Annotated in this window: 46 protein-coding genes and 2 pseudogenes; 29 read left to right on the plus strand and 19 right to left on the minus strand. The window is 45.3% G+C overall.

Annotated features, from left to right (window positions below; genetic code table 11):
• Window positions 1-130 precede the first annotated feature (130 nt).
• A pseudogene (locus RIE73_RS32375) lies at window positions 131-1,060 on the minus strand (reverse transcriptase domain-containing protein); the annotation flags it as partial.
• Between the two features lie 423 nt (window positions 1,061-1,483).
• Here RIE73_RS32375 and RIE73_RS32380 point away from each other — a divergent pair.
• Window positions 1,484-1,660: a hypothetical protein gene (locus RIE73_RS32380; RefSeq protein ID WP_446405081.1), complete on the plus strand. Its 177-nt coding sequence runs from the start codon at window positions 1,484-1,486 to the stop codon at window positions 1,658-1,660.
• 174 nt (window positions 1,661-1,834) lie between these two features.
• Window positions 1,835-2,071: a hypothetical protein gene (locus RIE73_RS32385; protein WP_446405082.1), complete on the plus strand. Its 237-nt coding sequence runs from the start codon at window positions 1,835-1,837 to the stop codon at window positions 2,069-2,071.
• 57 nt (window positions 2,072-2,128) lie between these two features.
• On the opposite strand, the gene lipA is transcribed toward RIE73_RS32385, so the two are convergent.
• Window positions 2,129-3,058 carry a lipoyl synthase gene (gene lipA / locus RIE73_RS32390; protein WP_446405083.1) on the minus strand — a complete coding sequence of 310 codons (930 nt, stop codon included), beginning with the start codon at window positions 3,056-3,058 and terminating at the stop codon, window positions 2,129-2,131.
• A gap of 302 nt (window positions 3,059-3,360) precedes the next feature.
• Here lipA and RIE73_RS32395 point away from each other — a divergent pair, with 302 nt between their 5' ends.
• The 3 genes from RIE73_RS32395 to RIE73_RS32405 all read left to right on the plus strand — a co-directional run bounded on the left by RIE73_RS32395 (window position 3,361) and on the right by RIE73_RS32405 (window position 8,135).
• Complete coding sequence (locus tag RIE73_RS32395; RefSeq protein WP_446405084.1) at window positions 3,361-3,915, plus strand: response regulator; 555 nt, start codon at window positions 3,361-3,363, stop codon at window positions 3,913-3,915.
• A gap of 36 nt (window positions 3,916-3,951) precedes the next feature.
• Entirely contained in the window at window positions 3,952-4,725 is a 774-nt protein-coding gene (locus tag RIE73_RS32400) for a tryptophan-rich sensory protein (protein ID WP_446405085.1), read from the plus strand.
• 179 nt (window positions 4,726-4,904) lie between these two features.
• Window positions 4,905-8,135 (plus strand): CARDB domain-containing protein, encoded by a 3,231-nt coding sequence (locus tag RIE73_RS32405; RefSeq protein ID WP_446405086.1) that lies wholly within the window; start codon window positions 4,905-4,907, stop codon window positions 8,133-8,135.
• 377 nt (window positions 8,136-8,512) lie between these two features.
• Here RIE73_RS32405 and RIE73_RS32410 read toward each other — a convergent pair whose 3' ends face one another.
• Window positions 8,513-9,400 (minus strand): hypothetical protein, encoded by an 888-nt coding sequence (locus RIE73_RS32410; protein ID WP_446405087.1) that lies wholly within the window; start codon window positions 9,398-9,400, stop codon window positions 8,513-8,515.
• Between the two features lie 332 nt (window positions 9,401-9,732).
• Entirely contained in the window at window positions 9,733-10,242 is a 510-nt protein-coding gene (locus RIE73_RS32415; protein WP_446405122.1) for a hypothetical protein, read from the minus strand.
• Between the two features lie 334 nt (window positions 10,243-10,576).
• Between RIE73_RS32415 and RIE73_RS32420 the strand changes: the two genes are divergently transcribed.
• The 5 genes and pseudogenes from RIE73_RS32420 (at window position 10,577) to RIE73_RS32440 (ending at window position 12,027) form a co-directional block, all read left to right on the plus strand.
• Window positions 10,577-10,816: a helix-turn-helix domain-containing protein gene (locus RIE73_RS32420; protein ID WP_446405088.1), complete on the plus strand. Its 240-nt coding sequence runs from the start codon at window positions 10,577-10,579 to the stop codon at window positions 10,814-10,816.
• Between the two features lie 59 nt (window positions 10,817-10,875).
• Window positions 10,876-11,034, plus strand: a pseudogene (locus RIE73_RS32425) (helix-turn-helix domain-containing protein); the annotation flags it as partial.
• An 87-nt stretch (window positions 11,035-11,121) separates the two neighbouring features.
• Window positions 11,122-11,373, plus strand: a complete 252-nt coding sequence (locus RIE73_RS32430) for a helix-turn-helix domain-containing protein (protein ID WP_446405123.1) — start codon at window positions 11,122-11,124, stop codon at window positions 11,371-11,373.
• A 4-nt stretch (window positions 11,374-11,377) separates the two neighbouring features.
• A complete protein-coding gene (locus RIE73_RS32435; protein ID WP_446405089.1) occupies window positions 11,378-11,689 on the plus strand; it encodes a nucleotidyltransferase family protein in 312 nt (103 codons plus the stop codon).
• Window positions 11,686-12,027 (plus strand): HepT-like ribonuclease domain-containing protein, encoded by a 342-nt coding sequence (locus RIE73_RS32440; RefSeq protein WP_446405090.1) that lies wholly within the window; start codon window positions 11,686-11,688, stop codon window positions 12,025-12,027. The genes RIE73_RS32435 and RIE73_RS32440 overlap by 4 nt, the downstream gene beginning before the upstream one ends.
• Before the next feature lie 145 nt (window positions 12,028-12,172).
• Here the strand turns inward: RIE73_RS32440 and RIE73_RS32445 are convergent, their stop codons facing one another.
• Both RIE73_RS32445 and RIE73_RS32450 read right to left on the minus strand, forming a co-directional pair.
• Window positions 12,173-12,715: a hypothetical protein gene (locus RIE73_RS32445; protein WP_446405091.1), complete on the minus strand. Its 543-nt coding sequence runs from the start codon at window positions 12,713-12,715 to the stop codon at window positions 12,173-12,175.
• On the minus strand, window positions 12,708-13,619 hold the full coding sequence (locus RIE73_RS32450) for a ParA family protein (protein ID WP_446395315.1): 912 nt from the start codon (window positions 13,617-13,619) through the stop codon (window positions 12,708-12,710). The genes RIE73_RS32445 and RIE73_RS32450 overlap by 8 nt, the downstream gene beginning before the upstream one ends.
• 349 nt (window positions 13,620-13,968) lie before the next feature.
• On the opposite strand from RIE73_RS32450, the gene RIE73_RS32455 reads away from it, so the two are divergent.
• From RIE73_RS32455 to RIE73_RS32480, 6 genes are all read left to right on the plus strand, one after another.
• Window positions 13,969-17,112, plus strand: coding sequence for a pentapeptide repeat-containing protein (locus RIE73_RS32455; RefSeq protein WP_446405092.1), 3,144 nt, complete (start codon window positions 13,969-13,971; stop codon window positions 17,110-17,112).
• Window positions 17,113-17,352: 240 nt separating this feature from the next.
• Complete coding sequence (locus RIE73_RS32460) at window positions 17,353-18,087, plus strand: TIGR04255 family protein (protein WP_446405093.1); 735 nt, start codon at window positions 17,353-17,355, stop codon at window positions 18,085-18,087.
• Window positions 18,087-18,386 (plus strand): hypothetical protein, encoded by a 300-nt coding sequence (locus RIE73_RS32465; RefSeq protein WP_446405094.1) that lies wholly within the window; start codon window positions 18,087-18,089, stop codon window positions 18,384-18,386. Before RIE73_RS32460 ends, RIE73_RS32465 begins: the two co-directional genes overlap by 1 nt.
• On the plus strand, window positions 18,383-18,907 hold the full coding sequence (locus RIE73_RS32470; RefSeq protein ID WP_446405095.1) for a hypothetical protein: 525 nt from the start codon (window positions 18,383-18,385) through the stop codon (window positions 18,905-18,907). The genes RIE73_RS32465 and RIE73_RS32470 overlap by 4 nt, the downstream gene beginning before the upstream one ends.
• A 216-nt stretch (window positions 18,908-19,123) precedes the next feature.
• Window positions 19,124-20,140, plus strand: coding sequence for an AAA family ATPase (locus RIE73_RS32475; protein ID WP_446405096.1), 1,017 nt, complete (start codon window positions 19,124-19,126; stop codon window positions 20,138-20,140).
• Complete coding sequence (locus RIE73_RS32480; RefSeq protein ID WP_446405097.1) at window positions 20,137-20,475, plus strand: hypothetical protein; 339 nt, start codon at window positions 20,137-20,139, stop codon at window positions 20,473-20,475. The genes RIE73_RS32475 and RIE73_RS32480 overlap by 4 nt, the downstream gene beginning before the upstream one ends.
• A 263-nt stretch (window positions 20,476-20,738) precedes the next feature.
• Here the strand turns inward: RIE73_RS32480 and RIE73_RS32485 are convergent, their stop codons facing one another.
• Window positions 20,739-21,473 (minus strand): class I SAM-dependent methyltransferase, encoded by a 735-nt coding sequence (locus RIE73_RS32485; RefSeq protein WP_446405098.1) that lies wholly within the window; start codon window positions 21,471-21,473, stop codon window positions 20,739-20,741.
• Between the two features lie 395 nt (window positions 21,474-21,868).
• On the opposite strand from RIE73_RS32485, the gene RIE73_RS32490 reads away from it, so the two are divergent.
• Window positions 21,869-23,569, plus strand: coding sequence for an ABC-F family ATP-binding cassette domain-containing protein (locus RIE73_RS32490; protein WP_446405099.1), 1,701 nt, complete (start codon window positions 21,869-21,871; stop codon window positions 23,567-23,569).
• A 118-nt stretch (window positions 23,570-23,687) separates the two neighbouring features.
• Here RIE73_RS32490 and RIE73_RS32495 read toward each other — a convergent pair whose 3' ends face one another.
• Window positions 23,688-24,971 carry a hypothetical protein gene (locus RIE73_RS32495; RefSeq protein ID WP_446405100.1) on the minus strand — a complete coding sequence of 428 codons (1,284 nt, stop codon included), beginning with the start codon at window positions 24,969-24,971 and terminating at the stop codon, window positions 23,688-23,690.
• A 247-nt stretch (window positions 24,972-25,218) separates the two neighbouring features.
• Here RIE73_RS32495 and RIE73_RS32500 point away from each other — a divergent pair, with 247 nt between their 5' ends.
• The 4 genes from RIE73_RS32500 to RIE73_RS32515 all read left to right on the plus strand — a co-directional run bounded on the left by RIE73_RS32500 (window position 25,219) and on the right by RIE73_RS32515 (window position 29,901).
• On the plus strand, window positions 25,219-26,154 hold the full coding sequence (locus RIE73_RS32500) for a phosphate ABC transporter substrate-binding protein (protein ID WP_446405101.1): 936 nt from the start codon (window positions 25,219-25,221) through the stop codon (window positions 26,152-26,154).
• A 19-nt stretch (window positions 26,155-26,173) separates the two neighbouring features.
• Window positions 26,174-26,797 (plus strand): DUF3859 domain-containing protein, encoded by a 624-nt coding sequence (locus RIE73_RS32505; protein WP_446405102.1) that lies wholly within the window; start codon window positions 26,174-26,176, stop codon window positions 26,795-26,797.
• 51 nt (window positions 26,798-26,848) lie between these two features.
• A complete protein-coding gene (locus RIE73_RS32510) occupies window positions 26,849-28,627 on the plus strand; it encodes an asparagine synthetase B family protein (RefSeq protein WP_446405103.1) in 1,779 nt (592 codons plus the stop codon).
• A 74-nt stretch (window positions 28,628-28,701) separates the two neighbouring features.
• Complete coding sequence (locus RIE73_RS32515; protein WP_446405104.1) at window positions 28,702-29,901, plus strand: diaminopimelate decarboxylase family protein; 1,200 nt, start codon at window positions 28,702-28,704, stop codon at window positions 29,899-29,901.
• Window positions 29,902-30,020: 119 nt separating this feature from the next.
• Here the strand turns inward: RIE73_RS32515 and RIE73_RS32520 are convergent, their stop codons facing one another.
• A complete protein-coding gene (locus tag RIE73_RS32520) occupies window positions 30,021-31,763 on the minus strand; it encodes an asparagine synthetase B family protein (RefSeq protein WP_446405105.1) in 1,743 nt (580 codons plus the stop codon).
• A 220-nt stretch (window positions 31,764-31,983) separates the two neighbouring features.
• Between RIE73_RS32520 and gpmI the strand changes: the two genes are divergently transcribed.
• From gpmI to RIE73_RS32535, 3 genes are all read left to right on the plus strand, one after another.
• The gene (gpmI, locus tag RIE73_RS32525; RefSeq protein WP_446405106.1) at window positions 31,984-33,582 is read left to right on the plus strand and encodes a 2,3-bisphosphoglycerate-independent phosphoglycerate mutase; all 1,599 of its coding nucleotides are present in this window, start codon (window positions 31,984-31,986) and stop codon (window positions 33,580-33,582) included.
• Window positions 33,583-33,644: 62 nt separating this feature from the next.
• Window positions 33,645-33,875: a preprotein translocase subunit SecG gene (secG, locus tag RIE73_RS32530; RefSeq protein ID WP_044209019.1), complete on the plus strand. Its 231-nt coding sequence runs from the start codon at window positions 33,645-33,647 to the stop codon at window positions 33,873-33,875.
• Between the two features lie 39 nt (window positions 33,876-33,914).
• Window positions 33,915-34,745 carry a peptidase gene (locus RIE73_RS32535; protein ID WP_446405107.1) on the plus strand — a complete coding sequence of 277 codons (831 nt, stop codon included), beginning with the start codon at window positions 33,915-33,917 and terminating at the stop codon, window positions 34,743-34,745.
• A 167-nt stretch (window positions 34,746-34,912) separates the two neighbouring features.
• Here RIE73_RS32535 and RIE73_RS32540 read toward each other — a convergent pair whose 3' ends face one another.
• Both RIE73_RS32540 and RIE73_RS32545 read right to left on the minus strand, forming a co-directional pair.
• Entirely contained in the window at window positions 34,913-35,095 is a 183-nt protein-coding gene (locus tag RIE73_RS32540; protein ID WP_446405108.1) for a hypothetical protein, read from the minus strand.
• Window positions 35,096-35,371: 276 nt separating this feature from the next.
• Window positions 35,372-36,550, minus strand: coding sequence for a dynamin family protein (locus RIE73_RS32545; protein ID WP_446405109.1), 1,179 nt, complete (start codon window positions 36,548-36,550; stop codon window positions 35,372-35,374).
• A 180-nt stretch (window positions 36,551-36,730) separates the two neighbouring features.
• Between RIE73_RS32545 and RIE73_RS32550 the strand changes: the two genes are divergently transcribed.
• Window positions 36,731-37,180 carry a hypothetical protein gene (locus tag RIE73_RS32550; protein WP_446405110.1) on the plus strand — a complete coding sequence of 150 codons (450 nt, stop codon included), beginning with the start codon at window positions 36,731-36,733 and terminating at the stop codon, window positions 37,178-37,180.
• Window positions 37,181-37,286: 106 nt separating this feature from the next.
• Here RIE73_RS32550 and mltA read toward each other — a convergent pair whose 3' ends face one another.
• From mltA to RIE73_RS32590, 8 genes are all read right to left on the minus strand, one after another.
• The gene (gene mltA / locus RIE73_RS32555) at window positions 37,287-38,465 is read right to left on the minus strand and encodes a murein transglycosylase A (RefSeq protein ID WP_446405111.1); all 1,179 of its coding nucleotides are present in this window, start codon (window positions 38,463-38,465) and stop codon (window positions 37,287-37,289) included.
• 133 nt (window positions 38,466-38,598) lie between these two features.
• The gene (gene iscB, locus RIE73_RS32560; RefSeq protein ID WP_446405112.1) at window positions 38,599-39,885 is read right to left on the minus strand and encodes an RNA-guided endonuclease IscB; all 1,287 of its coding nucleotides are present in this window, start codon (window positions 39,883-39,885) and stop codon (window positions 38,599-38,601) included.
• Between the two features lie 329 nt (window positions 39,886-40,214).
• Window positions 40,215-40,466 (minus strand): hypothetical protein, encoded by a 252-nt coding sequence (locus tag RIE73_RS32565; protein ID WP_446405113.1) that lies wholly within the window; start codon window positions 40,464-40,466, stop codon window positions 40,215-40,217.
• A 53-nt stretch (window positions 40,467-40,519) separates the two neighbouring features.
• Window positions 40,520-41,290, minus strand: a complete 771-nt coding sequence (locus tag RIE73_RS32570) for a hypothetical protein (protein ID WP_446405114.1) — start codon at window positions 41,288-41,290, stop codon at window positions 40,520-40,522.
• Window positions 41,291-41,343: 53 nt separating this feature from the next.
• Window positions 41,344-41,712, minus strand: coding sequence for a Mo-dependent nitrogenase C-terminal domain-containing protein (locus RIE73_RS32575; RefSeq protein WP_446405115.1), 369 nt, complete (start codon window positions 41,710-41,712; stop codon window positions 41,344-41,346).
• A 1,367-nt stretch (window positions 41,713-43,079) separates the two neighbouring features.
• Entirely contained in the window at window positions 43,080-44,873 is a 1,794-nt protein-coding gene (locus RIE73_RS32580; protein WP_446405116.1) for a ribonuclease J, read from the minus strand.
• A gap of 516 nt (window positions 44,874-45,389) precedes the next feature.
• Window positions 45,390-46,274 carry a 4-hydroxy-tetrahydrodipicolinate synthase gene (gene dapA, locus RIE73_RS32585; RefSeq protein WP_446405117.1) on the minus strand — a complete coding sequence of 295 codons (885 nt, stop codon included), beginning with the start codon at window positions 46,272-46,274 and terminating at the stop codon, window positions 45,390-45,392.
• A gap of 162 nt (window positions 46,275-46,436) precedes the next feature.
• Window positions 46,437-47,480, minus strand: a complete 1,044-nt coding sequence (locus RIE73_RS32590; RefSeq protein WP_446405118.1) for an aspartate-semialdehyde dehydrogenase — start codon at window positions 47,478-47,480, stop codon at window positions 46,437-46,439.
• A 678-nt stretch (window positions 47,481-48,158) separates the two neighbouring features.
• Here RIE73_RS32590 and tig point away from each other — a divergent pair.
• From tig to RIE73_RS32610, 4 genes are all read left to right on the plus strand, one after another.
• The gene (gene tig, locus RIE73_RS32595; protein WP_446405119.1) at window positions 48,159-49,622 is read left to right on the plus strand and encodes a trigger factor; all 1,464 of its coding nucleotides are present in this window, start codon (window positions 48,159-48,161) and stop codon (window positions 49,620-49,622) included.
• 217 nt (window positions 49,623-49,839) lie between these two features.
• Complete coding sequence (clpP, locus tag RIE73_RS32600) at window positions 49,840-50,592, plus strand: ATP-dependent Clp endopeptidase proteolytic subunit ClpP (RefSeq protein ID WP_446405120.1); 753 nt, start codon at window positions 49,840-49,842, stop codon at window positions 50,590-50,592.
• 10 nt (window positions 50,593-50,602) lie between these two features.
• Window positions 50,603-51,943 carry an ATP-dependent protease ATP-binding subunit ClpX gene (gene clpX / locus RIE73_RS32605; protein WP_446405121.1) on the plus strand — a complete coding sequence of 447 codons (1,341 nt, stop codon included), beginning with the start codon at window positions 50,603-50,605 and terminating at the stop codon, window positions 51,941-51,943.
• A 46-nt stretch (window positions 51,944-51,989) separates the two neighbouring features.
• On the plus strand, window positions 51,990-52,077 hold an 88-nt coding region (locus RIE73_RS32610; RefSeq protein ID WP_446402067.1), incomplete at its 3' end, for a helix-turn-helix domain-containing protein.

The following is a 52,077-nucleotide window of genomic DNA, read 5'->3' on the forward strand; positions in this document are numbered from 1 at the left end:
TCGTGAGACCCCGCATGAGCGCGAAGCAATGCGGGGAGGAATAGAGGTCAAACCGTGCCGCTCGACGCGGTGAGGTTTGACAGTCCAGGTATAGGCACGACGATTAGCCCCGTGCTTCGCTGCAACAACTGGACTTTTTTATTTCTACCAACCACTTGTTTAGGATTTTCTGGCATTCTTCTACTACTGACAGTTCGCGGTGCATGACCACAAAATCATCGGCGTATCGGATTACTGCCAACGTTTTACGTCTTTGGGCTTTGCTTAATGACCCACCATTGAGAGATTTCAGTTGTACTGTTTCAACATATTGAAGCAGTCTTTCTTCCATCCCGTGTAGGGCGATGTTAGCAAGTAGAGGTGATATACATCCACCTTGAGGCGTTCCTTCTTCTGTTGGATGGAATTGGAAGTCTTCGACCACCCCAGCCTTTAACCAGGCTTTTAGTTGCCTGTGTAGTGTTGGGAATGTGTTGACTTTATCCAACAGAGCCTTGTGATTGATTTTGTCAAAGCACTTGGAAATGTCTGCATCTAAAACAAATTTGGGTTTGTTCGTGCAGTTGTCCCATATTGCTTTGATAGCATCGTGGGCGGATCTTCCTGGTCGAAAACCGTAGGAGTTCGGCTCGAATTTTGCTTCCCATTCTGGCTCTAGAGTCAGTTTGACAAGCGCTTGAAGCGCCCTTTCGTACATGGTTGGTATTCCAAGAGGTCGTTTCTCATCCTTTCCAGGCTTTGGTATCCATACCCTACGAGTGGGTTGGGATTTGTCCTTGAGTTTGAGTTGCTTAATCAGAGCAAATCTTTGGCTTGGTTCGAGAGATTTTACCCCATCTACTCCAGCCGTTTTTCTGCCCTTATTTTCTTGTGTAACCTTCCTGACGGCGAGGCACTTTGCTGACCAGGACTTCATCAGAAGTTTCTGAAGTTTTCGGACTGTTCTGATGTCTCCTCGTTGAGAGGCTTGGTAAATCGGCTTTTGCAGCTTAAACACTTTCCGCTCTAGCTTGCGCCAGGGGATTGTGTTCCACTCATACGTAGTCGTTAACTCGCTCATGATTTGTACACTGCTACTTGTAGCTTCACCTTCTGTAACCTCGTGGGTTTGTTAGCGTATTCCCACCATTACAGTGAGACGTTGGCTTCTAACCCAATCCCTCCACTTCGCAGCATCCGGTTGGCACCTACTCGGAATTCCGAGAGCATACGAAGGGTTAACTCGTTCCTTACCAGCTTTGGTTTCTGACTTTAGGAACCTCTCTATCCGCCGAGTTCTGATGGGTGCATCCAAGACCTCAACAACGCTCTTGGCATCATGTGAACTTTGGTCATGTTTTGACCCCTGCGTGTCAGCCCTTTCGCAAGTAAAGCGTGACGACGGTTCGGTGAGAGTTCGCTTTCGCTGTCCATAATCAGTTGCTAGGAGGACACTGATTTGGGCTGTCAGTGTTGCCCCCGTTTCATCCCGCTTCAGGCGTTGATGACCAGTCGCAAACCTGGGGATGATGCTTTCAGCCCTGCACTTAGGCGGGTGGACTTGGGATTTTTCCCTCACCACCAAACTGATAAAGTTGTCATGACCCAAATGAGTCATGCTGCCAATCCTCCACAGAATGTGGTTTCTGGCAAACGGGTCGCACTATCAAACCGCTTTTGACGATGACACCGCTCAGAGTAGGGTAACTTTCGGTTAATCCGCCTTCCTCGTCTTGCTCGACGCATGACCCGACGTAACTCCATCCGCTCTTGTTGAACCTATTTGCAGATTCGATTTACTCGAATCCTAAGATAGGTTGCAGTTATAGATAGTCGCAGGATTCACAGAAACATTATGGCTGATATGACTCCTAAAGCAAACAACGAACCCAACCCAAAAGAAGCCGGAAATCTTTCTGATGTACCCATCGAAGATACTGACCTGGTTTCGGATACACCTGTAGAAGAAGAAGATACTGAGGAACCCGTTATTTCCAATTTACCCCAGGAAGTGACTGAATCGTATGGAACTGGTGTTCCTCTTGATCCAGGGCTGAATATCGGTGGACGAACGACACACGACAAGGCTTGATGAATCCAATCACTGTTCGCTGTTCTCTTGTCCTCCTAGTGAATCCCACAATTCTGGTCATTCACCCGCGTGATAGGAACTGCGAACCAAGGGACCCGAACGAACATGAGTGAAACCCATGTCTTTAGCGATCGCACCCAGTCGCTCAAATTCCTCTGGTGTCCAATAGCGTTGTACTTTCAGGTGTTCCAGGGAGGGACGCATATATTGCCCTAGAGTGAGGCGATCGCATTCAGCGCGGCGCAAATCCTCCATGGCTTCGATCACCTCGGCTTCTGTCTCGCCATGTCCTACCATTAATCCTGACTTCGTGGGAATGGTCGGGTCAAGGGCTTTGACGATGCACAGAACATCAAGCGATCGCTCATATTGGGCACCCCGGCGCACTTGTCCTTGCAGTCGTTTGACGGTTTCAATATTGTGGTTATAACAAGCGGGATGCGCCTGAACCACCGTCTTCACCCGTTGGCGCTGCAACTCGGTTGGCGTTTGATTCTCCTGAGTTCTCCCACCCCAAAAATCTGCCGTTAGCACTTCAATTTGGGTCTCTGGATTCAATCGCCGGATCGCATCCATTGTGGCAACAAACCAACCCGCACCCTGATCTGATAAATCATCTCGCGCCACTGATGTCAGTACCACATACCGCAATCCCAACAACTGAACCGATTCAGCAATTTTCTGGGGTTCTTCCGGGTCAAGGGGCATGGGAGCATGACCCTTATCCACTTGACAAAACGCACAAGCACGGGTGCAGATTGGACCCATTAGCAAAAAGGTCGCCGTTTTGTTGGCATAACACTCCCCGCGATTGGGACAGCGCCCCTCTTCACAGATCGTGTGAATTTGCCGTTGTTTCACAATGCGTTGCACCGTGGAGATATCACTGGCGTTACCAATGGGGCGTCGCAACCAACTGGGTAGGGCAGTAATTTCCTCTCGCCAAAGGTTTTTAGCAGACAGATTGGGTTGAGTCGGCAAATCCATAATAATTGTGGTGAGCTATCAGCAACAGTGTTACTCTGTACGATAAAAATGGTAAAGCATTTTACTCTGACTCTGATTTGATCCGAGTTTTGCTCTCAACCAACCAAGCAGATTACTCTAGAATCATGGACAACGAGTGCTTTTGGGTTCAATCTCAAAACAGCAAAAGAGTTACAGGTGTCGGTCGGTCATCCGTTATTTTCCCGCAAACAGACTCTGTGAGGTCTGTCTGAGAGGAGTTATGGGGTCTGGTCTACCTGGGCTGAAGACGTTTTTCTTTTACCTTTCCAAAGGAGTCAGTCGTGGCAAGCCATAAAATATTAGTTATTGATGACAGTAGAGTTATCCGGATGCGTGTTAAAGAAATGTTGCCTCCCGGTAACTTTGAAGTTCTAGAAGCCAAAGATGGTATTGAAGGTCTTAATCAGATCCGCCAGGAGCATCCCAACCTAATTATGTTAGATTTCCTACTTCCTAAAATGAGTGGTTGGGATGTTTTCCAACAAATTCAAAGTGACAGTGTTCTCCAGAGCATTCCCTTGGTCTTAATGTCAGGTCGTAAGGAAGAAGTCACGGAGAAAATCCCGGAGCCGTTTGAGTATTTTGCCTTTGTTGAAAAACCCTTTGAAAAGAAGCAACTGGTTGATGCAATTAAGGAAGCGATGGCAAAGGCGAAAAAACGCCCCGCCATGGCTCCGCCGCCCAAAGAAGAAGCCCCTGCACCTGAAGCTGCTGGTGTTTCATCAGACGAAGTTCAAGCCTTAAATGCCAAAATTGAACAGTTACAGACAGAAGTGGATGGGTTGAAGAAGCAGATGGGACAACTTGTGGCATTTATTAAACAAAAACTCAAATGACATCCAGCATAACCGAGCTTTGAACTCGGCTAGACCATGCAACAGTTAAACTCCGATTTCAACTCAGATCGCCTCAGGCAAGTTCTCACATTGAGTGCGATCCTTGCTGCTTTTGGGATTAATATCTGGGCAAACATCGCGCCGATTGGTGGACTAAGCATTGGCGAAATCTCCAATACTATTTTTGGCGAGATTAAGATTATTCCAGCCAGCTATGCTTTTGCTATATGGGGAATTATTTATCTGGGTTTGATTAGTTTGGGAATCTATCAGGTACTGCCTAACCAACGGCAAAATCCTTATCTGCGTCAGATGGGTTATGGTTTAGTGCTGGCGAGTGTTGCCCAGATTGCTTGGGTGTTTCTGTTCCAGTTTCGCCAGTTTGCGCTGTCGCTGGTGGCGATGCTGGGGATTTTACTGCCACTGATTCGACTGTATCTGCGATTGGGCATTGGTTCTGTCAAGGTATCTCGGAAGCAGAAATGGTATGTTCACATTCCCGTGAGCATCTATTTAGCATGGATCAGTGTAGCTACAATTCTAAATGTGGCAATTGTACTCTATGACCTGGGCTGGAATGGCTGGGGGATTGACCCCTCGGTGTGGACGGCAATTGTCCTACTGGTTGGGGCGGCGATTACAGCAACAGTGATTATTCAGCGATCGGATATTGCCTTTCCTCTGGTAATTGCCTGGGCTTATGGTGCGATCGCGGTGCGTCATCCAGATACCCTGCTGATTTCCGGAGTCGCTGGGGGACTTGCGATCGCGCTGGTGTTATTCGCTGGGTTGAAACATTACCGCAACTGACAGATTGGGGATTATTAATAGCTGTTTGATGTCAATTTGTCAAGTAAAAATAAACTTTTGTAAAAGGTAAATTTCCATACAAAAAACTGCATAAGGGTCAACTCCTGAGAGACACAAGAGGGCAGAGAGGTCAACATCTGACATCTGCACACAATTTTCCCTACACAGGAGAGACTCTTATGGCATCTCACGACGAATCCTTCTCCACCGAATTGGCTCTGATGTTTGGTAATTTCTTTGGTGTAGCAGAAGCCGAGAATTTGTCGCTTGACACAGATAGTTCGAGTACGGCAACTGAGAATTTTGATCAGACACCTCAAGCAAACATCGTTTCAAGTAGGCAGACAAGCTTAGAACTCACTGACAAAGGGACTCAACAGGCAGAATCAACGACAACGCCAAATCTGTTAGCCGCTCAGACTCAAACCTCTACAATCAACGTTAACTATAACGGTTTTTCCACCGAAGCTCAAACAGCATTTGAATACGCGGTTGATATCTGGGAAAACCTGATTGTTTCGCCAGTTCCGATTGAAGTTGAAGCCAATTGGACTCCTTTCGGAACAAACGCTCTCGGTTCTGCTGGACCCAATGACTATGACTACAACTTTGCCAATGCTGCCTACGCCAATACCTTGTATCCCAGCGCCCTCGCCAATAGTCTGGCTGGCTTCGATTTAGATACCACTGCCCATGATATTAATGCTAACTTCAATAGCGATTACTCGAACTGGTATTTTGGCACTGATGGTAATGCACAAACAGGACAGTATGATTTTGTTTCTGTTGTCTTGCATGAATTAGGTCATGGCTTGGGGTTTCTAGGTAACATGGACTATGACTTCGGCACTGGACAAGGGAGTTGGTGGAGCCAACCCATGATTTACGATCACTTTACAGTGAATGGTTCGGGTCAAAAACTTATCGATACATTTCCGAATAACTCTGTTGCTTTAGGCGCTCAACTCACCAGCGATAACTTGTTCTTCAATGGAAGTAATGCAGTTGCTGCTAATGGTGGCACGAATCCCAAGCTGTATGCTCCGAGTACATGGGAATTGGGTTCTAGCTATGCCCACTTGGATGAAGCGACTTATGGAAGTGGAAATTCTAATGCTTTGATGACACCTTACATTGCTCCGGGAGAGGCGCACCATGATCCGGGTGCGGTAACATTAGGAATCTTTGAGGATTTAGGTTGGGTGATCAATTTAGCTGACTTATCCGGGTCAGATTTTGATATCATTCCACAACCCCTCGATGCCGGTGATAGTTTTGACATTGATTTTGACATTACCAATACGGGAAGCAGCGCGGGTGCTTTTGATGTTTCCTTCTACCTTTCCAGTAATAACTACATCAGCACCACGGATCATTTGTTATATAGTGGCACGATTAATGGGTTAGCTGGGAACAGTACAGGCTCCTTTACCACTAGCTTAAACTTGCCTGGAGTGAATCATTCCTTCTGGGATTTATATGGCGATGATACCTATTACATCGGTATGCAGGTTGATTCGGGAGCCGATGTCACGGAAAGTAATGAAACAAACAACTCTAATGTTGGCTATTTATATGATTACGATGATGTAGTAATCAACAATACTCAATTGGCTGACTTATCCGGGTTGGATTTTGATGTCACCTCAGAACCTCTAGATGCCGGTGATAGTTTTGACATTGATTTTGACATTAGCAACACAGGGAGCAGCGCTGGTGCTTTTGATGTTTCCTTCTACCTTTCCAGTAATAACACGATCAGCACAGTTGACCAGTTTTTAGGCAGTACCACGATTAATGGTTTAGCCGGAAACAGTACGGGTTCCTTTACCACTAGCTTAAACTTGCCCGGAGTTAATCATTCCTTCTGGGATTTATATGGAGATGATACCTATTACATCGGTATGCAGGTTGATTCGGGAGCCGATGTCACGGAAAGTAATGAAACGAATAACTCAAATGTCGGCTTTTTGTTCGACTACGATGATGTAGCCATCAATAATACCCAGATAGCAAACTTGTCTGGACTGAATTTCAATGTCACCCCCGAACCGCTCAATGCTGGTGATAGTTTCGACATTGACTTGGCGATTGACAATAGTGGTGCAGCAGCGGCTGGTGCATTTGATGTATCCTTATATTTGTCCAGTGATAGTAATATTAGCAACTCAGATTTACTGCTAGATACAATCAGTTTCACTGGATTGGCAGCCAATAGTAGTGGCACATTTACCAGCAACTTTATTCTCCCTGAAGCTAATGATGCGTTCTGGAGTGGAGATGGCAGCTACCATATCGGCATGATGATTGATTCAGGTGATGATATCACGGAAACAATTGAGACGGATAATGCCAATCTTGGCTTGATGTTGGATACGGATAATGTGGTCATTAATAATACCCAACTAGCGGATTTAGTTGGCGTAGACTTCAACTTAGTGCAGGAACCCTTAGCGGCTGGTGATCACTTCGATGTCAATTTTGAAGTGCAAAACACGGAAATTTTTGCCGCCGGAGCGTTTGATGTTTCTTTCTACGTTTCTACCGATAATACTATCGATACGGCGGATCAATTCCTCGGTAGTACGACAATTAATGGTTTAGCGGGTAACAGCATTGGTGCTTATACAACGGGGTTAACCTTGCCAGGAATTAATGATTCTACCTGGAATGGTGATGGAATTTACTACATTGGCATGATCATTGATCAAGACGGAACACTTGCTGAAACCGATGAAACCAATAATTCTAATAATGGTTTATTTGTGGATTATGACAATGTGCTAATTTCCGATACTGAACTCATTGGCACCGATGACGATGATATCTTGTTTGGCACTCCTGGAGATGACATTCTCTCTGGCTTGCGCGATGATGATGATTTAGTCGGCGGTGGCGGCGATGATACCCTGTTTGGCGATCGCGGCGATGATAACCTGTTTGGTGAAGCCGGAAGTGATATGCTATTTGGCGATCGCGGTGATGACTATCTCTTCGGCGGTACAGGGAATGATCGTCTTGATGGCGATCGCGGTGATGATCTGCTAATTGGTGTTGAACTCAATCTGGCAAATCCCGGTTTAGGGGAAGTGGATAGTCTTATCGGTGGCTTTGGTGCGGATGTGTTCCAACTTGGAGATGTATTCAGCGCTTATTATGATGATGCTAACGGGACAACCGATGGTTCTACCGATTACGCCCTAATTACTGATTTTGATATCAATCAAGATATCATCGAACTTCATGGCAGTGCGGCTGACTATCAACTCGCCACGGTTTCCCCCAGTTTACCATCAGGAATTGGCGTTTTCCTCCAGTCTTCTACACCATCAGGTCAAGATGAATTGATTGGTATTGTACAAGGTGAAAGCAGTCTGAGTTTGAATGATAGTTACTTTAGTTTTGTGTAACGACGATTGCGCTAAAAGCAATTGATTTCAGACTGGATAAGCTTACTTTTGGTCGGGATCTGGAAAACCTCTCTGGAAAACCTCTCTCCTGCAAGGAGAGAGGCTTTGAATTCTCCCCCTTCCGTGCTACAAAAGCGCAGCATCCGCTATCCTCCCCCGGGCAAAAAAAGTGAAACATCCTCTGGTCTCCCCCTTCTTAAGGGGGACGGAAGGGGGATCTAAAAAGGGAAGAAGGGGATCTAAAAGGGGGGAATTAGGGGGGTTGAGGGAAATCAACTAAAATTTGCCTTAAAAGTCCGCGCAGGCGGACTTGGTTTGTGTAGACGTGAATTCCATTCGCCGTCTACTTTTTATCGATTGAACGGGAAAGCTATTGATCAAATTTCAGCCGCTGCTCGTTCAATTAAACGGCGGGCGACGGTTTGAGTTCCAGTATGTTCATAATAATTCGTTGACGTGTCTAAAAACGCAGCCAGATAGTCCAACTTATCATCCGCAATTTCCACAAATCCTTGCAGGTGATTAACCACCTTTTGAGGTGTCAATCCTTTTGCTGCAACCACACCCCCCATCCAACCTTTCACCGCATCGAAGCTTTCCCCAATAAAGTTCAGCTTCCCTTCAGAACTCTCTCCCGGAATTAAGCTGCTGATTTGTTGAAAGGTGGAATTTTGCTCTAAGCGCGAGGGACTTAATCCAGACAGCGTTGATTGTGCCACTTGAATGAAATCAGGACCTAGAGGAATCAAACCATCAAGACAGATAAGTCCCGCCATCCGGATCATCGACTCACCGCTATAGTCAGCTAAAGCATTGACAAAATCCCCAATACTGTCTCCAGGAATGCCGTTAATTTGACAAAACGCCACCAATTCTGCCACAACTTTTAAACACAGATCGATGGTTTGTGCCGTATCAGCTTTGGGCGTAAGTCGATTTAAAAATCCCAAAAACGAAACTCGTTCACCGATTTTATTGGCTAAAGCAGCCGCACCGAGGGCAAAATCCGCACTATCAACAGATTGGAACAGCCAAATTGCCCGTTGATAGCCTTGAGACTTATCGTTATAGAGCCAAAGAGCGCGTTCACTAATATCCTGAATTAATGCCGGATCATCTTCCCCTGTAACCTCGCGCACGGTATTTTCAAAGCCAACCACATTTTGCCAATCACCAGGAGCAACAAAGTCTAAGGCTTTCAAGACGGAAACGGTTAGTCCACCTTCAGGTAAATTATCAACTAATTCAATAATAGATTTACTCATGTAAAGTCTCCTATAAATTGTTTCAATGATATCTTTATAGCACTACGAGGTACGGAAAGGACATCAGTTAATCCCAACAGGGAACGGGGAACAGGGAACAGGGAACAGTAGAAAATGTCCTAACCTGCCTTAGTAAGGCTATACTTTGTTCCCAATGACAAATGACCAATGACCAATGACAAATGACCAATGACCAATGACCAATGACCAATGACCAATGACCAATGATAGAGAACTAACCTTTCTGTGTAATCAGTGTAACTAAGCTTTCATCCCCTACCCGCATCTGGACAATAAATCTGGGAAATCAGTGTTTTGACGAATGACCAATTTTATTTGAGTTGGGATAATCCTTGCAGGTCAAACTGTTCCAACCAAGCCTCGCGATCGCCAGGGGTAAAAGAGTCGTCACGGGATTGGACTTTGACTTGGAAGCGATCGCGAACTAGAATCGCGGTTTGTGTCTTCCCCCGTTCGACAGCAGGATATCCAGCAATTGTTTTAGAACTATCCTGAAATTTCTTAGCCGCACTTGGGTTATTGGCTAAATCATTAATCGACAGCACCGCCACATCCTTGCCATCCTGTTTCAACTTGGCTTCGGCAAATCCAGTTTTCTCTTGGGCAAACACTCGCTTATAATCACCGCTAGCGTTGGGGAAGAATTGATTAAACTGCCCCCCAGCTAAAGGTTCACCAGAAACCTGAGTAGGTTGCTGAGTGCTAGTTTGAGGCGCTTCGGTTGAGGGTGGGGGAGCGGTTGATGGTGCAGCACAAGCCGTTACCAGTAAAAATAGCGAGAGTGATAAAGCGGTGAGTATTTTACCGATTCTGAACATCAGGGTTAGCCTCCTCGTCGTGCGTGCCAAGATTTTCTTATTTTGCCATAGCGATCGCACAAATATGTTTGCCGTTGTTGCCAGATGGCTTCAAGTCGAGAAAAGCCTTCTTGGAGTATATCTGGGACTTACGCCTAGTCTCTATCTGTAGGGTGTGTTAGCGTAGCGTAACGCACCATTGCCTGATCAAGTAACCGCCCAATCCTTCGATATGTACCCAGAGGACGTTATACCACCTTTTTTTGTTTTGTTCCATATAAAGAACAATATCATCATACCTTAGTTCTCCATATATGGAACATTTACTCAGTTATGAGTCTCTGACACAATCTGAGGCATGGGAAAAGCAGGCAAAGCACTCAAACAGGTCTTGGAACGTTATGGCATTACCCAAAATCGGTTAGCCGTGGTAATGCAAGTTGGGCGTTCTAATGTTCACCGCTGGGTTTATGAGGTGGCAGATCCTGTCGGCGATGCCATCCTAGAAATTAGGAAGGGACTGAATAAAATTAATCCAGCAGCAGCAGAAGAGTTCATTCGTTTGTATCTGGATGAGTCAGAGGAGGATGAGGAATAGTCTTAGAGAAGGTGTTTTGTTCCCATTTCGCCTTCATCAGCCTTTGACAAAATTTAGGCATGGGAAAAACAGGGACAGTACTAAAGCAAGTGTTGGAAACTTATGGCATTAGCCAAAATAAGTTGGCAGTGGCGATGGGTATTGGGCGTTCTAGTATCAACCGTTGGGTGAATGAAAATCGAGATCCCGGAGGTGATGCCATCTTAGAAATTAGAAAAGAGCTGAATACGATTAATCCGAAAGCAGCCGAGGAGTTTATTGGCTTGTATTTAGATGAGTCATTTGCCTCTGGCACTATAGAAACCATGCGAAAGGCAGGAAAATCTTTAAGACAGGTGTTGGAAGCCTACGGCATTAGCCAAAACAAGTTGGCGATAGCCATGGGTATTGGGCGATCAACAATTCACCATTGGGTCAATGAAAGTCGAGATCCAGGAGGTGATGCCATCCTAGAAATTAGGAAGGGACTGAATAAGCTTAATCCAGCAGCAGCCGAGGAGTTTATTCGGTTGTATCTGGATGAGTCAGAGGAGGATGAATTAGTTGACCGAGAGTAGCAGCATGACTAGCAAAACAGGGTTAGGCATTAAAGATTTGTTGCACGATCAGCGATCGCAAATTCTGGCTATTGCCCAAAAGCATGGAGCCTACAACGTGCGGGTGTTTGGTTCGGTGGCGCGGGGAGAAGCAACGGAAGACAGCGATATTGACTTTTTGGTTGACTATGATTTAGCAAAAATCACCCCCTGGTTTCCCGGAGGACTATTAATTGATTTAGAACAGCTACTCAATCGCAAAGTGGATATCGCTACGGTGGATATGTTGAAAGAACGCAGTCGCGATCGCATTTTGCATGAGGCTGTGATGCTATGAGGCGAGAGGCTGAAAGGCTGCAAGATATTTTAGATGCAATTGCGGCAATTGAACGATATGCTGGTCAGGGTAGACAGGCGTTTGACAAACAAGAACTAATTCAGGTTTGGGTTGTTCATCATCTCCAGATTATTGGAGAAGCAGCAAATTCGTTATCTGCTGATTTGATGAATCGATATTCTCAGGTGCCATGGTCACAGATTATCGCGTTCAGAAATCTTGTGGTACATGAATATTTCCGCGTATCGCTGAATTTAGTCTGGGCAATTGTGCAGAATAATCTACCGCCGTTGAAAGTAACAATAGAAAGGATGTTACAGGAGTTGGGGGAGGCTTAAGACGATGGCACAGAAGTTTATGCTATAGCAACCGCAATAGCGGTTAGGACACATCATTTAGTAAAGACGTTCCGGCGGAGGGCGCAAGCCTTGCGCCCCTACAGTCGCCCCTACATTTTAAAGTGAGTATCTCTAAGAAGTGAATCTAAATTTCACTTTTCATCTTTTTGTAGCCTTTTGCCCAATTCAAGGGTCGCTTATTACCATGTTTTTTTTGCAAATCCTTTAGATCCTTATAAGGGCGTTTACTAATAATTTGCTTGGCATAATTATCCCCAATACCATAAATTTGAGTAAGATCAGATTTATGATCATTCAGGAAATTTATAAAGTTAGTCATATCTTGAGAATCAAGAATAATTTGATTGAGTTTTGACTGTAACAGAGCTTGTTCAATGGCTTTTTCAGTGTCCCTCTGATCTGCCGAAATCAAAAATACCCAAATTCGCTGCATTCCTGCATTTACAGCCGCTTGATAGATAGGTAAACCCGTCAAGAGACGATAGCTATTGTCCTGATCCGTTAAGCAAGCAATCGGAAGAGAAAAATTAGTGCTCCATGTTTTTAATGCTTGTGAAATATTTTCAAGTTCTGCTTTTGAAACTTCCGGTTTACCCGGAGGAACCTCTAATTGGTTCACGGCAACTAAATAGGGTTTCGTTTCAATTTTTTTTAAATCTTCAATCATTTTTATTGTCCTTTTCAATAACCTCTATTCTTTCTAAAATTTTTTGAGTCAAGTCGATAAATTCTTTGGCGATATTTTCAGCTTTCGATTGCTGTTGAGCGAATAAAGAAATCGGCTTACGTGCCCTCGACGCTTGGCTAATATAGTCAGAGCGATGGATTTCTGGCAATATGGGTATGCTATCCTCCGTCTCAAGTCGTTTTTTCAGTAACTGTCTAACCATACTATTAAGTCGTGATCTTTTTTGCGTCATCATGGGAACTATTCCCAGAACCATACCTCTATTCGCAAATTGTTGTCGAACCTGGCGCAGGAAATCTAGTGGTGTATTGATCCCATATACTGATAGATATTCTAGCTGAGTTGGAATAAGTAGGTACTGAGCTGCAATTAAGCCCCCCTTCGCAATATCCGTTGAACTGGGAGGTGTATCAATGATTACATAATCATAATTATTAGCGATGCCTGGTGTCTGAAGTGCTGTATTCAGTCGTGTTTGCGGCGTTATAAATTTACTAATTGCCTGATCGGTAGTTTGATAACTACCCGGTAATACGTCGATTAGACCACTACAGGTAGATATATTTTCTAGATCTGCATTTAGAGCAGATGGTCTTATATATTCTTGGTAATCAAACCTGGGTAACTCGTAGTCACATAAAAAATCTATGAGTTCTTTTCTTTCCTTGAAAGTCTCTAAAATTATTTTAAATTCTTCAAAACTAGAAGCTTGATCTAATTGATCAGCTTTGTTAACCCCTAAAGAAAGACTAGCATTAGCTTGATCATCCAAGTCAACCACTAAAACCCTATAGTTAAGTTTGGCTATCTCATAAGCAAGGTTAACCACTAAAGTCGTTTTGCCAACGCCTCCCTTTGACGTATGGATTGCAATTGTACGCATTAAAAAAAACGGATATGATATATAGTCGTTTCAAAAGTCGGCAACTGTGTAATACAACTAGTGTAATACCAAATGGAGGTTGTGACTCACAGATTTTCTCTTTACTATAGCTTATCCTTCTGGAGACAGCAAGGTGAAAATTTTGCTGAAGCTCAGGAGATTGAGGAGTGTTTGGTTAAGACGTTAGGGGAGCGGAGGATCAGGAGGACAAGGCAGAACGACCGATTTTTGTATTATATGATACATTTTTTGTTTTGACTCCTCTTAGTTGTCAAAGTTTGTGGAGGGTGACAACCAAGAGAAAAAGTAGCTACCCTATGAGAATGGGTCATCAATAGTATAAGTAGCCATGGCAAGCAAGCTTTGGAAAAACGTCTGGAAGGTTTTGAATACTGACGTTGATCAGTTGCTTTCAGTCGAGCAAGTAACGAGTGGTTCAGAAACACTAAAGAGTGGAACCGAGGCGGCAAAAGCCGTTTTGGATTTGGCGAAGACACTCAAAGAAGAAGGCAGCAACGTCCAGCAATTAGACCCATGGATGGGGAAAATTTCCTCACTATTAGAGGTACTAAACTCACCTCCAGCTCAAATTCTGGGGGCAAGCTTACCGTTCATCCCATTGGCGACAGGACTACTAGCATTTTACCTGAAACAAACTAAGCGAGAACTCTCTCTAGAAGAGTGTGTGGCATTTGTGAGCCAAGCGGCATATTTAGAAAGTTTACAGAAAACTTATGAGTTTTTACCTGAACACACTTTGTCAGAGTTAAACCGAATTGGGAAAACTCGAACTTCAGCAGAAATCGTCAAGCAGATTAGACGTTTAGGTCAGAAGCTTGAGTTGGATGAGTCAGAAGCAAAAAAAGCACTTTTGTGCTTTCATGAATCCAAGTTAGCGCACGATTTCAACAAGGTGTTAACCGCTCGGTTCTGTCAGGCAGGACTAAATAAAACTCAAGCCCAGCTTTTATCAAGGCGGGTTGCTCACGGTACTCACCGATATATGATACAAGCCTTAGTTGAGGCAGGAGATTCAGTCAAACGCCTAGCCGACTTGTATCGTGATGGCTGGCGGCGAGACTTGGCAAAATATCAGAGTATTGACAACTATCTAGATAGGCAAATCAAGCAGAAGCCAATTGAGCGAGTATTTGATGAAGAATTTACGTTCCAAGATATCTATGTATCGCTGAAAGTGCAACCTGTAAAGCCAAGTGGTGAACTAGATGAAAGGTCAAAGCCAATTGATATAGAGAAATGGACGCAGAAGATACTTGAAGATTCTGGTAAACAAAATCAGGTCATGTTCATTGAAGGTGGACCTGGACGGGGGAAGAGTGTATTTTGTCGCATGTTTGCCGATTGGGTCAGACAGCACTTGTATCCCATCTGGATACCGATTTTAATCCGGTTACGCGATATCACAACTTTTGACAAGGATTTAGAAAAGACTCTACAAACAGCTATCGGCTGGGATTTTGCTACGAGTGATAGTGGTTGGTTAACAGATGGCAATACTCGATTTTTGTTTTTGCTGGATGGCTTCGATGAATTGCTATTGCAAGGGAGAAGTGATAGAGGATTAAAACAATTCATCACCCAAGTGGCAAAATTTCAACAACGTTGTCAAGAGAATAGTGAAAAGGGACACAGAGTTTTGATCACCGGTAGATCCTTGTCCTTACAGAGTCCAAGCATTGAGCTGTCGATTCCAAATAATCTGGAGCGTGTGAAAATCATACCCATGGATGACAAAAGCCAGAAAAAATGGCTTGATAAGTGGCGAATTCAGGTAGGAACTGAAAAAACGACGGCATTTCGCCAGTTTTTACAAGATGAACGTTTGCCAGACCGAGTACGAGAATTGGCTAGAGAGCCGTTATTACTATATCTCTTGGCAGCCATGCATCGGGATAATCAGTTAAATAATGAAATGTTTGAGCAAGGTAGTAGTGTTGAAACCAAGATTTTGATTTATGAACAGTCTCTTAATTGGGTTCTCACTAAACAACGATCTGACCAAGGGTACAATTTAAATACCGCACTAACAGAATTAGATGTACAAAATTTGCGAAGAATTCTGGCTGAAGCTGGACTATGTGTAGTTCAGTCTGGTGGAGAATATGCATCAATCGCCATGATTGAACAACGGTTACGTCGCCAAAGTGAAGAGTATACTCAAGCTTTAGAAAGATCACAGACTCAAGACAAGGAAAATCCTCTGAGAAATATTCTTGCCACTTTTTACTTACAACCGACCAGTGGACGAGATGGTTCAGTTGAGTTTGTACACAAAAGCTTTAGTGATTTTTTGTTTGCTGAGCGGCTGCGAGAAAGTTTAGAAGCATGGACAATAAAAGGAGGCAAGCGTCAAACCTCGTATGAAGTATCGAGAGATGATATGAATTGGGAAATTTATGACCTACTGGGTTATGGAGGGCTGACGCCAGATATTGTAGAATATCTGAGCGCTTGGTTAAATACCAGTGAGACAATCGATACAGGTATCCTATTTGAACGCCTAGAGGATTTCTATTTTCGTTGGTGTGATGGAGATTTTATTGATGTTGATACAATCGAGAAAAACTTTCCTTTAACCAAAAAGCAGCAAGGGCAAGATCCGAAATTTTTCGTGGGACAGCGATTGGCAGATATTCACACCGTAGATATTTATACAGGTCTAAATATATTAATTTTACTTTTAGACTTACATCGCCTTGCTCAAGACAAAGAAAATCTGAAAAAAACAGTTTATTTTTATCCCTGTGGTCAGCCAGATCATGATGATTTTGACAGCTCTCGACTACGGCGGATTATTGGCTACAGCTACTGTATTGGAATTGATGTATTTGTACAGACTGTAGGGAAATTTTTGAGCCATGCAGAACTAAGTGGTGTGGATTTACATAGCGCTGACCTTCAGGGGGTTAATCTATGTAGCGCCAATCTTAGTAATGCAAACCTAAGTAGTGCTGACTTGCGGGGAGTCAACTTGAGTAACGCTAATCTCAGTAACACTAATCTAAGTGGTGCTGATCTCCGCAGCGCTAATCTCAGTAGTGCCGAACTCAGCCATGCTAATCTTAGTCGTGCTAACTTGACGGGATCTAACTTCCGAGAAGCTAATCTCAGTAATGCTGAACTACGAGGTGCTAATTTGGATCGTGCTGACTTCAGTAGTACCCAATTGAATCAGGCATTTCTAAATCATGCATCCTGCCGTTATACTAATCTAAGTGGTGCTAATCTAAGTGGTGCTGAACTCCTGAGTACTGATCTAATGGGGGCTAACCTGAAATACGGATCTCTTAGTCGTGCAATTCTCCGAGGTGCTGACCTCCAAGATGCCAACCTCAGTAGTGCTAACATTAGTCGTGCATTCCTAGGAGGAATAATCTGGAATATAGAAACAATATGGGATGATGTCAGTGGAATGGACACAGCATTTGATCTGCCACCAAATCTCAGGCAAGTGTTTGGATTAGGATCTTAGAAGCACTAATTGGATGTTTAGAGTACGATGGGAGTCATTGCCGAGTAGGAAAAATATAAGAACTCACTAAGAATTCATTCCTGGAAAAAGAGAAGGTATTAATTCTGGATGATTCAGATGAGGCTCAGAAGTCATTTTAGAGGATGGGCTGTGTCGATTGTATAAAAATACCAATAAGTTAATGGAGATACTAGAATCAGGCAATACTTTTGAGAGCCTTATAGGTATACAATGATTGGTATGCAGTCCCGAAAACACTACTCACGCGCACCGATCACCGAAGCTCTGATTGACCTACGGGTTGAGCTTCCTGATGGAGTGACACTTTCCACCCTAGATTTGGATGCAGGCATCACAGCCGACTACCCGATGCGCCAGGAACTGATGAGTTTTCAGGGTCAAATGGTAGCGAGTTCTGGTGTGGAAGCTACAGCCAGTCAAAACCAAGTCGGCTATATCTTCTCAAGCAGCGACCAAACGCAGATTTTTCAGTCTCGACTAGATGGTTTCACCTTCAGTCGGTTCACTCCCTACGACGGATGGGAGACATTCCGAGATGAAGCCAAGCGACTGTGGAGCATGTATCAATCAGTGACCAACCCAAAAGGCATTGTTCGGTTAGCATTGCGATACATAAATCGCCTGGATCTGCCTTCTCCTTTGGAGGATTTAAAAGACTACCTACGGACAGTGCCTGAAGTTTCACCCGACTTGCCGCAAGGTCTAAGTGGTTACTTCATGCAATTACAAATTCCTCAAGAGGATTTAAGCTCCCAGCTAATTCTCAATCAGGCAATTATTCCACCATCTAGCCCAGATGTGTTTTCTATCCTTTTAGATATTGATCTAGTTCGAGAAACCGATTTACCCAATGATTATGCAGCGCTTTGGCATATTCTGGAACAACTGCACAGCCGCATAGATCAAGTGTTTGAATCTTGTATTACTGATCGTATTCGGGAGTTAATATACTAATGGCTACAATTGCTCACCCCCGTTCTGACGGCATCATAACCTCACCAAAATTACTGGTGCGAGAGTCAAGATTGCTACCCCAACAGCAAAGTCAAGAGCGACAGAAACTTGCTCAGTTAACAGAGATGATATGGCAACATTTGACCCCTAGTGAGCAATTACTAGAGTCTCTAGTAGATATTGAAGAAATTAGCTATCGCCCTATGCCACCAAATCGCTCCTTTTCTGTGCGCGTGCGCTACCGAAATAAGAGGCGTGGAAAACCGCTTTCGTACTCACTGGACTTAGATGACGAATGACGATAGAGAATTTTTGGGTGCAGGTAAACGAACCAATGCTTAGGCAGGGTGACTACTTGCCTGGATGTCTTGTACCCGTTTTTAGCCCAAATTTTGCTGAAAACAGCGACATCCAAGAGGTACAAGTGGACGAATTCGATCTGATTATTGTAACCCAAAGCTGTGATCTTGAGAATAAAAAGGCGCGTCTAGTGGCGATGACTCCCATTTACCCGGTATCGGAGTTTGAGAAAATTAACCCAGCTTTTGCCAAAAAGGGTAGATGGAACGAGGTTCTAAAAGGTAGAGTTGAGGGATTGCATCTGCTGGCATCACCAACCAACCCTGAAGACAACCGAAAAGCACTCGTTGTAGATTTTAGAGAGATATATAGTCTGCCGTATGATTATCTGGTGAAACACGCAACTGAACTAGGTCGGCGTTGGCGGTTAAAGTCGCCATATCTAGAACACTTTTCCCAAGCATTTGCACGTTTCTTCATGCGTGTTGGTTTACCATCTAGCATTCCGCCTTTCAAATGAGGATTAGCATCAGTGTCAGAATGCTTCACTGAGAACATTGTTAAAGCTGTTAGCCTACAATAGTTGGAAGAGCTAGTTGCGATCGCGCAGCTTTTCCGCCGGGAAATCGCGTCAGTTCAATCAACCTATTCAGATTATCATAAAGAGAGCATAGCTAATCCACTCTGGCTGTTGTCGAGTTAAACTTACCGTGCAGAAAGTCGAGAGAAATAACCCATGCTAAACAGCCTTCAACTCAAAAATTTTGGTCTGATAGACCAGCTTAAGTGCGAACACTTAGGCAATATTAACTTAATTATTGGTGAAAATAGCACAGGTAAAACAATATTACTCAAGGCTCTCTACAGTGCCATGCGAACCTTGGAAACCTATAAACGGGGTAATGAACCGCGCAGCGCTGAAGAAATACTGGCAGACAAACTTTACTGGACATTCGAGACGGAGAAAATCGGCGAACTCGTGAGAAAAGGGGCGGATGAACCTTTATCATTCCAGATTAACGTTGATAATCAAAAATTTGTTTATACTTTTGGCAGAGATACAACCAAGACTATTCAAAACTTAGACAATCATGTTAAACCTCGCGAGAGTAACTCAATTTTTTTACCCGCCAAAGAAGTTATTTCTCTGCACTCAATCATTTTAGAATCTCGTGAACAAGACAAAACATTTGGGTTTGATGATACCTACCTAGACCTAGCCCGCGCCTTGCGTCAATCTCCTAAAGGTGGCAAAAATTATAGAGAATTTGCTGAATCGCGAAGAAACCTAAAAGATATCTTAGACGGCAAAATTGAGTATGACGAACGATTAGGAATTTGGCAATTTAAGAAAGGCAATCAAAAGTTCTCTATTGGAGTGACGGCAGAAGGCATCAAGAAAATTTCGATTCTCGATACTTTACTCGGAAACCGCTATCTTGATTCGCAATCTATCATTTTTATTGATGAACCAGAAGCGGCGTTACATCCAAACGCCATTTCCAAATTACTTGACGTTATCGCTATGTTAGCGAAGTGCGGAATCCAGTTTTTCATGGCAAGTTACTCTTACTTTGTGATCAAAAAATTATTTCTCATCGCTCAACAACAAAATGAAATCTCAATCAAAATCATTTCAACTAATCCTGAACAGTGGACGATTGCTGATCTAAAAGATGGTTTGCCGAGTAATCCTATCATTGATGAATCTATCCAACTTTACAAAGAAGAAGTGGGGCTGGCTTTTCAATGACCACTCAACCGATTATTGAATCTGGAATGACGTTCGGACTTGATCCAGAAGGACATTGCTTCCATATTGAAAAAAGTCAAACCTACCAAGACATCCAGGAGGGCGTTAAGATAGCAGAGCTTTTGTTACTACATCCTCCCAATTCACCAAAGGTATGGATTATTGAAGCAAAATCTAGCTCACCTCGTCCTGAAACACAACCAGGGTTTGACGATTTTATCGAAGAAATCCGAGAGAAATTGACGAACGGGCTGAATCTCTGTATGGCAACTTGTTTAAAACGCCATGCAACATGGACAGAATTACCTTCTCTCTTTCAGACACTCGATTTATAAAAAAATGATTTTCGCTTACTATTAGTGATCAATGGACATAAAGAAGAATGGCTTCCACCCTTACAGGACGCCCTAAAAAAAGCACTAAACTCGACCGTAAAAACTTGGCATTTATCGGCAAATTCTGTGGTTGTGCTAAATCACACATTAGCTAAACAACAAGGATTAATTGGCTAAGGGTTAAATGCCAACTAATGTCTTGAATAGCAATAACTAAAATTGTTATGATTTGTTCAATGGCAAGCTGTGATATATCGCTGCTGTTATGCGGGTTTACGTGCGATAAACGCTACACGAGATTTCGGCAGAATATATTCACCATAACTTCGCATTGTTTGCACCTCAAAACCGACTTGACGCAGTTGTTCGGCAATATCTGTCGCTTGGTATAATTGCTGGCGATGTACTTCCTCATCCCGTCGGTAGCATTCCCCCACCTTCCTAAACGTAATAATTCGACGGGTTAATATCTCCTGTTCACGATCCTCCAGCTTTTCCACCAGTACCAGCCAATCCTCTCCTTCGGTAAATCCTTGGCTGGGTATTCCTGGTGCAACTTGTCCGGGTTCCACAATGTCGAAAATGAAAACACCCCCAGGTTTTAAGGCGCTATAAATACGATAAAATAGCTGGGTTAGTGAAGCGCGATCGCTCTTTTTATCAAACAGGTAGTTCAGGCATTCACCAATGGAGGTGACAGCATGACATGCTGGGATATCTACATTAAACAATGACTCAACCAGAAACTCCGCTTCTGGGACTCGGGTTCGTGCTATGGCAATCATAGACTCTGAACTATCAATGCCGAAAACGTGATAATCTGCCTTTACCAGTTCTTGCGCCAACAATCCACTCCCACAACCCAAATCCACGACTAAAGCTTCTCTTATTTGGTGTTGCACGAGGATTGCCAAAATACCAGGTGCAGATTTCAGGGCGTAATCCCGGAATCCGACATCGTGGATATATGCCAAGTCTTCTTTGTACCACGTTTCCATACCCTCTCACCGCTAACCCTGCTACACCCTTTAGTATGACCAAGGGCGGGTTTTGTTGAACGGTTATTGGTAGATATCCTAATTAAACCCCTAAACCCGCCCCGACAAAACGATACGATACCCAACCCTCTTTTGTATGACCAAGGGCGGGTTTTGTTGATAGATTATCGGTAGATACCCTAATTAAACGGCTAAACCCGCCCCTACAGATGTCTTTCGGGTTGCACGAACCGACGCCCTCGATTAGGGTAGGAATTTCATTGCCAATTCAATCAGAATCTCTAAATCGATCCATTAAATTTTGTTACGATAAACTCGGATGGAGAGTCAGCGGCGCACCTAAAACGTCTGATCGCTCAATCTCCCTGCTGTAATCTGCTTGAGACAATACACCCATGCTGAGACTAGAACACATTAGTAAAATTTATCCCACTGGCGAAGTTCTCAAGGATGTCAACTGGGAAGTCAAACCGGGCGATCGCATAGGCTTAGTTGGCGTTAATGGTGCGGGTAAATCGACTCAACTCAAGATTATTGCGGGGGAGATAGAACCCACGGCGGGGGAAGTGATCCGCCCAGCGAGTCTCCATATCGCTTACCTCACCCAAGAATTTGAAGTTGATCCCAGTCGCACGGTGCGCGAAGAGTTTTGGACGGTATTTACGGAAGCCAATCAAGTACAGCATAATCTGGCGCAGGTGCAACGGGAGATGGAAACAGCTGATCCCGATCAACTCGATCGCCTAATCCACAAGTTGGATAAATTGCAGCGTCAGTTTGAAGCCCTGGATGGGTATAGCCTGGAAGCGCAAATCGAGAAGATATTACCGGAAATGGGATTTGCCCCTGAAGATGGCGATCGCCTAGTCAGTGCGTTCAGCGGCGGTTGGCAAATGCGGATGAGTTTGGGCAAAATACTGCTGCAAAGCCCTGACTTATTACTGTTAGATGAACCGACAAACCACATCGATTTAGAAACCATCGAATGGTTAGAAAATTACCTGAAAGGATTAAAAACCCCGATGGTGATTGTTTCCCATGACCGGGAATTTCTGGATCGCCTCTGTACCCAGATTGTGGAAACTGAACGCGGCGTCTCTACCACCTACCTGGGCAATTATTCGGCGTACTTGCAGCAAAAAGCTGAGATGAAAGAATCCCAACTCAGCTCCTATGAGCGTCAGCAGAAAGAACTGGAAAAGCAGCAAGCCTTTGTTGAACGGTTCCGCGCCAGTGCAACCCGCAGCACCCAAGCAAAAAGCCGCGAGAAACAATTAGAAAAAGTTGAACGCATTGAAGCACCAACGGGTAGCTTAAAAAGCTTACATTTCCGCTTTCCCCCAGCCCCTCGGAGTGGTCGCGAGGTAGTCAATATTAAGGAATTGGTGCATACCTACGACGATAAGATTCTTTTCCTCGGTGCAGAGTTGTTGGTTGAACGGGGCGATCGCATTGCTTTCTTGGGACCGAATGGATCAGGGAAATCCACGCTATTACACCTGATGATGGGGATGGAAAACGCCACCGAAGGGATTGTGGAACTGGGTAAGCATAATGTGATCCCCGGCTACTTTGAGCAAAATCAAGCCGAAGCCCTAGAGTCAACTAAAACCGTCATGGAAACCATCCATGACGAGGTTCCTAATTGGAAAAATGAAGAGGTTCGCACCTTATTAGGGCGATTTCTCTTCAGTGGTGAAACGGCATTCAAAAAAGTCGCATCCCTAAGTGGGGGAGAAAAAGCGCGTCTAGCCTTAGCCAAAATGCTATTGCGTCCGGCAAATTTACTCCTATTGGATGAGCCAACCAATCACCTGGATATTCCCGCCAAAGAAATGTTAGAGGAAGCCCTCCAGCATTATGACGGTACCGTGATTATTGTCTCCCACGACCGTTATTTTATTTCCCAGGTGGCGACCAAAATTGTGGAAATTCGCGATGGTGAGTTCCGCACTTATCTGGGGGATTACCACTACTATCTGGATAAAATAGCTGAGGAGAAAGAACAAGAAAGGTTAGCCGCGATCGCCGCCGAAAAAGCCGCCAAGAAAGCAGCGAAAGCAGCCAAGAAAAAAGCAGCCGCTAAACGGCGATAAAAAATTTATAGGCTAAGACGCATTTATAGCAACCGCCATAGTGGTTAGGACACATCATTTATGTAGAGACGTTGCATGCAACGTCTCTACAATGGTGACTTGTGTATATTATCTCATCCTAACCAAAACTGTCGGACGCGAACAAATAAGCCTCACTACTACTCGAATCGCTATCTACTTCTATAAACAATGAATCTGCATCACCTGAGGAAATCTGACTTCTACTTATTCCTTGAGCCACCACTTGTAATAACCTTCGAGGTGTGAAAGATTCTAATTCCACAAAATTGCCCAACTCTAGCCATTCTATTTCTTCTGGTGACAGCGCCTGTTGTAACTCTGGAGATAATGGTCTCGCTAGCTGTACTCGTACAAAAAAATTACGTTTGCTGCTTAATACCTGACGAGGGAGTAATCCTAAGTCGTAAATTGTAACCGTACTGTCTGCAAACCAATTTTGGCTGGTTCGTAGGTGGTGAACTAACCTCACACCGCGAGGACTAGCATCATGGAGGGCATAAACTTTTAATTGGGGATTGCGTTTGAGCATCTCAAATACAGTGGTAAAAATACCTGGTGGATACCCTGTAATACTAAGGACAGCACAATTATTTTCAAAGTGAAAATTATTGGCAATCAGCATCTGAGCAACTGCTGCATTATCACAGACAACGACTCGGTCAAAACTATAAGCTGTGATATCTGGACTGACTTCGGTTTCGGTATTCTCCTCACGCGGAGATGGCAGCATTTTTCCGGAGGCACCATTAACTTGTTCCCAGCGATTCAGCCACTCTTCCAATTGATTTTGGGTCATTAGAAAAGATTGAAATATTCCCCGTTGACGTTTTAGCTGTCGAGTTCCCAAATAGATAGACAGCATTCCTAGGATCACAGCGACTGTGAAGGCAACGAAGGACTTTAATATTGCTAGACTTACGCCAATTCCTGCAATGAGAACGAATCCTCCCACGAGTTGCAAACCTCGGGCATTATCTTGGCGAGTTTTAGGGCTAACTTGACGGGATTGACTCGTTCTAAATAACGTAAAAATTATTCCTATATTTAGAAATATTGAGACCAAAATAAATGAAGGTTCCACTCCGACAAAGACCAGCATTACAATATTGGCAATTATATAAAGAAAATAGAAAATGCCATCAATCTGGGAGCCTTTTCTTAAACGCCTATCCACAAAATACAAAAATTGCTTGGGAGTAAAAAATAGAGTGCTATTCGCTGAAATATCTGCGATCGCCTTGGCAAAAAATGGGTCAGTAAACTTGACCTGACCCATGCTCGTCGGCTCAAACACAAACGGATGCCCACAATTTTTACATCGCCCTTGATGTTCAGTACGCTCCTTCAGATTATTATCAGTCTGACATTGAATGCATTTCATAATTAGCGCCGATATAAGCGGTTTTATCAATACTTAATGGCAACAGATAAGCACGATTAGTTTAAGCTTTGGTTAAGTCAAGCTTGAGTGTAGAGTTTTGTAAATATTTGTCATCAGAAGCCATTCTTTGCGTAGAATTAGCGTCTATAGTAAGAGTCATCAGTAGCAAGTCGCAACTCCTGTCTAGATTTTCGAGAATTATTGTTGTGGCTGATCTGGATATCTGTTCCCGTTCAAAGTGAATCTGATGATTAAACATGGTGATCCTTCTCCCATCCCTTACATTCTGATCACCTGTGCCTTACTCGCTGGTGGCTACGGATGGTTTTATCTGAGGAATCAAACATCAACAGTTAACACCCCAGTGCCAACGACTTCTCCTGTCACCACCAACACGCCTCCAGCCGCACCCGTTCCCACTACAACCCCTGCGGCTGGTTCGTTTCCACCGCCAACTACTGTTGCTAGTGGCACTCAGGTGAGAATTGACGGATCTACTAGCATGGTGAGTATCAATCAGAATCTCAAAAGCAGCTTTGAACAACAGTTCCCTGGTACGACAGTTATTCCCAAAGCTAGTGGTTCTGATCAAGGGATTCAAAATATCTTAGCTGGGAACGTAGATATCGCAGCGATTTCTCGACCTTTGACGCCTCAAGAACAAAGTCAAGGCTTAGTCGCCGTACCAATTGCCACCGATGCGATCGCGGTCGTCGTTGGCGTTTATAATTCTTTCACGGGAGGATTAACCCCTGGTCAGGTTGAGGATATTTTTGAGGGAGATATTACTAACTGGTCACAAGTCGGAGGTTCTGCCAGTACCATCCGCGTCATCAATCGTCCTGCCATTAGTGGAACCCATCAAGCCTTTAAAGAACTGGTGCTGGGAGGGGAAAATTTTGGCACGACAGCGAATATTACCACTCTATCCCAAGATGCCACAACGCCTCTACTGCGGGCTTTAGGGAATGATGGAATTGGCTATGCGACTCATGTTCAGGTCATGAATCAAAAAACAGTGCGCTCTTTAGCTGTCAATGGTGTGTTGCCAGATCACCCCACTTATCCCTACAAACGCATTTTATATTATGTTTACAAGAACCCAGCAAGTCCAGCCGTTCAAGCTTTCTTAGGTTATGCGACTTCACCTCAAGGCAAGCAAGTTATATCAACGGGAAATTGAGTCAGGGAAATTATCAGCTATGAACAATCGACTGACACAGGCTCAACTCAGCCAAATTGTTGCCGAAGTAGAACGGCTATCCCAACGTCGTGATGACGAACTTGAACCCGAACAGGTGAAGCAGATTTTACAGGAATTGAGTCTGCCACCGGAGTTATTTGATGAAGCACTTGTGCAATTAAGGCGACGGGAAGCGTTAGCGGTTCAGCAACGGCGAAATCGCTGGATTGTGGGGGGAGTTATTGCTGCTGTCGTTGTAGCGATCGCGGGTACAACAGTTATTATCCAGCAAAACCAACAAGCGCTTCAGACTGTCTCTACCGTGCAAAGCCAAATAACCCTAACCAAAGATGGTAGTAGTATCCTGACTGAGGTTAACCGCCAAACCAGTCCTCTAATTTACTATCGCGTTACCTTAAAAGATGCACCAATTGGTAAACGATTATCATTGAGCTGCGACTGGATGAATCCCAGGGGTGAGGTTGTTCATCAAAATCGTTGGCAAACAAAGGCGATTGATAAACAAGTGTGGCATACTTATTGCCGCCATCAGTTCAATCTTGCTGCTGCACCTGGAACTTGGACGGTTCAAATGTCTTTAGGCGATCGCCTGATCAGCACCACATCTTTTATCGTAAAATGAGTAGTTCTATCGTAATGTTTTGTGATGTAAATAGTCCTCAACTCCTGACAAATGACTAATTGTCAATTTATTGGTTACTGGGGTTATGGCAACCTAGAAAACCTAGAACAGCAATTATCTAACCTCTTAAATGCTGCACCTGCAACCCTGGGAACGGCGAAACAGTTGGCAGGATTTAGAAAGGGTAATTGCTGCTACGGTGTGGGCTGGATTGGTTCAGACAGGGGTTTATCAGAGGCTGCCATTGATAATGATATCATCGCGACATTATCTGCCTCAGGCTTGCCTCATTCCCATGATGCTTGGGTTCAAGTCACTCCGAATAATCGCCTCATTTTAGGACGAGAACCCTTTGGACGTGTGCCATTGTATTGGACTCAGGGGGAGCAAATAATTTGGTTTGCTTCGCGGCTGCAATTGTTATTCCCTATCCTGGCAACTCCCCAGGTTAGTATCCCTGGTTTATACGGATATAGCTGTTTTTCTTATGTGCCAACTCCCCTAACACCCGTTGAGCAAATTTTAGCAATTCCGGCTGGTACACAACAGATTTGGCAGGGGTGTGATGAACAGCAAATTATCGCAACAGCTCAACCAGAGCGCTTATTACAATGGCAAGAAAAAACGGCAGTCATTCAAGAGGAAGAAACTGCTATTAAACAACTGCAAATCCTGCTTCAAGATGCCATTCAGCGTCAAATTAATGACTTGACTTCTGAACCCGTTGGTGTATTCCTTTCTGGGGGACTTGATTCATCAGTCGTTGCAGCTTTATTAGTGCAAGCTGGAGTAAAAGTACAAGCCTATACATTAGATTTTGGTGATGCAGGAATTCCAGAGTGGTTCTATGCTGAACAAGTGGCAGAGTTTCTGAATATTCCCCTGGTAAAAGTGGATGCCACACCGCGTCGTATCCAAAAGGCAATGATTCCTACTGTTCAGGCTTTAGATTTACCCTTTGGTGATGGGGTGACGGTTCCCTTATTTCTCCTCGCACAAGCTGCTAGTCAAGAAACCCGGATTATTTTCAATGGGGAAGGTGGTGATCAGTTATTTGCAGGCTGGACAAATAAACCTCTGATTGCCGCAGGTGTTTATAATACTGAACATCCAGCAGGTGAGGAAGTGTTTACCCAACATTACCTCCGTACCTTTCATCGCCTTTATGGTTATGAACATCAAGTGTATCAGCCAGAAATCTACAGCCAAGTGCAGCAGTTATGTCCTCAAGATTGGCTGCAAGAGGCTTTAGATCCCACCTTCAACACCTCCCTCCTACATCGGCTCCGCCGCGCCACCTTAATGCTCAAAGGAGCGCAAAATATCCACCCCCGCGCCACTAATTTAGCCTTTGCCAACGGAGTGAACGTGCGATCGCCCTTTTGTGACTTACCCCTAGCTGAATGGACATTTCAGCTATCTGGAGAACTTTGTCTGCGAGGAGCTTGTGAAAAGTATATCCTCAAGCGAGCAGTGGAAAACTGGTTACCTCCAGACATTATCTGGCGGGAAAAACGCGGTATGGGGGTTCCCTTAACCTCCTGGTGTTTCAATCACTTCTGGCATCAAATTGGTACTTGGTTAAATCCGGGTAGACTAAGAGCAGAAGGACGTTTTTCACCTCAGTTAGCAGCACAGGTGGTTGGTGATGAGTTGGGGGGAGGAATTAGGGGACGTCGCATTGGTGAAATTCTCTGGTTACTGATAATATGGCAACTGTGGCGCACAACCGTTTTCGGTGAGGAAGTAGGCTCCCTGTCTTGGCATCATCCGTTTGGGTTACCTCGTTGGTTATGGAGTTACAGCAACAGATGGAAAGAAGAGAACTGAGAACTCAGAATTCAGAAGTCCTAGGAGCCGGTTTAGCTCATCATAATCAGAGAATATCTACACAGGCAATGAAGATGCCTTTTGATCGAGAACTTGCCTGTGAGTTATTAGCAACCTACGGTTCTCCACTCTATGTTTATCAAAGCGATCGCCTCCAGCAAACTATTGAACACATCACCCAAGCCATTCCCTATCCCCGCACTCACTTTCACTTTGCCAGTGTAACGAATGGTAACATCGCGCTCCTACAAATTTTCCAGGCTTCAGGATGGGGACTTCATGCTAATACACCAGGGGATATTTATCTAGGAATCCAAGCCGGGTTTAATCCTAACCAGATTGTCTACAGTGGCAGTAATTTGAATCGAACTGAGATGGAGCAGGTTTTCAATTGGGGAGTGACGATGCTCAATTTGGATAGTCTAGCTCAGTTACAGTTATGTTGTCAGGTTTATCAATCCTTATCAGAATCAGTAAAGACACCCCGACTGGGATTACGATTAAATTTACCCCAACTCACGGGAGAGAGTCGGATTGGAGTTCGTCCGGAAGAATTTGGTCAGGCGATCGCTCTTACCCAATCATTCGGTTTAACATTGAGGGGACTGCACTTTTATCGCGGTACGGGAACGAATGCCACGAAAGCGTTTACCCAGGTTATCGACAGGGTTCTTACTATAGCGAAACGTTTGCCGGATTGGGACTATTTAGATTTTGGTGGTGGTTTTGGCTATCCCTATCACCATAATGGTGCAGCCTTTAACTGGGAAAAGTTTGGCGTTGAGTTAACCCAGCAACTTAATAACTTGGGACGGGATATTGACTTGGTGATTGAACCGGGACGAGCCGCGATCGCGGGTTGTGCTACTTTACTCGCTCAAGTTGTCTCAGTCAAGTGGCAAGATGGCAAACAGATTCTGGGAGTTGATACCACGGTTGCCAATCTTTCAGTGCCCTCCGTGCATGGCGGTTATCGAGAAATTGTAACTTGGGAGAAAGCAACACCTCTACATCCTACTGATGTTTGTGGGAATACGACTTATTCGCGGGATTATTTAGGGCGAAATTGCCAATTACCTGCTTTAAAAATAGGGGATATTCTGGCAATTTTAGATGTAGGAGCTTATGGATATGCCATGTCGTCCCACTTCTTACATCGTCCCCGTCCCGCAGAAGTGTTACTGGAACATGGCAATCATCGTTTGATTCGTTTGCGGGAGGATTACAGTGTTTTGTTAAACAATCAAGAGTTTGTCGGGTGGGCAAATGGATAAATTTCTGGTGAAATCGTTAAATTAACGTAATTTGCCCACCCTACTGGCTTCTCTAATAGTTCAATAAGTGGCTTATTTAGATGATCACAAAGGATACCTTAATGGTAGCAACTCCTTGTCTACTTTAGATTCATTTGCAGCCAAATTTCTAAACTGACCAGTAACCAAAGTTTGATCCCGTAACGATGCCAAGTATCTCCTCGGTAATCAAGCCAGTTGCGGATTAATGATTGATTGAGGTAAGGTGCGATCGCGGCTTTCCGGTTCAACAATAAAGCTCTAGCTTGACGCTGCCAAACCTGACGAAATGCTAGCTGCACTGGCACCATCATCCCGCTTTTCGGGCGATATAAAATTGTGTCTGGTAAACTATCAGCAACGGCTTGTTTGAGGACAGCTTTCTCTTGTACTCCAGACAGTTTGTATTCCGGTGGAATCGTCATACTCAAGGCAACAACTCGCTGATCAAATAAAGGCGATCGCCCTTCTAAACCAACAGCCTGAGTCAGATTATTGACCTTCGTCAGAATGTGGTCAGCTCCTTTAAACTTAATATTCAATGTCATCAGCCGATTCAGATAGGTTGCCTTTGAATTCAAATCCGATTCAAAAACCGAAGCGGCTTTTTGTACAGTCGTCCAGATTTCCGGTTTTAAAAGTTGGGGTAAATCCAGCACACATTTTTTAAAGGAAATCAGATAAGCGTCAAGGGCATCAGGTTGATTGGCAACAGAACCGTATAAACTATTGAGTAACATCGGCTGATTTTTCGGTCCGCCAAAACAGGGATCGCCCCCTTCACCATTCAGGATCACGCCCACACTTTCCCTGGCGAATTGCCCCATTAACAAGTTGGGAACCGTGAGCGGATCACCAATGGGGTCATCTAAATATGCCATCGTTTCTGGCAATTTTTCCCACATCTGAGTCGGCGTAATTTCTAAGATATGGTGTTGGGTTTGACAATGTTGAGCGACTAAACTGGAAAATTCTAATTCATTCCGATACTCTGAACCAAAATGAATGGAGTAGGTATGGACTGGACAGTTGTGAAACTTTGCTGCTAAGGCGGTTATACAGCTAGAGTCTAATCCTCCTGATAAAAAAGCACCAACCGGTTCACCTTGAGGCAAATACTCTTGTACCACTTGCTCAAGCAGAAAGCGTAATTGTTCGCTGTGCCATGGCAAAGGTTGCTCTTTGGCGGTAATCTGTTCTTGCACTTGCCAATAGGCTTGGATAGTCTCATCGGGTAAGCGCAGATAGGTTCCTGGACGCAATTCCCGCACCTGCTGCCATAGAGTACGCTCTCCCGGTACAAAGGCACAGCATAAATAATCCCGTAGAGCAACTAAATCTAACTCAGATGTGCGGTAAGGTGCTAGAGTTCTCAGGTGGGGAGCAATCCAGCGCGTTGTGCCTGTGGTGGTATAGTAAAGGGTACGTGCGCCGACGTGATCGCGTCCCAACCACAACACCCGTTGTTCCCTGTCCCAAACTGCTAGCGCCAGCATTCCTGCGAATAAGCTTAGGGACTCGACTCCCCAGTGTTCCCACAGTTGTGCCACAATTTGACAATCGCTGACTTGACTGGCATTAGGTTCTAGTCTTAATTGCTGTAGCAATTCTGCTCGATTGCTCAACCACACATCGCCAACAACAACAAACTGCTTGGTGGGACTTAGGGCGAATTGTGAATCGTTGGGAGTAGCGATGGCAATCTGGCTCTCTCGCCAAGTAATACCTTTAGTTACCGAGTCTACCGCTCCCCAAGCGACATACCAGGAGGGTGCAACTTCAATCGGGGGGAAAGGCAAGTAAGCTTGACGCTCTCCACTCCACAAATTAGCAAATTTTCTCATTCATTGAGGACTGCTATCGGTGTTTTATTCTACCTTAGCTCTTTAAATTTCCTAATATTTCTTCTTTCTCAGTTTTGGCTTATGGGTTAATTTCTCGTAGTCTAAACTCCAACAAGGTGGAAGAGGGAGAAAAACGGCTTACAGAGACAAAATAGCCATCAAATCAAGAAACTAATGATATCATGGCGGTGAAATTAGTGTAGGAATCAAGAGCGATACTATGATGCAAGCACCTGTATCTCCTGTGGTGCTAGTCATCTTGGACGGCTGGGGCTACCGCAAAGCAAGGGATGGAAATGCCATTGCCATTGCTAAAACCCCTGTGATGGATAGCCTGTTGACGGCTTATCCCAGTACAACTATTCGCACCTCTGGTAAAGATGTTGGTCTACCAGAGGGTCAAATGGGTAACTCGGAAGTGGGTCACCTGAATATCGGTGCTGGGCGTGTCGTCCCCCAAGAACTAGTTCGCATCTCAGATGCTGTGGAAGATGGTTCGATCAGGGAGAATGCAGCCCTGCAAAAATTGAGCCAAGAACTGAAACATCAAGGGGGTAAGTTACACCTAATCGGCTTATGTTCCGACGGTGGTGTACATTCCCACATCAACCATCTGCTGGGATTACTCGATTTTGCTAAATCCCAAGGGTTCTCTGATGTTTGCGTTCACGCGATTATGGATGGTCGGGATACCAATCCCAACTCCGGGATCAGCTATCTTCAGACCATTCAAGACCATATTGACAAAATTGGCATTGGGCGCATTGCCACGATTAGTGGTCGTTACTATGCCATGGATCGCGATCATCGCTGGGATCGCACCCAAAAAGCTTACGACATGATCACCCAGGATGGGAATGGGGATGGTCGAAGTGCGGTTGAGGTGATGCAAGCCTCTTATGAGGCGGAGATTACCGACGAGTTTATTCTCCCGACTCGGATTACCTCGGGTGCAATGGAACCGGGGGATGGGATAATTTTCTTTAACTTCCGTCCCGATCGCGCCCGACAATTGACCCAAGCTTTGACTGATCCGGAATTTGACGGATTTGAACGGGAACTGATTAAACCCCTAGCGTTTGTTACGTTTACTCAGTACGATCCCAGCTTCCCGGTTTTGGTGGCATTTGAGCCGCAGAACTTGAATAATATTCTCGGCGAAGTCGTTTCCCGGAATGGGTTGCGCCAATTCCGCACGGCTGAAACTGAAAAGTACGCCCATGTCACCTACTTTTTTAATGGCGGTTTAGAATTACCTTTTGAAGGAGAGGATCGGGAACTGATTCCCAGTCCGATGGTGCCAACTTATGATCGCGCCCCAGCGATGTCCGCTGTCGAGGTGACGGATGTGGCGGTAAAGGCGATTAGCCAAATGATTTACTCCTTGGTAGTGATCAACTACGCCAACCCGGATATGGTGGGACATACGGGCAATACAGACGCCTGTGTGCAAGCGATTGAAACGGTGGATCACTGCTTGGGACAGTTGATTGAGAGCATCAACAAAGTGGGCGGCACCGCAATCATTATCGCCGATCACGGGAATGCGGAATACATGCGAGATGAACAAGGCAATGCTTGGACGGCTCACACAACCAATCCTGTACCCTTTATCCTGATAGAAGGGGAAAAATTAAAAATCCCTGGACATGGCACGGACGTTGCTCTGCGGAGCGATGGACGGCTAGCAGATATTGCACCGACGATTCTGGACATCTTAAACCTGCCACAACCGGAAGACATGACGGGACGTTCTATGATCAAACCAGTGGAGTTTGATGTACGGAAGAATCGGACGCCAGTACGAGTTGCCTTGTAGTCTTTGGTCTGGGACGAAAAAAGAAGACCACATTGCCATTGACAAATAAGCCATAATCAAGTATGACCAGTCAAGTTCTGCAAATTATTTGGGCAGCATCTGCTCTCGGTTTGATTGTTTTAGTGTTGCTTCATAGTCCCAAAGGGGATGGTATTGGTGGAATTGGTGGTCAAGCCCAACTGTTTACCAGCGCCAAAAGTGCCGAAACCGCCCTCAATCGGGTGACTTGGGTGCTTGCCATTATCTTTATCGGTTTGACCATTGTTCTGAGTGCTGGGTGGTTGAATCAGTGATATCTTCCTCCACTGAATCGAACAAGCAACGAATTTGGGATGAGAAAAATTACCGCTCCCAAGCTGAGGCGTTTCCTCCATAGCCCCAGGAAACGTCTCTTGTGGATCGCGATCTTAACCAGTGGGTTAATTCTGTTACTATCGATATCTTGGCATGTCCCTGGGATTCCGTTCTCTCTCCCAACGCCTCAACCTCACCCTCTCCCCCAAACATTGGCGCAGTGGGATGATCAGACTGATGCTGGTGATTATTTGACGGAGATTAAGTTAACCCCCGTGGAGTATCTGGTTTGGTCTGAGTTTCCGGTTCAGGTTTCTATTGAACACCCCAAAGAATCAGCGGAATCCTCGGCTAGTGCTAAACGATTCCACGATTGGTACAAGGCGGTGTTACAGGCGGTAGAGGAATGGACTGTCTATTTACCCTTACAGGTGGTTTCTGAGGCAGAAGTTGCGGATATTACAATTGTGCGATCGCGCCCTCCTTTACAAGCCTCGTTTAACCGCGAAACCCAACGATTTGAGAACATTCGCGCCCGTACCGCAGAAACTCGCTACGAATTTTATCTGCGTCCCGGCGTTGAGGAATCACAACGTATTTTAGCGCACAAGTTTACCATTTATCTGAGTCCCCACCAAACGGTAGACTATACCCTAGCCACGGCTCGTCATGAACTCGGACATGCGTTGGGAATTTGGGGTCATTCTCCGGTGGAAACGGATACGATGTACTATTCCCAAGTTCGCTATCCGCCAGAAATCTCCGTGCGGGATATCAACACGCTGAAACGGATTTACCAGCAGCCTACTCGTTTGGGATGGACGGTGACCCCGGTTGCTCCCAGTGTTGTGGAAATCAGGTTTATGTAGGAGGATGTCACGATTTAGAAACCTGCGAAGGCAGGTTTTGTTTGTGTAGATGCGGTTTTAACCGCCCCATCCTGGAATGGCTTACTTGCGCGAGTATGACGAATGACGATCTCCATCGTTAACTTTAATTGTCCCCACCTACTGACTGATGGGGGATCTTCAGCGTCCTATCCTAATTTGACGAAGATTGCCTGCACCAGCTTCACCAGTTCAAAGGTGACAAAGATGGCGAGGATGGCTGTAACCAAGCTATTTAAGACGCGATTATTGCCATAGCCAAACAGAGAAGCGGTAAATTTGATCAACACAAAGGCGAGACAGGTAATGACGGCAAGTTGCAAAAAAGTCATAGATTCTCGTTTAACTAAGTATTTTTGCTGATTAGACTATATCATTTATCCATCCCTGACAGACAAATGACGTAGCTTGCTGTTCGCTCCCTTGAGTATGACAAAGGACGTAGCTTGCTTCTTTTCAGGCAGCGAGTTCTCCACCGCCCGGTCTGCTGCAGGGAGTCTTGTGGTGGGGAGAGGAAATAGGGAATAGGCTTTCTTGCAATGGTTTTAACTCCCTGTTGAGGTAAGATGCTACGCTCATGGATGCGAAAATACCAGGATGCAAGACTGTTATAGTGTAAAAACGAAAGCACTTGTTGGGTATAAAGTTGCTCCTACAATTGACTGATAAACATCATCGCTGACGCCTGATTCATTGTCGCCACTTTTGCCACCAATTGACGCCAATTCTGTTGGTCTTGCGGCTCTGAGATTCTCGGTTCTGCGACTATAATTTAAAATCATAAATGACCGTTTTTCTAGATCATTCAGCGCTTGGGCTGCTTGATCATATAACTGAGTATCTAGGCGTTGCCATTGATAACGCTGCGGATCAGGTCGTTTGATAAACAAAACCACATCAATTTCCTTGCCCAATGTTTCTAGCATCAGCGTTTCATCGCCTAACTTGGAATCGCCTAAACCTGGAACATCCACCAACGCAATTTTGCCAACATCAGGATTTTTAAATGGACAAACAATCTTAACTTCTTTCACCGCCAAGTGTTTGAATGTGGTTAAATGATTCTGCTGAGTACCATCGCGTTTTTGCATCACATAATCGGTAATTTCTGCCGCCTGAATTTTTAGCGATCGCGGATTTCCAGATCGAATCAATGCTCGATACTGACTAAGATTCCGATGGTAGTCATCACACAGGCGTTTGTACATTTCTTCATGGCTCGCTCCGGCTACTCCTTGTTCGGGAAATACCTGGTTAGCGAATTCCTCTAAGCTATACGGTTTTTTCGCCAAACCCAGTTCATCGTAATAGGGATAAATGACTTCATTTAAAAAGGATGATTCCGAATGCAGCGTGACTTCAACTTGAACAGAGGGATTAGGTTTAGGTAAAACCATCTGCTCCTGAATACCATATAAACTAGAGCCAACACCATTAAATTTAACCGTTGTATCCTCTGAATTTTTGTTGGCTAAGGATTCCCCTTGATAATTTTTAATTGTACTGCGAACCGCCGTGCAAGCGCCTCCTTCTAATGCCGGAATTTCCTTGTCTGTGAGTCCACTTAAAGTTTTCAGTAATGTACTTTTTCCCTGTCCCATTAAACCAACAACACCAATATTTAAGGTGGGACGTGAGAATCGTTTTTGCAAACTGTTCAGATGCTCGGATTCAACTTGAAGCTGTTGCAACAAATAGGAGAGATGAATGGTATTGAATTGCTCGCGAATTTCACTCTCACCGAACGATACATCCAGCCGTTGGCGATAAGAACCCAGTTTATACAAAGCTTACTTTGGAGGAAGGGATGTGAACGTTTATGGCGAAGACAGCGCAACTACGAACGTGTCTTTCAAGCTATGATGATTGAAATTACATCGTTCCTATTGCCTGTTCTCTTTGCCTAAATCTGGATAGGCAATGCCCAATAGCATAGCGCTAATCAATTTAACTCTCAGTGAACCGTTATGTCATCACCTGATCTGGATGGATTCATTTTAAGCCAACAATACCAACTCAAAACGACGTTACAAAGTCTTCAGTTAACCTGTCAAGTGATTCAAGATCACTATCCGGATAGTAAACTGTGGCAACACAACCGATCGCAAGTTCAGCAGATGCTACAGTTTCTGGAAAACGCGATTGAGGTATATATCCAAGATTTTTCACCCGATCCAGAAAAACGCATCCAGTTTTGGGAAGGCTGTTCCTTAGGCAAATCTCATAATCGCATTCTCCACCGTTCCCAACCCCCCAAACCATTAGTAGAGGTACTCAAAGGAAATGGTGATCCCCGAAATCCCTCGCATCAGGGCTTGTTGGTGGGTTATCGCTTTGCTACACTCAAACGTTTCCTCTCTCGTTTTGAACTACCCGAAGATATGGACATTGATTTAGCAGCAGCTACCTTTGGGTAGACTGTCACCTCAATCCCCAATTTCCATAAGAACCCAGTTTATACAAAGCTTACTTTGGAGTAAGGGATGCAAGCGTTTATGGCGAAGACAGCGCAACTACAAACAATCACCTGGAATCTTTCAACAATAAATAATACAGGTTTCCATTACCGCCAATGACTCCGGCGCGATCGCCTGCCAAAACGCCTGTCCCCATAAAGATATCTACTCGTCCAGGTCCTTTGATCGCACTTCCTGTATCTTGATCCAAAACATAGCGATTTACCCAACGGGATTCGAGTTGCCCTTGGGCGTTAGGATAGGGGATGCGAGTTTGAATTAATGCTAATGCGCCGGGAGGCATTAAAGATTTATCTGTAGCAATGGATCGTTCGGCTGTCACAGGTACACCTAAGCTTCCGGTAGCGGGTGCGCCATTGGTTTCCCGGAAAAAGACGAAACTTTGATTCCGAGGTAAATACTGATCCAGTTCACTGGGAAATTGACGGAAATAATCAATTAAAACAGGTAACGTTAACCCATCCAAGGGCAACCTGCCATCTTTGACCAATTCTCGCCCCACACTGGTATAAGGATAATCCGTCTTCCCTGCATACCCAACACTCATCACGCTACCATCGGGCAATTGCAACCGGGCAGAACCCTGAACATGAATCAAAAATGCCTGGAGGCGATCGCGCAACCAGACGAGTTCTAACCCATACAGAGGACTATTTTCACCAAACCCATCCACGCCTTCTAAATCAGCACGAGTTGGGTGAGGCGTTTTCCAGGTATTAAAGTTTGTCGGTAAACGGTAAAGGGGATAGCGATACTCGGCGCTAGGGGTACGACTGGCAGCATAAATCGGTTCAAAGTACCCCGTAAACAAAACCGATCCCTGATCATCATGTCCCACCGACTGATAAACCTCAAACTCGCGATTCACCGCCGCTTGCAGTTCAGCCGGGGAATTGGATGTGAGCAGAAGTTGACGAAATCGTACCAGGGAACGGCGCACTCGTTCCAGGTTTATCCCTGGGATGGGATAGTTTTGGTACGTCGCCGCTGCTGTCGGCGTCGCTAAATAGCGCAGGCTATGGTCAATAGACTTAAGTAAAGCTTGGCGATCGCCAGGTTGTTCAGCAGTCCCCCAGAGTTGCTCATCGAAGCCGAGAGAGTCCAGTGTCACCGCTTCAGTATCAGGGTTGATTCGTTCGAGAGGAACATCGGGAACAGCCCAACTGCTGCCACTGAATAAGAGTATGCCTAAACTCAGAGATAGACTCGTCAGTTGTTTTCTCATCTTTCTTCCTCGTGGAGACCCCCGCTATAAACTTCTCGGATATATCGAAGCTCCCGCGAGTACCGCCAATGTTTTAGCGGCGGGAGGGAACGAGGGATATTTTATGGGGTTCAATACCCCTGAAATATCCAAATCACTGTATGTATGAATATCCATCCTTTTTGTGAATATGTGTGCAGTATTTGTGACTGATTCCTTGAACTAGCCCATCAAGTGTTGAGATGTTGAAACTCCCAGTAGCGCGAGTGGCTACTCGACCAACGTAAGTTCCAATCTTTTTGCCAGAAGTGACAACAGCTTTAACGATGTCACCCGTCTGAAAGCCTTTGTGAAATTTGGTTCTTGAGCAATAACGAACCGGAAATCCAAACTTATCGGTACGACATTGTTGGCGGGTTCCGTGACCCTTAGCAGCAATCAGCAGTGGCTTAACACCTGAGGTGATTAATTGTTCTGGTGTTGATGCTCCAACGCAAACAGCGTCCCAATAGTGAGTCTTCTCTAATCCTCGAATGGTTCTGTTGTACTTAGTACGTCCACCAGTGCCAACCTCAACAGGTAAGCCTGTTTTCTGAAGATTTTCGTACAGATTCCATCGGGTTGCATTGACGGCGGCTGTATCAGCCAGAGGTCTTTTGGCTTGTGCCAAGATCGCTCGGAGCCGGTCAGGTTTACCTTTGAGAAAGTCCTTGATACCCTGATTCCCTTTTTTCTGATTGCAGGGAACACAAGCTAAACATAGGTTGCTGACACGATTAGAACCACCCCTTGACCGAGGTTGAATATGCTCAATCTCAACAGGCGTGTCTTTTGCGCCGCAGTAGGCACAAGTTCTGTTCCACTTTTCAAGCAGAAACTCACGTACTTCGTAGCAGAAGAGAGTCCCTTGTTGATATCCCACCCCGCTAATTTCTGCATCCTGCATCTGTTGTGTATCAAATCGTACCAACTCTTGCGAGATGGCTGTAATATGACTCAGTGATGACAGACGCTTCACCCAAGTCAGGATGTTAGCCACCCGACTCTCTAGAGACGGTGGTAGCCATCCCTGGGGACGGGTACGGTTAAGAAAACGAGGTTTGCGATAGCGGGTTTTACGATTACGTCGTGACCGCCTAGCTCTTCGACGTGAAGTTAAAGCATCCCGAATTTGAAGCCCACGATGTTGTAACTCGGCTACCCAAACAACCTCACCAGTATTGTCGTTAACCAATGCCAGTCCAGTAGTTTTCGCTCCTGGGTCAATTTTGACTCGAAGCGGTTCGATTTTGGGGTTTAGCACCTCCTTATGAAGTATTACGGTGAAGGGATAGCGGCGGAATACAGCAGCTTTCCCTTGAGACAACAGCATTCTTGCTCTACCTGGATGGATGGGATTAAGAGGCTGTTTGTTGGTGTCTAGAACGAAAACTTTACTCAAAGCGTGAGTCTCCTTTCGGGTAATGTTAGCTTCGACAAAGTTTAAGGTCGGTACTGTCTCAAAAGCACTGCCTCCCAAATGGCTGTTTAACTTCTGAGTTCTAGAACTTGGAACTAGCTACGCATTCCAAGGTAGGAACTTGAACGCTTACCTTAAACGTAGGTATTGCTACCTGAGCCTGGTCAACGAGGGCTGTATTTCAAGCCCCCACTAGAATCGGTACTCCGATTTAGTGGTGGGTTGTTGACGCTTGTCCAAACTGTGACGTTCTATGATTAATCATTAGCCATTGGATGGTGTACCAATGACTAACGATAAAAGACTTCATCCTAAAAGCGCTCGACGCTACCCCCGAAGATGGGTTCCACCCGAATCGCTAAAACGCTGGAGGGGCGTACCACCATATATTCGCCCTGAATATTTTTAATCGGGACGCTGATAAAATCATTGGAGGTCGCTTTGGGCATGAGTTCGCTACTGTACCATTTTTGGAACTCTTGAATCGTGGTAAAACGCACCTCTTCCCGGTGTCCACCAGCCAGAAGAATGTGAACGGCAAACTCATCTGGAGTTCTAGGCATGAAATTTTCTCCTCAATCCATCCCAATTATTATCTGTGACGATGAGGGATAAATCACGTTCTTAAATTAAACCGTTGCAGTAATGTTTCTAATACCACAGGCAAGGTCTTTTGTAAATCCTCAGGATGGTGAAATAATAGCTGCTGATGCTGGGGAACCTCAAAGGGAAACTGTCCGGGTAAATCTGGGCGTTCCATCTGTACCAGTAAAATTTGTTCTCGACGCTTGCTGGTGAGGGCGTAACCGATTTCGACACAGACTTGGGGATTGGGGATCACGAGGGGTGTCTGTTCTCTGTCCACTTTCGCGATCGCGGTACCGTCGGCGACAAACAGCAAACTCTTGCGGATGCGACGCATCTGGGTGCTGCTGAGGCGCATGGGTTCACCTGTAGGGCGACGAGACTGTTCTAAGGTTAGGGGAAGACGCGATCGCTGATTGAAGTCCTCCAGGGTGTCATTGAGGCTATCCCGTAGCGCAACACTTGCACTTGAGCATTCAGTTTGATGACTCAAAAAGATAATTGGCTCAAGTTGCGCCATCACCTCTTGCTTGGTGAAGTAAATCTCGTGGGAGATCAAATCGATATTAGAAATGGCATAGCCGCCGCTTCCTTCGATGTAAAACTCCACCGTTTCCCCATCCAGGTAGCGCCCAAACCATTCCGATTCTTTGACATCCTGACTATCGTCTAAGAAGTCAGCCCTTAACCCTGATTTGAGCAAGCTGTTTTTGCTTAACCGCAAATCGTGAGGGCGTTTCTCCAGTTCTCTAATGGGTTCGTAGTCCTGGAGATACCAGGCTTTCAGAGCAATGATTGCCATGCTGTGTGATCAAGGATTCCGCACCGAACATTAAAATTCCTAGTCTTGGAATTTTAGCAGTAAGCGGAAATATCTTCACCACATTCATCGGCTAAATAGCACAACGCCCGGAAGCGTAATCCCACGACTTCCTCATAGAAGGGATTCAGCTTACACAAGGGGGGAATGTGAAACAGGGTACGCCCAAAGAGTTTGATGTCGCGCTCGAAGGGACATTGAGCGGGGATCAGATGGCAAATCAAGTGTGCCAGTTGAGGATTATGGACTTCAATCCCATCAATCCACTGTTTAATCGGTTTGAGTAAATCGAATCCTTGTTTAAGTTGAGGGGGTTGGATTGGAGTTGAGGATGGCTGTTTTGGCTCTATCCAAACCCATTTCGTAAAAATCAGTTTCTTTGTTGTGAAATCAGATACACTCATAAATCTGTTCCTGTGCTGTCAACAATCCAACTAAACCAGTTGTTATCCAACTACAACTACTCTGGCATTTACACCGGATGAATGTCCGTAAAGGTTTAGTGAAGTTTCAGCGTGAATTTTGCACGTTCTGTAAACTTCAGGCGAGCAAAAGAAGCGTGGATTCAACGTATCTCGGTTCTGTTGGTGATCCCCCAGATATTAAGAAAACTGGGTTATATAGGCTGCTCTAATCAATAAGCAGCGCATCTTAAAAGTAGAATTTATAAAGCGTGACTAGGTTGTCAGTCAATCGACTAAGACAATTGATAAAAAAGCTGATAATTGTCGATTTATCCCCATTATTAAAGCTAGAGTGCTGATTTTCATGTTGCCACAGGCTGAACTTGGGGGCATCAGTAATCTAACTGAAGTTCAGTTCCCTTGCCGTAGCAGTATCCGTGACACCACATATAAGGATAACTCATTGAGGTGATTAAGTTAACTGATATATGAGGAAGCGATCGCAAAATCCTTGGGATGGCTCTGGTATCGGCGATTCATCGGTATCCGCTCCATGGGGTCAGGTTGCCTCTAGTCCTGGCAGACAATGCAAAGCTCTTGCTTTTTTGTCAAATAGAGACAGTTGAATCTACGACTGGTTAACCAGTTTCCGGATTTTGCTTCAACAGAGCCAATCCATTGCTAAATAGATTTCCTCTTCATCGGCTCCCTCTACTCCCCATTGATACAGTAAACCTCAGATCGCAATCTCTTCAAAGGCTTGAATACTAGGCTGTTCCAGTAGGAATCCTTTTTCTGTGCTGGCTCCCATCTTACCGCTAATCGCGGTCTTAATGCGGTTAAAAGCTACAGTTTTTGTGTGGCAAGCTTCTTAGAGTGATCGCAATGTCTGACTAAGGGGGAGCATCCCATTTTTTTTGGAAACAACATTACCTAAAACAATGGTATTTCAAGAGTTTCAGTCCTTCCAAAAGAGCTAACGTGCAAAATTGGGATGCTCCCGAACTTAGCTTGAGTTTAGGGAATGTTTTAAATTAGCGAATTTACACGGATTCAGGTCAAGTCATCGCCCAGCAAGGAAGCTATGCGGGAGTTACCTGGAACAACGGAAATGGAACAGGTATTTATAGCAGTTCCCGATGTCATGAAGTACAGTAGCAGCAATGAAAAAACTAATTTCTGAGATGTTGGAGATTGATGTTGTACCCTATTGCAGCGGAAACCGCTGTGTATTTATCGTTTGATTGCTCTGGAAAGAATAAGTTGGGTTTCCTTCGTCAACCCAACCTACAAACCCGATACGATTTGATGGAATCCTATCAACATTGTAGAGACGTAGCATGCTACGTCTCTACAGCCGGAATAATCTAAGAAGCCGCCTTAGCCGCTGTACGCTGGCGACGACGTCCTACCCGTTTTACCGGGGGTTCCTCTGGAGTTTGTAGTAAGAATACTACGAGAGGACGGCTTTGGAGTTCACGGCGCGTTAACCGTTCTAAATCCCCCTCAATTTTCTGTTGCAATCCTGTCCAGTCAACTTCTGGTTGTTTTTTGCCATCCAATGACTTGGCAAAGTCGGTCCACTGCTCACTCAATGTCCGCTCAATCCGCTTAATCACTAACTGCTGGAGTAGGGATTTCTCCACACTAGCCACCACACCTCGCAGGTGAATTTCCGGTTGGGCGAGGAGTTTGCCTTCCCAACTCACGGCGGCGGCGACAGTGACTACCCCGTCTCCTGCAAGCTGCTGACGTTCTTTGAGAACTTCATGATGCACGATACCGGAGCGATCCACTAACTCAATACCGGAGGGAACTTGACCGACAACACTAATGCTATCTTCGGTTAATTCCACCATATCCCCGTTATTGGTAATTACCATATTTTCCGCCGGGATACCCATCTTTTGCGCCATTTTGCCATGTTGGATCAGCATCCGATGTTCTCCGTGAACGGGCATGAAAAACTTGGGTCGGGTTAAGGCGAGCATTAGTTTATGATCTTCTTGAGCGCCATGACCGGAAACGTGAATCCCTTGATGGCGTCCATAGATAACATTTGCCCCTTGCATCATCAGGCGATCGATGGTATTGACAACCGCGATCGTATTTCCGGGAATGGGATTCGCGGAGAAGACAACCGTGTCACCCTCTTGAATTTTCAGTTTCCGGTGTTCTCCTTTGGAAATCCGGGTGAGTGCGGCTAAAGGTTCACCTTGAGATCCAGTGGTTAAAATTAATACTTTTTCTGGCGGTAAATTATTCGCGGCGTGGAGTGGCTCGAATAAGCTATCGGGACATTTTATATACCCCAGATTCCGCGCTTGGGCGATAACGTTGAGCATGGAACGCCCGACAACAGACACCACTCGGTTTTGTTTTTGTGCCAGATCTAAGATCAGTTGCACTCGATGAACCGATGAAGCGAATGTGGTGACCAATATTCGTCCCGGTGCTTGGGAGAAAATACGATCCAAATTCGGATAGACGGAGGCTTCAGACGGAGTGTGTCCGGGAACTTCGGCGTTGGTGGAATCGCTGAGGAGACAAAGGACACCTTTTTCCCCGTGTTCGGCTAATCGTTGAAAATCAAAGTATTCACCATCGACCGGGGTATGATCGACTTTGAAGTCTCCGGTATGGACAACGACGCCAATGGGGGTGTGAATCGCGACGGTAAAACTATCGGCAATCGAGTGAGTGTTGCGGATATATTCCACCATAAAGTATGAGCCAATCCGCACCATATCGCGAGGACTCACGGCATTTAATTTGGTGCGATCGCTAACTCCAGCTTCCTCCAGTTTGCCAGAGAGCAGCGCCATTGCCAATCTAGGACCATGAATGACGGGAATATCAAATTGCTTCAAGTGATAGGGAAGTCCACCAATATGATCTTCGTGACCATGGGTGACAATCATGCCCTTAATTTTATGGCGATTTTCCCGCAAATAGGTCATATCGGGCAGAACGATATTAACCCCGTGCATTTCATCATTGGGAAATCCTAATCCTGCATCCAACAGGATAATTTCGTCATTGAACTCGAAAATGCAGGTATTCTTACCAATTTCATGCAGCCCACCCAAGGGAATAATTTTTAGAGCGGCTGAAGATTTTTTGCTAGTCAATTTGCCTCCTTTGAGAGTTCTATTGCTCATTAATTACAACGGTAAACTTGACTTGAAAATTGCCATTTTTTATTGAGAAATAAATTCTTGGCAATAAACTTATCTTAATCTAATCTAGACTAACTCAACTTTGTCATAAAGGGTAGCCATTCTTATTTGATTTATGCGTGAACTGATCGGAAACAAAGAACATAATATGTGATCAATCATGGATAACGGACAATGAAAACTCAGACAGCAAAGAACACGAGATTATTGTCCAAAAGGTATCCTTGGCTCAATGCCTGCTGTGATTAATTTCAACTGGACTCACAAGTTTTACTAAAAACTGAGCGGACTTCTAGAGTTTATCGATACAACTATGGGACTATCGATCAATTATCTCTCTAGCACCTTGATGGGCAAGGAGAAGACAATAGGCTAATTTAGCCCAAAAAATTAAGAGTAGTTCATAGATAAATATTTCGTTTTATTTATTTTAATGAAAATTTAACTCTCCTATACATCTACATCAACTACATCTACATCAACAAGATTGATGACCATTTAAAGTAAAGAAAGGTCTTGGAGAACCGTCTTGACTTGTTGTTCCAATTCCATCGGCAGATCACTCAAGGGTGGACGGGGTGAACCGACGTCCCATCCTTGAAGTTTTAATGCGGCTTTTAAGGGGATAGGATTGGCAGTACAAAACAAGACTTTAAATAAAGGAAAAAGCTTTAAGTGAATGTCTCTGGCTAGGTCAGTTTGACCCGCTTGGAAAGCCTGAATCATCTGCCGGAGTTCTAGACCAACCAGATGGGAGGAAACACTGACGACTCCACTTGCCCCTAGTGCTAATAAGGCTAAGGTAAAAGAATCTTCTCCTGAGTAAATGGCAAAATCCGGTGGCGTCAGACGCCGTACTTGACTGCCTTGCTCAAAGCTACCACTCGCCTCTTTAATCGCTACAATATTGGGAATTTCCGCTAAACGGGCAACAGTTTCCGGTTGGAGGTTTTGACCCGTGCGACCCGGTACATTGTAGAGCATCACAGGCAAGTCAGGACTAGATTTAGCAATTGCCTGGAAATGATTATAAAGTCCCTCTTGTGGGGGTTTATTGTAATAGGGAACAACTTGTAATGAACCATCTACCCCCAGTTTAGCGACTTTTTGGGTGGCTGCGATCGCTTCTTGGGTGGAATTTGATCCGGTACCCGCAATGACCTTGGCTTTCCCCGCTACCGCTTTTTGCACCACCTGAAATAATTGAGACTCTTCATCCCATGTCAATGTCGGTGATTCACCCGTTGTACCACAGACGACAACGGTATCGGTACCCTGTTCCACTAAATGAGCCGCTAATTTCTCAGCGACCTGATAATTTACACTACCGTCTTCTTTAAACGGCGTAATCATTGCCGTTAATACACGTCCAAAATTGACCACCCTTCTTTCACTCCTCTTTGGTCATTGGTCATTGGTCATTGGTCATTGGTCATTAGTCATTAGTCATTAGGGATAGAGCTAAAATCAACTCTGAACTAACGACAATAGACACACAACAGCTTTGCCACAGGATAGAACAAAGGACATCAGACCAATGACAAATTAATAAGCCATCATTGCTGTTGCTGGCTTTAACCAATTTCGTTCCACCAACAACTCGGCAATTTGTACAGCATTCAACGCTGCCCCTTTGCGAATTTGGTCACCACTCAACCAAATCTCTAATCCACTGGGATGAGACAAGTCTTGTCGAATTCGCCCCACCAGTACATCGTCCTTACCCGTAGCATCTATCGGCATGGGGAAATAATTCGCCTGCCAGTCTTCCACCAGTCGCACTCCCGGCGCATTAGCCAGTAACTCCTTGGCTGTGGCGACAGACATGGGTTGAGCAAACTCTAGATTAATCGCTTCCGAGTGAGCTCGCAGCACAGGAACTCGAACACAAGTGGCGCTGATGCGGATCTGGGGATCATCGAAAATCTTACGGGTTTCGTTGACCATTTTCATCTCTTCGGTGCAATACCCCTGATCATTTAACGGAGAATTGTGCGGGAATAGGTTAAACGCCAAGGGGTAGGGAAAGCTTTCCGTAGGTGGTGTTTGCTCCTGCAAAATTGCCTGCGCCTGAGCTTTGAGTTCTTCCATCGCCCGTCTACCTGCACCGCTAGCTGATTGATAGGTAGCCACGACAATCCGTTGGATAGGTTGCACCCGATGCAGGGGCCAAATGGCTACTGCCATTAATATTGTCGTGCAGTTGGGATTGGCGATAATTCCTTTATGCTTCGCTGCCGCTTCCGGATTAACCTCAGGAATAACCAGAGGGACGTCAGGATTCATGCGAAAAGCGCTGGAATTGTCAACCACCACAGCTCCCTGCTCCACCGCTTTAGATGCCCAAGCTTTAGATGTTGAACCCCCAGCAGAGGCTAAAACCAAATCCACCTCTTTAAACGAATCCTCCCCCACGGCTTCCACCGATAGGGATTCGCCTCGAAACTGGAGAGTCCGTCCCGCCGAACGGGGTGAGGCTAAAAGCTTTAAATGGGTAAGGGGAAAGTTACGGCTTTCTAATAATTCCAGTAACTCGGCGCCGACTGCACCCGTTGCGCCCAGTATAGCAACGCGAACTTGACTAGACAAACGATCTACCTCCAATTTTTTAACACATCGATTCTGTGGACAGTGACTTAACGTAGCCAAAAAACAATTAAATTTTCTTAAGCTTAAAACATTATTTAAGGGAAATATGTAATCTATATTTTGACAAAATCCATAAGATTTGAACAAATGTGATTCTTGTCTTGTGATAACACGACAGACCTAAGTTTACGCCAATTGACTGAGATATGACCGTTGGCTTGCCCTTAACGGGACAAATTAACGATAACAGTTCTCGTTCGGAGTTGATGAGTAGACAGCTCAATTCATATCCTAGCTTCTAGACGTAGCTGGCTACGTCTGCTGGAACAGGCGATCCAAGTTCTCCTGGCTTCGACAGTGGAAACCTTTTGCCTAGCCTAGCTGGTTTAGGGGTAGATTCGCTGCTGTAGACGCTCTAAATGTACTATCATCAGATACGGAAACCCCGCCCGACCGACTCAATCTATGTCTCTTTTATACCCTGAAACAATGACTAGAACTCAAAATAACTCGTTGTCAGACTAGCATATCATGAGGTGTTTGCATTACCCTCTAAAAGAACTCGATGCTCACAAAGCTGTTGAATCATTCGTCATTCATCTCACGCTCTACTGTTGAGTGAGCGTGATGCATCCTCCCGAAAGAGCTAAAATTCAGTTGTCTCCAAAACAAGCGTCAATGAAAGTTACTCAGGAAAAACTCCCCAAGAGCCAACTCGGTCTGGAAATTGAAATTCCTGCCGAAACGACCAAGAAGGTCTACGAGAAGGTCGTGCAAAATCTTGCCCGCTCTGCCAACATTCCTGGGTTTCGCAAGGGAAAGGTGCCGCGTCAAATTTTGCTCCAGCGTCTGGGTCCTGGACGGATCAAAGAAGCGGCGCTGGAAGATTTGGTACAAAATAGTTTACGGGACGCCCTGAGCCAAGAAACCATTGAGGCACTGGGCAACTACAAGTTGGTTTCCACCTTTGAAGACCTACTGAGTCAGTTCCAGCCGGGACAACCGTTAACATTCTCGGCGTCGGTGGATGTGCCGCCAGACATCAATTTGGGAGACTACGGGAATCTCAATGTCAAAGCCGAAGAGGTTAAACCCGATCCTGACGCGGTGGATGATTTTTTGGCAGAACGTCAGGTTCAGCACGCCACGCTGATTCCCGTCGAATCCCGCCCCGCCCAAATGGGTGATGTGACAGTTGTAGATTATAAGGGTCGTTTGACACCGGAGGGAGAAGACGCTGTTGATATTTCTGGCGGTGAGGCGACTGACTTTCAGCTAGAACTTGAAGAAGGACGGTTTCTGGCGGACATTGTTCAGGGCGTTGTGGGCATGACACCGGGGGAAACCAAAGAGATTCCGGTGACATTTCCAGAGGATTATCCGCGAGAGGATTTAGCCAGCCAGAGTGCCGTTTTTACCCTCACCCTCAAAGAACTCAAGGAAAAAGAGTTACCGGAACTCGACGACGAGTTCGCCCAAGACATTAGCGAAGAGGAAACCATCGACGAATTGCGGGAATCCTTGGCCAAACAATTTGCCGAAAAAGCCGAGCAAGAAACCAAAACCAATAAAGAAAATGCTCTGATCGAAGCGCTGGTGGCACAAGTTGAGATTGACCTACCCGACACCTTGATTGAGCGGGAAGTCCAGACGATATTAACCCAGACGGCGATCCAGATGGAAAGCTATGGGATGGATCTCCAGAAAGTCTTCACCGCCGAAATGATGCCCCAACTGCGAGAGCGAACTCGTCCTGATGCGATCGCCCGCCTGCGCCAATCCCTTGCTCTTGAGGAACTGGCGAAACGGGAATCCCTGACCGTGGATGATGAACAGATGGATGCCAAATGTCAGGAAGTGATCAAACAATTGGCAGGACAAGATGTCGATCCACAACGCTTGCGGGAGTTCGTCAAGTCGGATTTGCTTAAACAGAAAGCGATTCAATGGTTGGAAGAACACGCTACCATTGAACTGGTTCCGGAAGGCTCACTAGAGACCGAAGAAACAACGGATACACCGGAAACTGGCTCTGAGGCAAGTGAAGAGACCGCCGCTCAACCTGAAGCCACGGCTGATCAGGAAAGCTCAGAACCATCACCCACCCCTGATGCTTCTGAGCAAACGGCAGCCAGCGAATAAACTTGGGGGTTGGGGAGTTAACCCAGAACAAGCAGGAGCGATCAGTCTTGGGCAAAAGAAATCGCCACCTTCAGCACGTATTGATGTTGCTAAGGCATAATGGTAATTAGAAGTTAACCTGGGTTAACTCCCGCCCAAGGCTTCCGGAGAACATCTGTGTTCAAACCTGCCAGGAAAACCATTCACTTGTTGACACAAATACTTTAATCCTTGTTCTATGCTGCAATCCCAGTTCCCTGACTACTCATTTACAAGCTGGAGTTCCCCGGAAATTTACTCTGTTAGTACAAATAGTACAAATAGTACTAGTACAAATAGTACAAACAGTCATTCAAGCAACATCGTCCCGATGGTGGTTGAACAGTCTGGTGTAGGGGAACGGGCATTTGATATCTACTCGCGGCTGCTGCGGGAGCGGATTGTGTTTCTGGGAACAAGAATCAATGATATGGTGGCTGACTCGATCATTGCCCAGCTCCTGTATTTAGAAGCCGAAGATCCCACTAAAGATATCCAGCTGTACATTCACTCCCCCGGTGGACCCATTCTCGGACTTGGGGGAGTGATTGCGGGAATGGCGATCTACGACACGATGCAACAGATTCGCCCCGATATTGTCACCATCTGTTTTGGTGCGGCGACGGATATGGGCGTAATTCTGCTAACCGGGGGAACGCCTGGAAAACGCATGTCCCTGCCCAATGCCCGGATCATGATGAGTCAACCCCTAGGCGGTGCCCAAGGACAAGCCGTTGACATCGAAATCCAAGCCAAGGAAATTTTATATCATAAGAATCAGCTCAATGAGCTAATGGCTTATCATACGGGTCAACCTTATGAAAAAATCGCCACGGATACTGAGCGCGACTTTTTTCTGTCAGCAGCGGAAGCCAAAGAGTATGGTTTAGTAGACCAAGTTATCTCGCGAGAGAATCTCAAGAGCGAAGCCACCGTCACTTCTATTAAGTAAGAGGCTCCTTATGTCTAAATACGACTCCCATCTAAAATGTTCATTTTGTGGCAAGTCTCAAGAGCAGGTTCGCAAGTTAATTGCCGGACCGGGAGTCTACATTTGCGACGAATGTGTAGATTTATGTAACGAAATTTTAGATGAGGAGTTGCTTGATTCCAGCGCTCCGGCTCCCCAGCAAGTTCCCCGCTCAGAACCCCCACAAAAACGTCGCACTCGGGCATCCGGTTTGTCACTGAATCAGATTCCGAAACCTCGGGAACTGAAAAACTATCTTGACGAACATGTCATCGGTCAGGACGATGCGAAAAAAGTCCTCTCCGTGGCTGTTTATAACCACTATAAGCGCCTAAGTTTTCTTGAAGCCAAGGCAAAGGGCAAAGCTGGGGCAGATGATCCGGTGGAACTGCAAAAGTCTAATATTTTGCTCCTGGGACCCACGGGTTGTGGTAAAACCTTACTGGCGCAAACCTTAGCGGCTGTACTCGATGTCCCCTTTGCCGTTGCCGATGCGACAACGCTGACGGAAGCGGGTTATGTGGGTGAAGATGTTGAGAACATCTTACTGCGGCTGTTGCAGGTAGCAGATTTGGATGTTGAAGAAGCACAACGGGGAATTATTTATATCGATGAAATTGATAAAATTGCCCGCAAGAGCGAAAACCCTTCGATTACACGGGATGTTTCGGGGGAAGGGGTTCAGCAAGCGTTACTGAAGATGCTCGAGGGAACCGTTGCCAACGTGCCACCTCAAGGGGGACGTAAGCATCCCTATCAAGACTGCATTCAGATTGATACAGGCAATATATTATTCATCTGTGGTGGTGCCTTTGTCGGTCTAGAAAAGGTGATTGAACAGCGTTTTGGTAAGCGCTCAATCGGCTTTATTCAGCCGGGAGAAGGTCAGTCCAAAGAAAAACGGGCGGCGGATTTACTGCGACATTTAGAACCCGATGACTTGGTGAAGTTCGGGATGATTCCGGAATTTATCGGTCGTATTCCAATCGCGGCGGTGGTTGATCCCTTGGATGAAGAAGCTCTGATCGAGATTTTGACCCAGCCGCGCAATGCTTTGGTGAAGCAATATCAGAAATTGTTGAAGATGGACAATGTGCAGCTTGGGTTTACCGAAGACTCGCTGCGAGCTATTGCTCAGGAAGCTTATCGGCGGAAAACCGGAGCGCGAGCGCTGCGGGGTATCGTGGAAGAGTTAATGCTAGAGGTGATGTACGAATTACCCTCGCGTAAGGATGTCACTCGCTGTACGATTACGCGGGAAATGGTGGAGAAACGTTCGACAGCCGAACTGTTGCTGCATCCGTCATCCCTACCGAAGCCGGAATCGGCATGATAACTAATTCTATAAAACTTTGACTTTATTTGCTATACTTTTATGTATGGCAGAACAAAGACGGCATAAGATAACTGAAGCGGCTGAGATTCTGGGGGTAAACCCTTGGACTCTTAGGCGCAAGGTGTACAAAA

The organism is Coleofasciculus sp. C1-SOL-03 (genome assembly GCF_040220555.1).
GTDB lineage: Bacteria > Cyanobacteriota > Cyanobacteriia > Cyanobacteriales > Coleofasciculaceae > Coleofasciculus.

Excerpts from the sequence above, each read along its gene's own strand:
- RIE73_RS32380 (WP_446405081.1), top strand. The coding sequence starts at position 1,484 with ATGACCAGTCGCAAACCTGGGGATGATGCTTTCAGCCCTGCACTTAGG.
- RIE73_RS32385 (WP_446405082.1), top strand. The coding sequence starts at position 1,835 with ATGGCTGATATGACTCCTAAAGCAAACAACGAACCCAACCCAAAAGAA.
- lipA (WP_446405083.1), bottom strand. The coding sequence starts at position 3,058 with ATGGATTTGCCGACTCAACCCAATCTGTCTGCTAAAAACCTTTGGCGA.
- RIE73_RS32400 (WP_446405085.1), top strand. The coding sequence starts at position 3,952 with ATGCAACAGTTAAACTCCGATTTCAACTCAGATCGCCTCAGGCAAGTT.
- RIE73_RS32405 (WP_446405086.1), top strand. The coding sequence starts at position 4,905 with ATGGCATCTCACGACGAATCCTTCTCCACCGAATTGGCTCTGATGTTT.
- RIE73_RS32410 (WP_446405087.1), bottom strand. The coding sequence starts at position 9,400 with ATGAGTAAATCTATTATTGAATTAGTTGATAATTTACCTGAAGGTGGA.
- RIE73_RS32420 (WP_446405088.1), top strand. The coding sequence starts at position 10,577 with ATGGGAAAAGCAGGCAAAGCACTCAAACAGGTCTTGGAACGTTATGGC.
- RIE73_RS32430 (WP_446405123.1), top strand. The coding sequence starts at position 11,122 with ATGCGAAAGGCAGGAAAATCTTTAAGACAGGTGTTGGAAGCCTACGGC.
- RIE73_RS32435 (WP_446405089.1), top strand. The coding sequence starts at position 11,378 with ATGACTAGCAAAACAGGGTTAGGCATTAAAGATTTGTTGCACGATCAG.
- RIE73_RS32440 (WP_446405090.1), top strand. The coding sequence starts at position 11,686 with ATGAGGCGAGAGGCTGAAAGGCTGCAAGATATTTTAGATGCAATTGCG.
- RIE73_RS32445 (WP_446405091.1), bottom strand. The coding sequence starts at position 12,715 with ATGATTGAAGATTTAAAAAAAATTGAAACGAAACCCTATTTAGTTGCC.
- RIE73_RS32450 (WP_446395315.1), bottom strand. The coding sequence starts at position 13,619 with ATGCGTACAATTGCAATCCATACGTCAAAGGGAGGCGTTGGCAAAACG.
- RIE73_RS32455 (WP_446405092.1), top strand. The coding sequence starts at position 13,969 with ATGGCAAGCAAGCTTTGGAAAAACGTCTGGAAGGTTTTGAATACTGAC.
- RIE73_RS32460 (WP_446405093.1), top strand. The coding sequence starts at position 17,353 with ATGCAGTCCCGAAAACACTACTCACGCGCACCGATCACCGAAGCTCTG.
- RIE73_RS32465 (WP_446405094.1), top strand. The coding sequence starts at position 18,087 with ATGGCTACAATTGCTCACCCCCGTTCTGACGGCATCATAACCTCACCA.
- RIE73_RS32470 (WP_446405095.1), top strand. The coding sequence starts at position 18,383 with ATGACGATAGAGAATTTTTGGGTGCAGGTAAACGAACCAATGCTTAGG.
- RIE73_RS32475 (WP_446405096.1), top strand. The coding sequence starts at position 19,124 with ATGCTAAACAGCCTTCAACTCAAAAATTTTGGTCTGATAGACCAGCTT.
- RIE73_RS32480 (WP_446405097.1), top strand. The coding sequence starts at position 20,137 with ATGACCACTCAACCGATTATTGAATCTGGAATGACGTTCGGACTTGAT.
- RIE73_RS32485 (WP_446405098.1), bottom strand. The coding sequence starts at position 21,473 with ATGGAAACGTGGTACAAAGAAGACTTGGCATATATCCACGATGTCGGA.
- RIE73_RS32490 (WP_446405099.1), top strand. The coding sequence starts at position 21,869 with ATGCTGAGACTAGAACACATTAGTAAAATTTATCCCACTGGCGAAGTT.
- RIE73_RS32495 (WP_446405100.1), bottom strand. The coding sequence starts at position 24,971 with ATGAAATGCATTCAATGTCAGACTGATAATAATCTGAAGGAGCGTACT.
- RIE73_RS32500 (WP_446405101.1), top strand. The coding sequence starts at position 25,219 with ATGATTAAACATGGTGATCCTTCTCCCATCCCTTACATTCTGATCACC.
- RIE73_RS32505 (WP_446405102.1), top strand. The coding sequence starts at position 26,174 with ATGAACAATCGACTGACACAGGCTCAACTCAGCCAAATTGTTGCCGAA.
- RIE73_RS32510 (WP_446405103.1), top strand. The coding sequence starts at position 26,849 with ATGACTAATTGTCAATTTATTGGTTACTGGGGTTATGGCAACCTAGAA.
- RIE73_RS32515 (WP_446405104.1), top strand. The coding sequence starts at position 28,702 with ATGCCTTTTGATCGAGAACTTGCCTGTGAGTTATTAGCAACCTACGGT.
- RIE73_RS32520 (WP_446405105.1), bottom strand. The coding sequence starts at position 31,763 with ATGAGAAAATTTGCTAATTTGTGGAGTGGAGAGCGTCAAGCTTACTTG.
- gpmI (WP_446405106.1), top strand. The coding sequence starts at position 31,984 with ATGATGCAAGCACCTGTATCTCCTGTGGTGCTAGTCATCTTGGACGGC.
- secG (WP_044209019.1), top strand. The coding sequence starts at position 33,645 with ATGACCAGTCAAGTTCTGCAAATTATTTGGGCAGCATCTGCTCTCGGT.
- RIE73_RS32535 (WP_446405107.1), top strand. The coding sequence starts at position 33,915 with ATGAGAAAAATTACCGCTCCCAAGCTGAGGCGTTTCCTCCATAGCCCC.
- RIE73_RS32540 (WP_446405108.1), bottom strand. The coding sequence starts at position 35,095 with ATGACTTTTTTGCAACTTGCCGTCATTACCTGTCTCGCCTTTGTGTTG.
- RIE73_RS32550 (WP_446405110.1), top strand. The coding sequence starts at position 36,731 with ATGTCATCACCTGATCTGGATGGATTCATTTTAAGCCAACAATACCAA.
- mltA (WP_446405111.1), bottom strand. The coding sequence starts at position 38,465 with ATGAGAAAACAACTGACGAGTCTATCTCTGAGTTTAGGCATACTCTTA.
- RIE73_RS32565 (WP_446405113.1), bottom strand. The coding sequence starts at position 40,466 with ATGCCTAGAACTCCAGATGAGTTTGCCGTTCACATTCTTCTGGCTGGT.
- RIE73_RS32570 (WP_446405114.1), bottom strand. The coding sequence starts at position 41,290 with ATGGCAATCATTGCTCTGAAAGCCTGGTATCTCCAGGACTACGAACCC.
- RIE73_RS32575 (WP_446405115.1), bottom strand. The coding sequence starts at position 41,712 with ATGAGTGTATCTGATTTCACAACAAAGAAACTGATTTTTACGAAATGG.
- RIE73_RS32580 (WP_446405116.1), bottom strand. The coding sequence starts at position 44,873 with ATGAGCAATAGAACTCTCAAAGGAGGCAAATTGACTAGCAAAAAATCT.
- tig (WP_446405119.1), top strand. The coding sequence starts at position 48,159 with ATGAAAGTTACTCAGGAAAAACTCCCCAAGAGCCAACTCGGTCTGGAA.
- clpP (WP_446405120.1), top strand. The coding sequence starts at position 49,840 with ATGCTGCAATCCCAGTTCCCTGACTACTCATTTACAAGCTGGAGTTCC.
- clpX (WP_446405121.1), top strand. The coding sequence starts at position 50,603 with ATGTCTAAATACGACTCCCATCTAAAATGTTCATTTTGTGGCAAGTCT.